Annotated in this window: 55 protein-coding genes, 1 other RNA gene, 1 pseudogene and 1 other annotated feature (2 of these 58 cut by a window edge); of the genes and pseudogenes, 29 read left to right on the top strand and 28 right to left on the bottom strand. The window is 53.2% G+C overall.

The window, feature by feature from the left end; genetic code table 11:
* A protein-coding gene (ves, locus tag OGW13_RS21515; protein WP_043000895.1) for an environmental stress-induced protein Ves crosses the window boundary here: on the top strand, window positions 1-236 show its end. 340 nt of this gene lie to the left of the window's left edge; 236 of the gene's 576 nt are visible here — the last part of the coding sequence; its start codon lies beyond the left edge, outside the window; its stop codon occupies window positions 234-236.
* Here the strand turns inward: ves and cho are convergent.
* Both cho and nadE read right to left on the bottom strand, forming a co-directional pair.
* Window positions 196-1,110 carry an excinuclease Cho gene (gene cho, locus OGW13_RS21510; protein WP_080721763.1) on the bottom strand — a complete coding sequence of 305 codons (915 nt, stop codon included), beginning with the start codon at window positions 1,108-1,110 and terminating at the stop codon, window positions 196-198. The genes ves and cho overlap by 41 nt on opposite strands.
* A gap of 93 nt (window positions 1,111-1,203) precedes the next feature.
* A complete protein-coding gene (nadE, locus tag OGW13_RS21505) occupies window positions 1,204-2,031 on the bottom strand; it encodes an NAD(+) synthase (RefSeq protein WP_043000894.1) in 828 nt (275 codons plus the stop codon).
* Window positions 2,032-2,250: 219 nt separating this feature from the next.
* Between nadE and osmE the strand changes: the two genes are divergently transcribed.
* The 7 genes from osmE (at window position 2,251) to chbG (ending at window position 8,148) form a co-directional block, all read left to right on the top strand.
* Window positions 2,251-2,595, top strand: a complete 345-nt coding sequence (gene osmE, locus OGW13_RS21500) for an osmotically-inducible lipoprotein OsmE (RefSeq protein WP_287116457.1) — start codon at window positions 2,251-2,253, stop codon at window positions 2,593-2,595.
* Window positions 2,596-2,889: 294 nt separating this feature from the next.
* Window positions 2,890-3,210: a PTS N,N'-diacetylchitobiose transporter subunit IIB gene (gene chbB, locus OGW13_RS21495; RefSeq protein ID WP_042319411.1), complete on the top strand. Its 321-nt coding sequence runs from the start codon at window positions 2,890-2,892 to the stop codon at window positions 3,208-3,210.
* Window positions 3,211-3,291: 81 nt separating this feature from the next.
* The gene (gene chbC / locus OGW13_RS21490) at window positions 3,292-4,650 is read left to right on the top strand and encodes a PTS N,N'-diacetylchitobiose transporter subunit IIC (protein WP_044265468.1); all 1,359 of its coding nucleotides are present in this window, start codon (window positions 3,292-3,294) and stop codon (window positions 4,648-4,650) included.
* 52 nt (window positions 4,651-4,702) lie between these two features.
* Window positions 4,703-5,050 (top strand): PTS N,N'-diacetylchitobiose transporter subunit IIA, encoded by a 348-nt coding sequence (chbA, locus tag OGW13_RS21485; protein WP_043000891.1) that lies wholly within the window; start codon window positions 4,703-4,705, stop codon window positions 5,048-5,050.
* Between the two features lie 10 nt (window positions 5,051-5,060).
* On the top strand, window positions 5,061-5,903 hold the full coding sequence (gene chbR, locus OGW13_RS21480) for a transcriptional regulator ChbR (protein ID WP_080721756.1): 843 nt from the start codon (window positions 5,061-5,063) through the stop codon (window positions 5,901-5,903).
* Between the two features lie 119 nt (window positions 5,904-6,022).
* Window positions 6,023-7,378: a 6-phospho-beta-glucosidase gene (locus tag OGW13_RS21475; protein ID WP_287116456.1), complete on the top strand. Its 1,356-nt coding sequence runs from the start codon at window positions 6,023-6,025 to the stop codon at window positions 7,376-7,378.
* An 11-nt stretch (window positions 7,379-7,389) separates the two neighbouring features.
* Window positions 7,390-8,148, top strand: coding sequence for a chitin disaccharide deacetylase (gene chbG / locus OGW13_RS21470; RefSeq protein WP_287116455.1), 759 nt, complete (start codon window positions 7,390-7,392; stop codon window positions 8,146-8,148).
* 51 nt (window positions 8,149-8,199) lie between these two features.
* Here chbG and katE read toward each other — a convergent pair.
* Window positions 8,200-10,458, bottom strand: a pseudogene (gene katE, locus OGW13_RS21465) (catalase HPII).
* A 202-nt stretch (window positions 10,459-10,660) separates the two neighbouring features.
* Here katE and cedA point away from each other — a divergent pair.
* On the top strand, window positions 10,661-10,915 hold the full coding sequence (cedA, locus tag OGW13_RS21460) for a cell division activator CedA (RefSeq protein ID WP_287116454.1): 255 nt from the start codon (window positions 10,661-10,663) through the stop codon (window positions 10,913-10,915).
* A 51-nt stretch (window positions 10,916-10,966) separates the two neighbouring features.
* Here cedA and tcyP read toward each other — a convergent pair whose 3' ends face one another.
* The 4 genes from tcyP to hxpB form a co-directional block, all read right to left on the bottom strand.
* Entirely contained in the window at window positions 10,967-12,358 is a 1,392-nt protein-coding gene (tcyP, locus tag OGW13_RS21455; RefSeq protein ID WP_054176635.1) for a cystine/sulfocysteine:cation symporter, read from the bottom strand.
* Window positions 12,359-12,490: 132 nt separating this feature from the next.
* Window positions 12,491-13,081 carry a metal-dependent hydrolase gene (locus tag OGW13_RS21450; protein WP_043000884.1) on the bottom strand — a complete coding sequence of 197 codons (591 nt, stop codon included), beginning with the start codon at window positions 13,079-13,081 and terminating at the stop codon, window positions 12,491-12,493.
* Window positions 13,082-13,176: 95 nt separating this feature from the next.
* Window positions 13,177-13,938: a 2-dehydro-3-deoxy-D-gluconate 5-dehydrogenase KduD gene (gene kduD / locus OGW13_RS21445; protein WP_043000883.1), complete on the bottom strand. Its 762-nt coding sequence runs from the start codon at window positions 13,936-13,938 to the stop codon at window positions 13,177-13,179.
* A 142-nt stretch (window positions 13,939-14,080) separates the two neighbouring features.
* On the bottom strand, window positions 14,081-14,749 hold the full coding sequence (gene hxpB, locus OGW13_RS21440; protein ID WP_043000882.1) for a hexitol phosphatase HxpB: 669 nt from the start codon (window positions 14,747-14,749) through the stop codon (window positions 14,081-14,083).
* Window positions 14,750-14,886: 137 nt separating this feature from the next.
* Here hxpB and OGW13_RS21435 point away from each other — a divergent pair, with 137 nt between their 5' ends.
* Window positions 14,887-15,423: a YniB family protein gene (locus OGW13_RS21435; RefSeq protein ID WP_043000881.1), complete on the top strand. Its 537-nt coding sequence runs from the start codon at window positions 14,887-14,889 to the stop codon at window positions 15,421-15,423.
* Window positions 15,424-15,631: 208 nt separating this feature from the next.
* On the opposite strand, the gene OGW13_RS21430 is transcribed toward OGW13_RS21435, so the two are convergent.
* From OGW13_RS21430 to pfkB, 3 genes are all read right to left on the bottom strand, one after another.
* Window positions 15,632-16,492 carry a fructosamine kinase family protein gene (locus tag OGW13_RS21430; protein ID WP_043000880.1) on the bottom strand — a complete coding sequence of 287 codons (861 nt, stop codon included), beginning with the start codon at window positions 16,490-16,492 and terminating at the stop codon, window positions 15,632-15,634.
* 106 nt (window positions 16,493-16,598) lie between these two features.
* Window positions 16,599-16,889 (bottom strand): type V toxin-antitoxin system endoribonuclease antitoxin GhoS, encoded by a 291-nt coding sequence (gene ghoS, locus OGW13_RS21425; protein ID WP_043000879.1) that lies wholly within the window; start codon window positions 16,887-16,889, stop codon window positions 16,599-16,601.
* A gap of 99 nt (window positions 16,890-16,988) precedes the next feature.
* Window positions 16,989-17,921, bottom strand: coding sequence for a 6-phosphofructokinase II (pfkB, locus tag OGW13_RS21420; RefSeq protein WP_043000878.1), 933 nt, complete (start codon window positions 17,919-17,921; stop codon window positions 16,989-16,991).
* A gap of 286 nt (window positions 17,922-18,207) precedes the next feature.
* Between pfkB and OGW13_RS21415 the strand changes: the two genes are divergently transcribed.
* Window positions 18,208-18,966, top strand: coding sequence for a DUF481 domain-containing protein (locus OGW13_RS21415; RefSeq protein WP_043000877.1), 759 nt, complete (start codon window positions 18,208-18,210; stop codon window positions 18,964-18,966).
* Window positions 18,967-19,089: 123 nt separating this feature from the next.
* On the opposite strand, the gene yniD is transcribed toward OGW13_RS21415, so the two are convergent.
* Window positions 19,090-19,197: a small membrane protein YniD gene (yniD, locus tag OGW13_RS21410; RefSeq protein WP_086512613.1), complete on the bottom strand. Its 108-nt coding sequence runs from the start codon at window positions 19,195-19,197 to the stop codon at window positions 19,090-19,092.
* A 366-nt stretch (window positions 19,198-19,563) separates the two neighbouring features.
* Here yniD and thrS point away from each other — a divergent pair, with 366 nt between their 5' ends.
* From thrS to selO, 14 genes are all read left to right on the top strand, one after another.
* On the top strand, window positions 19,564-21,492 hold the full coding sequence (gene thrS / locus OGW13_RS21405; protein ID WP_043000876.1) for a threonine--tRNA ligase: 1,929 nt from the start codon (window positions 19,564-19,566) through the stop codon (window positions 21,490-21,492).
* 3 nt (window positions 21,493-21,495) lie between these two features.
* Window positions 21,496-22,038 carry a translation initiation factor IF-3 gene (gene infC / locus OGW13_RS21400; protein WP_043000875.1) on the top strand — a complete coding sequence of 181 codons (543 nt, stop codon included), beginning with the start codon at window positions 21,496-21,498 and terminating at the stop codon, window positions 22,036-22,038.
* 95 nt (window positions 22,039-22,133) lie between these two features.
* Entirely contained in the window at window positions 22,134-22,331 is a 198-nt protein-coding gene (gene rpmI / locus OGW13_RS21395) for a 50S ribosomal protein L35 (protein ID WP_003030583.1), read from the top strand.
* An 88-nt stretch (window positions 22,332-22,419) separates the two neighbouring features.
* Complete coding sequence (gene rplT, locus OGW13_RS21390) at window positions 22,420-22,776, top strand: 50S ribosomal protein L20 (RefSeq protein ID WP_000124850.1); 357 nt, start codon at window positions 22,420-22,422, stop codon at window positions 22,774-22,776.
* Between the two features lie 120 nt (window positions 22,777-22,896).
* Window positions 22,897-23,020 (top strand) — a sequence feature (Phe leader region).
* The gene (pheM, locus tag OGW13_RS21385) at window positions 22,902-22,946 is read left to right on the top strand and encodes a pheST operon leader peptide PheM (RefSeq protein ID WP_001386830.1); all 45 of its coding nucleotides are present in this window, start codon (window positions 22,902-22,904) and stop codon (window positions 22,944-22,946) included. It overlaps the preceding feature by 45 nt.
* Window positions 23,021-23,082: 62 nt before the next feature.
* Window positions 23,083-24,066 (top strand): phenylalanine--tRNA ligase subunit alpha, encoded by a 984-nt coding sequence (gene pheS, locus OGW13_RS21380; RefSeq protein ID WP_044265459.1) that lies wholly within the window; start codon window positions 23,083-23,085, stop codon window positions 24,064-24,066.
* Between the two features lie 15 nt (window positions 24,067-24,081).
* Window positions 24,082-26,469 (top strand): phenylalanine--tRNA ligase subunit beta, encoded by a 2,388-nt coding sequence (gene pheT, locus OGW13_RS21375; RefSeq protein WP_125339670.1) that lies wholly within the window; start codon window positions 24,082-24,084, stop codon window positions 26,467-26,469.
* 4 nt (window positions 26,470-26,473) lie between these two features.
* On the top strand, window positions 26,474-26,773 hold the full coding sequence (gene ihfA, locus OGW13_RS21370) for an integration host factor subunit alpha (protein ID WP_001229265.1): 300 nt from the start codon (window positions 26,474-26,476) through the stop codon (window positions 26,771-26,773).
* Between the two features lie 100 nt (window positions 26,774-26,873).
* Window positions 26,874-27,854: a vitamin B12 ABC transporter permease BtuC gene (gene btuC, locus OGW13_RS21365; protein WP_043000872.1), complete on the top strand. Its 981-nt coding sequence runs from the start codon at window positions 26,874-26,876 to the stop codon at window positions 27,852-27,854.
* A 63-nt stretch (window positions 27,855-27,917) separates the two neighbouring features.
* Window positions 27,918-28,469 carry a glutathione peroxidase gene (locus tag OGW13_RS21360; protein WP_044254791.1) on the top strand — a complete coding sequence of 184 codons (552 nt, stop codon included), beginning with the start codon at window positions 27,918-27,920 and terminating at the stop codon, window positions 28,467-28,469.
* Window positions 28,469-29,218 (top strand): vitamin B12 ABC transporter ATP-binding protein BtuD, encoded by a 750-nt coding sequence (btuD, locus tag OGW13_RS21355; protein ID WP_061070191.1) that lies wholly within the window; start codon window positions 28,469-28,471, stop codon window positions 29,216-29,218. The genes OGW13_RS21360 and btuD overlap by 1 nt, the downstream gene beginning before the upstream one ends.
* Before the next feature lie 77 nt (window positions 29,219-29,295).
* Window positions 29,296-29,760: a C40 family peptidase gene (locus tag OGW13_RS21350; RefSeq protein ID WP_043000869.1), complete on the top strand. Its 465-nt coding sequence runs from the start codon at window positions 29,296-29,298 to the stop codon at window positions 29,758-29,760.
* Between the two features lie 221 nt (window positions 29,761-29,981).
* Window positions 29,982-30,695 (top strand): EAL domain-containing protein, encoded by a 714-nt coding sequence (locus OGW13_RS21345; protein WP_061070190.1) that lies wholly within the window; start codon window positions 29,982-29,984, stop codon window positions 30,693-30,695.
* 61 nt (window positions 30,696-30,756) lie between these two features.
* On the top strand, window positions 30,757-32,199 hold the full coding sequence (gene selO, locus OGW13_RS21340) for a protein adenylyltransferase SelO (protein ID WP_287116453.1): 1,443 nt from the start codon (window positions 30,757-30,759) through the stop codon (window positions 32,197-32,199).
* Window positions 32,200-32,203: 4 nt separating this feature from the next.
* Here selO and hemP read toward each other — a convergent pair whose 3' ends face one another.
* The 3 genes from hemP to ppsR all read right to left on the bottom strand — a co-directional run bounded on the left by hemP (window position 32,204) and on the right by ppsR (window position 34,567).
* Complete coding sequence (gene hemP, locus OGW13_RS21335; RefSeq protein WP_287116452.1) at window positions 32,204-32,386, bottom strand: hemin uptake protein HemP; 183 nt, start codon at window positions 32,384-32,386, stop codon at window positions 32,204-32,206.
* Window positions 32,387-32,530: 144 nt separating this feature from the next.
* On the bottom strand, window positions 32,531-33,577 hold the full coding sequence (gene aroH / locus OGW13_RS21330) for a 3-deoxy-7-phosphoheptulonate synthase AroH (RefSeq protein ID WP_043000865.1): 1,047 nt from the start codon (window positions 33,575-33,577) through the stop codon (window positions 32,531-32,533).
* A gap of 156 nt (window positions 33,578-33,733) precedes the next feature.
* Entirely contained in the window at window positions 33,734-34,567 is an 834-nt protein-coding gene (gene ppsR / locus OGW13_RS21325) for a posphoenolpyruvate synthetase regulatory kinase/phosphorylase PpsR (RefSeq protein WP_043000864.1), read from the bottom strand.
* Window positions 34,568-34,900: 333 nt separating this feature from the next.
* Between ppsR and ppsA the strand changes: the two genes are divergently transcribed.
* Window positions 34,901-37,279 (top strand): phosphoenolpyruvate synthase, encoded by a 2,379-nt coding sequence (gene ppsA, locus OGW13_RS21320; RefSeq protein ID WP_043000863.1) that lies wholly within the window; start codon window positions 34,901-34,903, stop codon window positions 37,277-37,279.
* A gap of 37 nt (window positions 37,280-37,316) precedes the next feature.
* Here ppsA and fadK read toward each other — a convergent pair whose 3' ends face one another.
* The 5 genes from fadK to OGW13_RS21295 form a co-directional block, all read right to left on the bottom strand.
* Window positions 37,317-38,957 carry a medium-chain fatty-acid--CoA ligase gene (gene fadK / locus OGW13_RS21315; protein ID WP_043000862.1) on the bottom strand — a complete coding sequence of 547 codons (1,641 nt, stop codon included), beginning with the start codon at window positions 38,955-38,957 and terminating at the stop codon, window positions 37,317-37,319.
* 94 nt (window positions 38,958-39,051) lie between these two features.
* A complete protein-coding gene (locus OGW13_RS21310) occupies window positions 39,052-39,345 on the bottom strand; it encodes a ferredoxin family protein (RefSeq protein WP_043000861.1) in 294 nt (97 codons plus the stop codon).
* Complete coding sequence (locus OGW13_RS21305; protein ID WP_104446413.1) at window positions 39,342-40,631, bottom strand: FAD-dependent oxidoreductase; 1,290 nt, start codon at window positions 40,629-40,631, stop codon at window positions 39,342-39,344. The genes OGW13_RS21310 and OGW13_RS21305 overlap by 4 nt, the downstream gene beginning before the upstream one ends.
* A gap of 56 nt (window positions 40,632-40,687) precedes the next feature.
* Window positions 40,688-41,623, bottom strand: coding sequence for an electron transfer flavoprotein subunit alpha (locus OGW13_RS21300; RefSeq protein WP_044265441.1), 936 nt, complete (start codon window positions 41,621-41,623; stop codon window positions 40,688-40,690).
* 20 nt (window positions 41,624-41,643) lie between these two features.
* Window positions 41,644-42,411 (bottom strand): electron transfer flavoprotein, encoded by a 768-nt coding sequence (locus OGW13_RS21295; RefSeq protein WP_044254775.1) that lies wholly within the window; start codon window positions 42,409-42,411, stop codon window positions 41,644-41,646.
* 328 nt (window positions 42,412-42,739) lie between these two features.
* On the opposite strand from OGW13_RS21295, the gene OGW13_RS21290 reads away from it, so the two are divergent.
* Window positions 42,740-43,630, top strand: coding sequence for an AraC family transcriptional regulator (locus tag OGW13_RS21290; protein WP_287116451.1), 891 nt, complete (start codon window positions 42,740-42,742; stop codon window positions 43,628-43,630).
* A 70-nt stretch (window positions 43,631-43,700) separates the two neighbouring features.
* Here OGW13_RS21290 and OGW13_RS21285 read toward each other — a convergent pair whose 3' ends face one another.
* The 9 genes from OGW13_RS21285 to ydiK form a co-directional block, all read right to left on the bottom strand.
* Window positions 43,701-44,852 (bottom strand): acyl-CoA dehydrogenase, encoded by a 1,152-nt coding sequence (locus tag OGW13_RS21285; protein WP_042319326.1) that lies wholly within the window; start codon window positions 44,850-44,852, stop codon window positions 43,701-43,703.
* Between the two features lie 13 nt (window positions 44,853-44,865).
* Window positions 44,866-46,461, bottom strand: a complete 1,596-nt coding sequence (locus OGW13_RS21280; RefSeq protein ID WP_044254768.1) for an acyl CoA:acetate/3-ketoacid CoA transferase — start codon at window positions 46,459-46,461, stop codon at window positions 44,866-44,868.
* Between the two features lie 144 nt (window positions 46,462-46,605).
* Window positions 46,606-47,364 carry a type I 3-dehydroquinate dehydratase gene (aroD, locus tag OGW13_RS21275; RefSeq protein WP_044265437.1) on the bottom strand — a complete coding sequence of 253 codons (759 nt, stop codon included), beginning with the start codon at window positions 47,362-47,364 and terminating at the stop codon, window positions 46,606-46,608.
* Between the two features lie 33 nt (window positions 47,365-47,397).
* Window positions 47,398-48,264, bottom strand: coding sequence for a quinate/shikimate dehydrogenase (gene ydiB / locus OGW13_RS21270; protein ID WP_044328161.1), 867 nt, complete (start codon window positions 48,262-48,264; stop codon window positions 47,398-47,400).
* 23 nt (window positions 48,265-48,287) lie between these two features.
* Window positions 48,288-49,532, bottom strand: a complete 1,245-nt coding sequence (locus OGW13_RS21265; RefSeq protein WP_043000853.1) for an MFS transporter — start codon at window positions 49,530-49,532, stop codon at window positions 48,288-48,290.
* A 246-nt stretch (window positions 49,533-49,778) separates the two neighbouring features.
* Window positions 49,779-51,002 carry an MFS transporter gene (locus OGW13_RS21260; RefSeq protein WP_187251440.1) on the bottom strand — a complete coding sequence of 408 codons (1,224 nt, stop codon included), beginning with the start codon at window positions 51,000-51,002 and terminating at the stop codon, window positions 49,779-49,781.
* A 129-nt stretch (window positions 51,003-51,131) separates the two neighbouring features.
* Entirely contained in the window at window positions 51,132-51,488 is a 357-nt protein-coding gene (locus tag OGW13_RS21255; protein ID WP_156595503.1) for a YdiL family protein, read from the bottom strand.
* Between the two features lie 194 nt (window positions 51,489-51,682).
* Window positions 51,683-51,790, bottom strand: an RNA gene (rprA, locus tag OGW13_RS21250) — antisense sRNA RprA.
* Window positions 51,791-51,976: 186 nt separating this feature from the next.
* Window positions 51,977-53,089 carry an AI-2E family transporter YdiK gene (ydiK, locus tag OGW13_RS21245; protein ID WP_043000851.1) on the bottom strand — a complete coding sequence of 371 codons (1,113 nt, stop codon included), beginning with the start codon at window positions 53,087-53,089 and terminating at the stop codon, window positions 51,977-51,979.
* Between the two features lie 206 nt (window positions 53,090-53,295).
* On the opposite strand from ydiK, the gene ydiJ reads away from it, so the two are divergent.
* Together ydiJ and menI are read left to right on the top strand one after the other, a co-directional pair.
* Window positions 53,296-56,352, top strand: a complete 3,057-nt coding sequence (ydiJ, locus tag OGW13_RS21240) for a D-2-hydroxyglutarate dehydrogenase YdiJ (protein ID WP_287116450.1) — start codon at window positions 53,296-53,298, stop codon at window positions 56,350-56,352.
* A protein-coding gene (gene menI / locus OGW13_RS21235; protein ID WP_043000849.1) for a 1,4-dihydroxy-2-naphthoyl-CoA hydrolase crosses the window boundary here: on the top strand, window positions 56,349-56,366 show its 5' end (the start). The gene runs 393 nt beyond the window's last position; the window shows 18 of its 411 coding nt (coding positions 1-18); it begins with the start codon at window positions 56,349-56,351; its stop codon lies off the right edge, out of view. Before ydiJ ends, menI begins: the two co-directional genes overlap by 4 nt.

Here is a 56,366-nt window from a genome sequence, read left to right as displayed (position 1 = left end):
CCTGCCAGGCGAAAGTGCGGGTGGCCGATCGAACCTTTACCACGTTTGGCTCACGCGGCGGTGTGGTGTTTGTTATTAGCGGAGCCTGGCAACTGGGCGATAAGCTCCTGACTGCCGATCAGGGCGCCTGCTGGCACGACGGAAAACATACGCTACGGCTGTTGAAAGCAGAAGGGAAACTGTTATTCAGCGAGATCACCTGGCTGCAGGGGTATTCCCCGGATTCAGTTCAATAATTTCACAGGTTCCGGCAACGAGCGGCTTACAGAGAATCTTGTAACCGTCATGATCAAAACCGGCTGGCGTCTGGACCAGCGTCGCCGCATCCTCCAGCGTATCGACCGCTCCCAGCCACAGCCAGTTGTTAATGACGTGATACTGGGTCATTTGCGCACGACTCTCTTTGAGCGCAATGGCGTTTTTCCACGGCCAGCAGATAACGCGCAGTTTTTCCAGCGATGCCTGCAAACGGGCGTCGTGCTCCTGTGGCGATTCTTTATTACAGCAGACGCCAGCGCAGCGTTTTAGCGCAGCGCGAAAGCAGGCTCGGCCACGGCTCAGGGGTTCAAGACCCAGTCGCCCGTAACACAATTTTTGTTCGTCAGCGAGTGACTGTAAGGCGGCAAGCGCGGCGCGGCGGTTGGCAAAAAGACCGAACAGATCCGGAGCGTGGGAGAAATCAACGTCACGCGAATAGACGACATCCACTTTTCCATCCCGGAGCGTTAATGCGCAGAGTTGGCGGTTGCGGCGCAGGCGTTTATTAAATAGCGGCTGTTGCTCTTTAATCAGCCGTGCCTCGAGTAATAGCGCGCCGATTTCACCGGCGGTACCGATCCAGGAGATACGCCTGGACTGGCGCAGCATGGCGGCTTCTTCTGGCGTGCGTAAATGCGACAGTACCCGACTGCGGATATTGACACTTTTACCAATGTAAAGTGGCAGGGTGTCGCTTTCGCTGTGAAACAGGTAAACACCAGGCACGCTCGGGAGCGACTCCAGGAAAGGGCGCAGATGTTCAGGATATTCGTAAACTGCTGCTGCTTCAAACTCAAGACGAGGAACTGATTGACGCCGTGCCACGGTAAACTCCGGATGCTGGTTATGCATCCAGTATAACAGTAGTATTACGATTAAAAAAGAGAGGGCGTGGGCGACTGCGGCGCGAAAGCCGGATGGCGTTGCCATCCGGCCGGTTCATGCTTACTGTTTCCAGAAGTCATCAAACACGGTAATCGGCGGACGGCGTTTATGCTCTGTCTTCAGATACCAGCCTTCAATGATTTTCGCGATAGCGGCATCCACCGCTTTTCCTTCCAGATAGTCATCAATATTCTCATAGGTCACGCCCAGCGCGGCTTCATCCGGCAGAGAAGGGCGATCGTCTTCGAGATCGGCGGTGGGCGCTTTCTTATAAAGGTGCTCCGGGCAACCTAATGCCGCCAGTAGTTGTTTCCCCTGGCGCTTGTTGAGGCGAAACAGCGGGTTAATATCCGTACCGCCGTCTCCGTATTTGGTGAAGAAACCGGTAATGGCTTCCGCCGCATGATCGGTACCCACCACCACGCCGCTGGTCATACCCGCGATACTGTACTGTGCTTTCATGCGCTCACGGGCTTTTTCATTGCCACGAACGAAATCGCTCAGTTCAATACCGGCTTCACGCAAAGCCTGTTCGCTCGCCAGTACCGCACCTTTGATATTGACGGTCAGCACGCGGTCCGGCTGGATAAAGTCGATGGCGTCCTGACAATCCTGCTCATCAGCCTGAACGCCATAAGGCAGGCGAACGGCGATAAACTGCAGTGCGTCGTTACCGGTCTCAGCACGCAACTCGCTAATGGCGGTCTGGCAAAGTTTGCCTGCCAGCGTCGAGTCTTGTCCTCCGCTGATACCCAGCACCAGACTTTTCAGGAAGGGATAACGTTGCAGATATGCCTTCAGGAAATCCACGCTGCGGCGAATTTCCTCTTCTGGATTAATGTGCGGTTTTGCACCAAGCGCTTTGATGATCTCGTGTTGCAGAGTCATTTACCCCCTCCCCAATGTATAAAGAATAAAATCAGACTGTGTTAAAGCTAACCCTTTGCTGTGAAAACGACAAGTGAACGCAGGCTGAGTGGCGCTTAAAACGACATCCTGCCGTCTGAACGGAATCTGGCAAAATATTCGCGTGCTAAGCGTTAGCTTGAAAAATGTCAAAATGTATTCCAGGCTTATATAACACGCTGATAAACAAGAGGACGGAAAATGAACAGGACTATTGCAGGAATTTTCAGTGCAGCAGCTGTATTAACGATGCTGGCAGGGTGTACGGCGTACGACCGTACCAAAGACCAATTTGTCCAGCCTGTGGTCAAAGATGTGAAAAAAGGCATGAGCCGCGCGCAGGTTGCACAGATTGCCGGGAAACCGTCGTCTGAGGTGAGCATGATCCATGCTCGTGGTACCTGCCAGACCTACATCCTGGGTCAACGTGATGGTAAAGCAGAGACCTATTTCGTGGCGCTGGATGATACCGGTCATGTGATCAACTCAGGCTACCAGAGCTGCGCTGAATACGATACCGACCCGCAGGCAGTGAAGTCACAATAACTGTCTACTGCCTGTACAAGTCAACGAACCGGCCCCTGGCCGGTTTTTTTGTAACGAAGATGATCTTATTTATTGATGCGAATTATTTACCCGAAGTGTGAAGGGGGTCATAACGCCAGGTCAATGAGAGACAATTTAGTTGGTCAAGGAAATACCATCAGCAGGTGCGATGCCGTATACTCATTTCAGACACAGAAATAAGTTTTCGGTTACGCAGGTTATCCAGAGCATAGAAGCAGGTAGAGACTTGCGGCGTGGCTGGTTGACAGATAATCGCACATGAGGAAGGTCTGAATGGAAAAGAAACACATTTATCTGTTTTGCTCTGCGGGTATGTCTACCTCTTTGTTAGTGTCAAAGATGCGCGCGCAGGCGGAAAAGTATGAAGTCCCGGTTATTATTGAAGCATTCCCGGAAACCCTTGCCGGAGAAAAAGGACCCAATGCTGACGTTGTATTATTAGGTCCACAAATTGGTTATATGTTGCCCGAAATTCAGCGTTTGTTACCGAACAAACCTGTAGAAGTGATTGACTCGCTGCTGTATGGCAAAGTCGATGGTTTAGGCGTGCTTAAGGCTGCAGTTGCAGCAATTAAAAAAGCCGCTGCAAATTAATATTTTAAATTTTCCCGTCAAAGAGTTATTTCATTTACATATACCGCAATAATTAATTGCGGTTTTTAAGGGTATTTTTCTATGAGTAACGTCATTGCTTCACTTGAAAAGGTACTCCTTCCTTTTGCTGTCAAAATAGGAAAGCAGCCACACGTTAATGCAATCAAAAACGGTTTTATTCGTTTAATGCCATTAACCCTCGCGGGGGCTATGTTTGTATTAATCAATAACGTTTTCCTGAGCTTTGGGGAGGGGTCGTTTTTTTATTCCCTCGGTATTCGGCTGGATGCGTCAACCATTGAAAATCTCAATAGTCTGAAGGGCATCGGCGGAAACGTCTATAACGGTACGCTGGGTATTATGTCACTGATGGCGCCATTCTTTATCGGTATGGCGCTGGCGGAAGAGCGTAAAGTCGACGCCCTGGCGGCCGGCCTGTTATCGGTCGCGGCCTTTATGACCGTCACGCCTTATAGCGTGGGTGAAGCCTATGCGGTTGGGGCGAACTGGCTGGGCGGCGCGAATATCATTTCCGGTATTATTATCGGTCTGGTGGTCGCCGAAATGTTTACCTTTATTGTCCATCGCAACTGGGTCATTAAATTACCCGATAGCGTACCGGCATCTGTCTCTCGTTCATTCTCAGCATTGATTCCAGGCTTTATTATCCTCTCTATTATGGGGATCATCGCCTGGGCGCTGACGACCTGGGGAACTAACTTCCACCAGATTATTATGGACACCATCTCGACACCGCTGGCTTCGCTGGGCAGTGTGGTAGGCTGGGCGTATGTACTCTTTGTTCCGCTGCTGTGGTTCTTCGGTATCCACGGTTCCCTGGCGCTGACGGCGCTCGACAGCGGTATCATGACCCCATGGGCGCTGGAAAACATCGCTATCTATCAGCAGTACGGTTCAGTGGATGCCGCGCTGGCTGCCGGTAAGACGTTCCACGTCTGGGCGAAGCCGATGCTCGACTCCTTTATCTTCCTCGGCGGTAGTGGTGCAACGCTGGGTCTGATCCTGGCTATCTTTATCGCCTCTCGCCGCGCGGATTACCGTCAGGTGGCGAAACTGGCTCTGCCATCAGGTATCTTCCAGATTAACGAACCGATTCTGTTTGGTCTGCCGATCATCATGAATCCGGTGATGTTCATCCCGTTCATTCTGGTTCAGCCGATTCTGGCCGCGATCACGCTGATAGCGTATTACCTGGGGATCATCCCACCAATTACGAACATCGCACCGTGGACCATGCCAACCGGGCTGGGGGCGTTCTTTAACACCAACGGGAGCGTTGCGGCTCTGCTGGTCGCCTTGTTCAACTTAGGGATTGCGACGCTGATTTACCTGCCGTTCGTGGTGGTTGCGAACAAAGCGCAAAACGCAATCGACAAAGAAGAGAGCGAAGAAGATATCGCTAACGCACTGAAATTCTAAGTTTAACCCGGCATGTGGCAACGCATGCCGGGCCGTCAAAGAGGAATGATTTATGATGGATCTCGAGAATATTACTGATACCCAAACCGAAGCCGAAGAGCTCGAAGAAGTGGTGATGGGGCTTATCATCAACTCCGGACAGGCGCGCAGCCTGGCCTACGCGGCCTTAAAACAGGCGAAGCAGGGCGACTTCGACGCCGCGAAAACGATGATGGAGCAGTCGCGCATGGCGTTGAACGAAGCCCATCTGGTGCAGACGAAACTGATTGAAGGCGATCAGGGCGAAGGTAAAATGAAAGTCAGTCTGGTTCTGGTTCACGCACAGGATCACCTGATGACGTCAATGCTGGCACGCGAACTGGTGGCAGAGTTGATTGAGCTTCACGAGAAGCTGAAATAGTAAGGAGTTGATGATGCAACATCAGACGACCGCACCGGAAATCACCATTGCCCGTGAACAACAGTTGTTTAACGGTAAAAATTTCCATGTCTTTATCTACAACAAGACAGAGAGCGCCTGTGGTCTGCATCAGCACGATTACTATGAGTTTACGCTGGTGCTCACGGGGCGCTATTACCAGGAGATCAACGGTAAACGCGTGCTGCTGGAACGGGGTGACTTTGTGTTTGTCCCGCTCGGTTCGCACCATCAGAGCTTCTACGAGTTCGGCTCGACGCGCATTCTCAACGTTGGCATCAGTAAACGTTTTTTTGAACAGCACTACAGCCCGCTCATGCCGTTCTGTTTCGTGGCATCGCAGGTCTATCGCACCAACAGCGCATTTTTAACCTATGTCGAAACGGTTATTGCCTCGCTCAACTTTCGTGATACCGGGCTGGAAGAGTTTGTCGAAGTGGTCACCTTCTACATTATCAACCGCCTGCGCCATTATCGTGAAGAACAGGTTCTGGATGATATTCCGCAGTGGCTGAAAGCCACCGTGGAAACCATGCATGATAAAGCGCAGTTTGGTGAAAACGCGCTGGAAAATATGGTTTCCCTGTCGGCAAAATCTCAGGAATACCTGACGCGAGCGACCCAGCGTTATTACAGCAAAACGCCGATGCAATTAATTAATGAAATTCGCATTAACTTTGCCAAGAAACAGCTGGAGATGACTAACTACTCCGTTACAGATATTGCGTATGAAGCGGGATACAGTAGTCCAAGTCTGTTTATTAAGACGTTTAAAAAAATGACGTCATTTACGCCTAATAGCTACAGAAAAAAACTCACGCAATATAATCAGTAATTATTTTACTCAACAACCAGGTTTACGCTTGCCCATTAGTGACGCGGGACGTCTGCGTCATATCTGACAGAAGGGCAGAGCATCATTCACGCCAGTGTTAAGCACTGAAGGGAGAAACGATGAGCCAGAAATTAAAAGTCGTCACCATTGGTGGTGGCAGCAGCTATACCCCGGAATTGCTGGAAGGATTTATTAAACGCTACCACGAGCTGCCGGTTTCCGAATTGTGGCTGGTTGACGTCGAAGGCGGTGAAGAGAAACTGGATATTATTTATCAACTTTGCCAGCGTATGATCGAAAAAGCAGGCGTGCCGATGCAGGTGTTTAAAACTCTGGATCGCCGCGAAGCACTGAAAGATGCCGATTTCGTAACCACGCAGTTGCGCGTAGGACAGTTGAAAGCGCGTGAACTGGATGAGCGTATTCCGTTGAGTCACGGCTACCTGGGCCAGGAAACCAACGGTGCCGGTGGTCTGTTCAAAGGGCTGCGCACGATCCCGGTGATTTTCGACATTATTAACGATGTGGAAGAACTGTGCCCGAATGCCTGGGTGATCAACTTTACTAACCCGGCAGGTATGGTGACCGAAGCGGTCTATCGTCATACGAACTTCAAACGCTTTATTGGCGTGTGCAACATTCCGGTCGGGATGAAGATGTTCATCCACGATGTGCTGGCACTGAAAGAGAGTGATGACCTGTCGATCGACCTGTTTGGTCTCAACCACATGGTGTTCATTAAAGACGTGATCGTCAACGGGCAGTCACGCTTTGCCGAACTGCTGGATGGCGTAGCCTCGGGCCAGCTTAAAGCCTCCACGGTGAAAAACATTTTCGATCTGCCGTTCAGCGAAGGGCTGATTCGCTCTCTGAATCTGCTGCCATGCTCGTATTTGTTGTACTACTTCAAGCAAAAAGAGATGCTGGCGATCGAGATAGGCGAATACTACAAGGGGGGCGCGCGGGCTCAGGTGGTACAGAAGGTCGAGAAACAGCTGTTCGATCTGTATAAGAACCCGGAGCTGAACGTCAAGCCGAAGGAGCTGGAGCAGCGCGGTGGCGCGTACTACTCTGACGCCGCCTGCGAAGTCATTAATGCCATTTTTAATGACAAGCAAACCGAGCATTACGTCAACATTCCGCATCACGGCCACGTCGATAACATTCCGGCCGACTGGGCGGTAGAGATGACCTGTACGCTGGGTCGCAATGGGGCAACGCCGACGCCGCGTATCACCCATTTTGACGAGAAAGTGTTGGGATTGATCTATACCATCAAAGGCTTTGAAGTCGCTGCCAGTAACGCGGCGCTGAGTGGTGAGTTTAACGATGTGTTGCTGGCGCTGAACCTGAGCCCGCTGGTGCACTCAGACCACGACGCAGAAGGGCTGGCGCGTGAACTGATTCTGGCGCACGAAAAGTGGCTGCCAAACTTTGCCGGGTGCATTGCGAAGCTTAAAGACGCACAACACTAAAGAGGTCGGCTATGGAACGCTTATTGATTGTAAACGCGGATGATTTTGGTCTGAGCAAAGGGCAAAACTACGGCATCGTGGAGGCCTGTCGCCACGGCGTGGTGACCTCGACCACGGCGTTGGTGAACGGTGATGCCATTGAGCATGCGGTCGCCTTAAGCCGCGATCTGCCGACGCTGGCGGTAGGGATGCACTTTGTTCTGACGCTGGGAAAACCGCTGACCGAGATGCCGGGATTAACCCGTGAAGGGTGTCTGGGAAAATGGATCTGGCAGATGGCAGAGGAAGATACGCTGCCGTTGGATGCAATCGCCCGTGAGCTTGCCAGTCAGTACCAGCGTTTCATCGACCTGTTCGGACGGGAGCCGACGCACCTGGATAGCCATCACCATGTGCATATGTTCCCGCAGATCTTCCCCCTTGTCGCGCGATTTGCCGCAGAGCGTAATCTTGCGCTGCGCATTGATCGTCAGCCGGTGTTCCAGGCAGGCGATCTTCCGGCGACGCTGCGTAGCTCGCAAGGGTTCAGCAGTGAGTTTTACGGGGAAGCGATTTCGGAAGCGTTGTTTCTGCAGGCTCTCGATGCTTCAGCAAAACGTGGAGAATCCTCACTGGAAGTGATGTGTCACCCGGCGTTTATCGACAATATCATCCGTCAGAGCGCCTATTGTTACCCCCGCTTGACTGAACTGGACGTGCTGACGTCGGCCTCGCTCAAGTATGCGATTGCAGAACGTGGCTACCGTCTGGGCAGTTTTCTTGATGTCTGACTCCTGAGTTTGCGGCGCGTGGTGCGCCGCTTTTTTTGCCCGCGATTTGCCTCAGGCTGGTACGGCCGGGATTTTAGCCGTGCGCGACCAGACACGGTGAGCTGCCATCAATGTAAACAGCTCATCCATAAAACGGCTATCCGCATCAGCGCCTTCAACAACGCCTTCCTCTCCCTGACTGTCGATATGCAGTCGCGCTTTAAAGCGTCGTGCTTCACCGGCGAGTGCAATAGGTTTGAGATGCTTATAGGCTTCCAGCAGGTAGTACTGCGCGTCGCCGTTGTCCTCAATATCGGCGATGTCACCGCACGGCACAATGACTGCATCCACGGTGAGAGACGGTGCTCCGGCAAAAGTGGCGGCGATGGTCAGCGTTGAACCATCATCTGCGACCACCTCGCCCATGCGGGAGTAAAGCAGTTTCGCGTGGACGCCTTTCGCCTTAAGCGCCTGGAGTATTGAAAGCAGATCGGCGGATTTCACTTTTCCGTTGAGCAAAATCCCGACGACGCGGCCTTTGATATCGCCGTCCGGCACGGCATACAGACTGAGTGAAGGATCTTTCTTCAGTCCGTTCACCTCTGGCGGCGGTGCAATTTGTGTCTGTTCATCGCTTAACGCGATCCCCAGATTCTTCCCGACCGCCTGCGCGAGGTTAATGTCGATGTGCGCCAGTTGGTCGACCACCCGTTCACGGATCCAGCTACGAACAACCTTACTCAGTTCAAAGCTGAAGGCATCGATGATATGCAACTGTTCCACGGGCGTCTGGCTTGACCAGAACAGACGCGGATGGGCGTAATATTCGCCAAACGAGGGGCTACGTTCACGGATTTTGTTACCTTCGATGCGTTCCTGATATGACTCAAAGCCGCCGCGTTTCGGTCCCGGCGGCGTTTCACGCGGCCAGTTGTCATTGATGGAGTTGGGTTCATAGTTGGCCGGGTTGGTATCAATATCCTGGCGGTGCATGCCGTCACGCTGGAAGTTGTGATACGGGCAGGTCGGGCGGTTGATTGGGATTTCGTGGAAGTTAGGTCCGCCAAGACGGCTAATCTGCGTATCGGTATAGGAGAACAAACGCCCCTGCAACAGCGGATCGTTCGTGAAATCAATGCCGGGAACGATATGGCCGGGATGAAAGGCGACCTGTTCGTTTTCGGCGAAGAAATTATCGGGGTTGCGGTTGAGTACCATTTTACCGACGCGCTGCACCGGAACCAGCGCTTCGGGGATCAGTTTGGTCGGATCCAGTAAGTCAAAGTCGAATTTCAACTCGTCCTCTTCCGGGATCAATTGCAGTCCCAGTTCATATTCCGGGAAATCACCGGCTTCAATGGCTTCCCACAGTTCCCGGCGATGGAAGTCCGGGTCGCGACCGGTCAGCTTCTGCGCTTCATCCCATACCAGTGAGGCTTTACCTGCCAGAGGTTTCCAGTGGAAACGAACGAAGGTGGCCTTACCCTCGGCGTTGATCAGCCGAAAAGTGTGAATGCCAAAGCCTTCCATGGTGCGATAACTGCGCGGAATGCCGCGATCGGACATCGCCCACATGACGTTATGCAGGGTTTCTGGCTGTAACGACACGTAATCCCAGAAGGTGTCATGCGCACTTTGTCCCTGCGGTATCGCCCAGTGCGGCTCCGGTTTTACCGCATGGACAAAGTCAGGAAATTTATGCGCGTCCTGAATAAAAAAGACAGGGGTATTATTGCCAACCAGATCAAAAATGCCTTCTTCGGTATAAAACTTGGTGGCAAAACCACGGATATCACGCACCGTATCCGCCGAGCCTGCGCCGCCCTAAACAGTGGAAAAACGTACGAAGACCGGGGTGATTTTATCCGGGTCAGAGAGAAAGTCGGCTTTGGTGATGTCGCTCAGATTTTTGTAGGGCTGGAAATAGCCGTGAGCTGCCGAGCCGCGTGCATGGACGATCCTCTCGGGAATGCGCTCGTGGTCAAAATGGGTGATTTTTTCGCGCAGGATGAAATCTTCAAGCAGCGTAGGACCACGACTGCCTGCACGCAATGAATTCTGGTCATCAGCAATGCGTACGCCCTGGTTAGTAGTGAGGGCAAAATTCTCGCTGCCCTTGCGTACCGTTTCCAGATCGCTCAGCTTTTTATTGCCGGTATCCGGGGCTTTCAGACTGCCGGGCGCGGTAGGTTGCGCGCCTGGAGGCGTCGGTTCAGGAACAGGGCGATACGACTCATTATCAGGAGCCAGAGAGTCCAGACCCGGTTTTGCTTCGCGCGGATCGTGCACCGGTGATTGATGTGGATGGGGATTTTTCTCATTATGCGACATTGAACTCGTCTCCATTTTTCATTGCTGAAAGGGTCGATGTTTTTTTGTCAAAAACCCTCTAACTATAGTCCACTCGTGTGATCCCGCCGGGCAGAACGCGGATGACAGCGTTGGTTGACAGGGGAAAGCGCACGCCAGGAGCAGGACGGGCGGGGGTAAAATCGGCTAAGATAGTTCTTTTCTGATTTTTGAATTTGTCTTAGTGAAGCAATTAATGATGAAACCTCTTCGCCAACAAAATCGCCCGGTTATTAGTTATGTTCCGCGTGTTGAACCTGCACCGCCCGAACATGCAATAAAAATGGACGCGTTTCGTGACGTGTGGATCTTGCGCGGGAAGTATGTCGCGTTTGTCTTAATGGGGGAGTCGTTCCAGCGATCGCCGGCGTTCAGCGAGGCGGATTCTGCCCAGCGCTGGGCAAATCAGATTCGTCAGGAAAACGAAATAGCGGATTAATTCCGGCATAAAAAAACCGCCTCGAAGGGCGGTTTTCTGTTTTGGGGACGTTTAGTGATGCGCCAGTTCGGCGTCGTCTTCACTGTCCAGAATGGTTTTATCGGTTTGCTTCAGCCACTGGCTGGTCAGCGTACCGGCGGTCATTGACCCGCTGACGTTCAGCGCGGTACGGCCCATGTCAATCAGCGGCTCAACGGAGATGAGCAGCGCCACCAGCGTGACAGGCAGCCCCATCGCAGGCAGTACGATCAGCGCGGCGAACGTGGCACCGCCACCGACACCGGCTACCCCGGCAGAGCTGACGGTCACAATGCCGACCAGCGTCGCAATCCAGAGAGGATCCAGCGGGTTAATACCGACCGTCGGCGCCACCATAACGGCCAGCATGGCCGGATACAAACCAGCACAGCCATTCTGGCCAATCGTCGCACCAAAGGAGGCGGCGAAGCTCGCGATAGATTCCGGCACGCCCAGACGACGGGTTTGCGCTTCCACGTTCAGCGGGATAGAGGCGGCGCTGGAACGGCTGGTAAACGCGAAGGTCAGAACCGGCCACACTTTGCGGAAGTACTTGAGCGGGCTCACGCCGTTAACACCCAGCAGTACGCCGTGGACAACGAACATAATGCCGAGACCGAGATACGAGGCAATGACGAAGCTACCCAGCTTAATGATGTCCTGCAGGTTAGAACCTGCTACCACTTTGGTCATCAGCGCCAGAACGCCGTAAGGCGTTAACTGCATGACTAGGCGGACCAGTTTCATCACCCAGCTTTGCAGGGTGTCGATTGCGGTCAGCACGCGCTCGCCTTTTGGCGCGTCATCTTTGAGCAGTTTCAGCGCGGCGACGCCGAGGAAGGCGGCAAAAATGACCACGCTAATAATGGACGTCGGGTTCGCGCCGGTCAGATCGGCAAACGGGTTTTTCGGTACAAAGGAGAGCACCAACTGCGGGACACTGAGATCGGCCACTTTACCGACATAGTTGGTTTCAATGGCATTCAGTCGCGCCGTTTCGGCACCGCCCTGAACCAGACCTTCAGCGGTCAGGCCAAACAGATTGGTCACCAGCACACCGACCAGTGCGGCAATCAATGTGGTAAACAGCAGGGTCCCGATGGTCAGGAAGCTGATTTTCCCCAACTGTGAGGCGTTATGCAGACGGGCGACCGCGCTCAGAATCGAGGCAAATACCAGCGGCATGACGATCATTTGCAGCAGTTGCACATAGCCGTTACCAACAATGTTGAACCACTGGACGGAATCTTTCAGCACCTGGCTGTCAGAGCCATAGATGGTGTGCAGCGCAAGGCCAAAGACCACACCCATGACCAGACCGACCAGCACTTTCTTTGCCAGACTCCACTGTTTATGACGGGCTTGCGCCAGCACAAACAGCAGAATGACGAACACCACAATGTTCGCGATTAATGGAAAATTCATCCCCGTTCTCCTGATTTTATTATTCGTCCCGCTGTGTCACAGCGATCCTGTTGCCGCAAGGTTAGCAGAACTGTGACCTGGCTCTTATATTCAAATGGAATTGTTTATGCCAAAAATGATAATTTCGCTGCTTTACTGGTCGATTTGATGCTTTATAAAGCGATTGAACTGCCATTGCAGTGTATTAATCATATCGGATGACCAGCGAACTGCACTGTTCTGGGGCAAGGTCTGGGGCATCCATACCGCCCAGGCAAACAGCGCCATGCAGAGAAATCGCTCCAGTTGATTACCTTTCTGCGGGACCAGAATCGGCAGGCGAAAGCGCCAGCGACAGGGCCAGAGCAGGGGGACGCCCGCTGGGGTTAGCATATCGGCGGCGATATGGCTCAGATAGCCTATCACCATACCCTGCAAGGCATCGGCGGGGATAACCCAGCTCTCCGGCACTTTCAGGTAGAAGGTCGCCAGTAGCGCAAAGACGGCCAGCAGACTGTGAGTGAATCCGCGATGGCCGAACGCACGGGCGATCGGTTTCGAAATCCATTTTAGTCGCTGACCGAGAAATGACTTTGGGTGATCAATGTCCGGTAACAGACAGGTCAGAATAGCGGAAGGAACAATATGCCACCAGTCACCCTGTGCGAGCACGGGCGTGAGTTCCGCGTTTTTAGCAAACACCGCGCAGGCAATGGAAAAGAGGAGGTGACCTTCCGCCGTCATGATAAAACCTGATAAACTGTGAATTCGTACAGTATAGGATTTTTATACAGTGGGCGGAAGTGGTGACGTTGTAACTCTTTGTCAATAATGCGCGTTTAACGCGCTAACCAACCGCCATCGACGGCCAGCGTATAACCGTTGATGTAATCTGCTGCCTTCGAGGCGAGGAAAACGACCGGACCCTGCAGATCGTCTGGCGTTCCCCAGCGGCCCGCCGGGATACGATCGACAATCTCTTTATTGCGTTCAGCATCTTCCCGCAGTTGTTGGGTGTTGTTGGTTGCCATGTAACCGGGGGCGATAGCGTTGACGTTAATCTGATGCTGCGCCCACTCATTCGCTAACAGTCGGGTAATGCCCAGAACACCGCTCTTTGAGGCCGTATAGGACGGGACGCGAATACCGCCCTGAAACGACAGCATTGACGCGATGTTGATGATTTTTCCGCCCTGGCCCTGGGCGATGAACTGGCGTGCAACGGCCTGGGAGAGAAAGAAGAGCGACTTGAGATTCAGGTTCATCACGTCGTCCCAGTCCTTTTCAGTAAAACTGAGTGCGTCTTCGCGACGAATGGTCCCGGCGTTATTCACCAGAATGTCGATGCGACCGAATTTCTCTACCGCCTGGGCGATAACGTCCGCGATGACTTCCTGTTGGCTTAGATCGGCCTGTATGGCGAAAAAGCGGCGACCCAGCGCTTCAACTTTGGCGGCGGTGTCATGAGGGACTTTGCGGTTCACGCCGATGATATCGCAACCGGCTTGCGCCAGCGCAACCGTCATCCCTTGCCCGAGCCCGGTATCACAACCGGTGACAATGGCGACTTTACCTGTGAGACGAAATGCATCCAGAATCATAATGACCTCGGCTATCCGTTTTTATCTGTTATGTGCCTGAAAGAAGGATAGGAGAGGAACCGAAAGAATACAATAAAAATGAAACGTCGTTTTAATTTTGACTGTTGGCAAGACGGGCAATGTGGCCATTGCCCGATCCCGGTTAGCCAAGTAAATCGGCGATGGTCAGTTCCGTGAGTGTGTTGAGCCTGACGTCAGCGAGGATATAGCGCGGATCGTGTCGCACCTCTTTGTCCGGTACGACGATGGAGCGCATCCGCGCGGCTTTCGATGCCACCATACCGTTGACGGAATCTTCCAGCGCTACACAACATAACGGGTCGACGCCCAGTTTCGCCGCGCAGTCGATGTAAACCTGGGGATGTGGCTTGCTGTAGGGTAGTTTCTCCGCTGAAGCGATAGCGTCAAAGCTCTCCCGCAGGTCGAACATCGCCAGTACTTTTTCCAGCATATGCAGAGGGGATGCTGACGCCAGTCCGACTTTCAAACCTTGCGCTTTACACAACGCGACCGCTTCTTTGACGCCCGGTAATAGCGGACGCGTCTCTTCAACCAGCGTGATGGCACGGGTAATGACGCGATCGGTGACCTCCTGGCGGCTCGGCCCGTTCCACGGCTGCTGAGCAAACCAGAGATCGACAACCATATCGATGCGCAGTCCCAGCGTATCCGGGAGTTCGTGACGACGAGTGATATCGACGCCGATGCTGGACAGCACGTCCAGTTCAGCCCGATCCCACAGCGGCTCGGAATCAATCAGCAATCCATCCATATCGAATATGGCCGCAAGAATTTGACGCGGGGTTGACATTACAACCTCTCCTGTTGAGCATTAAATGTAGGGTATTCAGCGTTAGCCGCTATCATAACGTTTTTAAAGATCGGGCGAAAAGGGTTATCAGCAGGTAGACTTAAGCCAAAATGACGCGTCTTCATCAAGGGGAACTCATGACGTATCAACAAGCTGGACGCATTGCAGTGTTAAAAAGGATCTTAGGATGGGTGATATTTATCCCGGCGCTTCTCTCCACGCTGATTTCAGCCCTGAAATTTATGTACGCGCACAGCGAAAAGCAGGAAGGGATTAACGCGGTGATGCTCGATTTTGCCCACGTCATGATCGACATGATGCGAGTGAATACCCCGTTTCTGAACCTCTTCTGGTACAACTCGCCGACGCCGGATTTCCAGAATAGCCTGAACATTCTGTTCTGGCTGATTTTTGCGCTGATTTTTATCGGGCTGGCGATGCAGGATTCCGGCGCGCGCATGAGCCGCCAGGCGCGGTTTTTACGTGAAGGCGTTGAAGACCAGTTGATTCTGGAGAAAGCCAAGGGCAGCGAAGGGTTGTCACGCGAGCAGATCGAGTCACGGATCGTGGTGCCGCATCACACGATTTTTCTGCAGTTTTTCCCGCTCTACATCCTGCCGGTGATTATCATCATTGCCGGCTATGTGTTTTTTTCCCTGCTGGGATTTGTCTGAACTAAAAGGCCGCCATCCGGCGGTCTTTGAGAGTGATGACAAACCTCGTTCCGTTACCGGACAAGCCGAGAGCGCCTGATTATAAACGAGGAAAATCAATTCATTGATTTTCGGCTGATAACCACAAAGAAGGAAAAACCACGTTTTATCCTTCTTTGTTAGCGGCCTGAAAGGCCGCCATCCGGCGGCCAATTGATGTCAACCATGATTACGCCGCGAGTAGTCTGTCCATTGCCTTCTGCGCAATCACCAGGTGCTGGCCGCCAAACAGTCTTGCCCGGTTGAGCAAGGTATACAGTTGATATACCGGTTGCCGGTCGAGAAAATCTAACGGCAGCGGCGACACTGACTGATAACCATCATAAATTTGCGGCGGCTGTTCAGTATGCAGCGGCAACATTGCCAGGTCACACTCTCTGTCTCCCCAGTAACAGGCTGGGTCAAACAGATACGGACCGTCTGGCCCGAGCGCGCAGTTCCCGGACCACAGATCGCCATGTAATAAAGAAGGTTGTGGCTGGTGGGAGGCGAGACGCTGTTGCACGTGCTCGACGATGGCGTCGATATTACCAAAGGCAATCCCTTTTTCCGCCGCCAGTTCGAGTTGCCAGCCAATGCGCTGTTCGGCGAAGAAGGTAGACCAGCGGCGCTGCCAGGCATTGGGTTGCGGCGTGGTCGAGAGCGCGTTATCGAAGTCCAGCCCAAACTGCGGCTGATCGCTCCATTCATGCAGGTGGGCAAGCTGCTGCCCCAGAATAAATGCACTGTGCGCATCCAGGGGGCGGGGAGGGAGATAATCCATCACCAGAAAGCTGTAATCACGATCCGCACCCACCGCCCACACTTTGGGGACCGTCACCGTATGGCTGCGTGATAACAGTTCTAATTGGTCGGCTTCAGCCGTGAAGCCTGGAAGCAGTTCTCGCTCATCACATTTAACGAAGAAATCGCGTCCCGCATAGCGTAAATGCCACGCGGCATGAATTTCTCCGCCAGGCAGTTCGTTACGCAGTTCGATTTCGCCTTCACCGAGTTGCTCGCTTAAAAGACGACTGATAGCCTGCCACATGATGTCTCTCCCCATGTTGTCTGCCAGATCATAAGGTTAGCGCAAAGATGCGGTAAAAAAACACGAACTAACGCACACCGTGGACGTGTTTTCATGGTAATGGCATTTATTGTCCGCTGAGATCCCACTCGTCCCAGGTCACCACGCTGACCTCCGGCATTTTATCTAACGCACTTTCAGCCAGTCCCGCGGCCAGAGCTTTGACCTCGTCCGGACTCTGGGCGCTAATCAACCCAAAGGTATTGGTTCCCAGTTCATGCACATTACCGTCATCATCCGTAAGGGTGAGTAGAAAACCGGCACGGGTAAGATGATTATTCAGTTCATTTATTTCCGTTAAGGAGTCCTCGTGGAACGTGATAGTAACAACATATCGGGTGATTTCCCCACTGGCCATTTGACACCCCTTTGTAATCTCATGAGTTTGTAGCATAGACGGTGAACGCGTAAGCCGACAGGTTTACGCAAAATTCCCCCTCGAAGAGAGGGGGGTTCATTATGGCTGGCTAAGGTAAGCGTAGATTTTTTGTGTATCGTCATGGGAGCACAGGCGTGTTCCCTGGTTGAGGGTCGCGGCGCTACCGGCCGCCACGCCGAAGCGCACCATATCGTCAAGCGAGGCGCCTTCAGCCAGTTTGAGGGTCATTGCTCCCACCATACTGTCGCCCGCGCCCACGGTGCTCTGGCTTTTGACCGGCGGCGGCACAACCTGTACACAGGTTTTACTGTCCACGCCCAGTGCGCCCTGAGGACCGAGCGAGACGACGACGCGCTGTGCCTTGCCGCTGCGGACAATTTCCTGTGCCGCGTTGCGCACGTCATCAGGTTGCGTCAGTTCGCGATTAACCAGGGCACTGAGTTCTTTCTGATTGGGTTTAACCAGTTCGATATTGCCAATCGCTAACGCGGCCGTCAGCGCCTCGCCGGAGCTGTCAATGATGCAACGGATCCCCTGTTTCTGCGCGGCGGTAATTAACTGGCTGAGTTTTTCAACGTTAACGCCTGGCGGCAGACTACCGCTGATCACCAGAATGGCACCGGACTCGATCTCCAGAACCTGCTCTTCTATCTGGCGAAACTCATCGTCATTCAGAGCCGCGCCGGGCATCACAAAGCGATACTGTTCTCCGCTGGATTCGACATGAACGTGCAGGTTCTGACGCGTCCAGTCTTTTGCATCAATGGTTGCGACCGGAACGTTTTCGTCAGCGAGCAGGGTCACCAGGTGTTCACCGGTTGCCCCCCCGACGGGGAAAATAGCGGTTGCCGTTCCGCCCAGATGGGCGATGGCGCGAGCGACATTTATGCCACCGCCGCCAGGCTCAAATACCGGGGCAGTACAGCGGAGTTTCCCTTCGGGATAGATTTGCGGAGTGATCGTTGCGCTATCGAGAGAGGGCGCAAGCGTCAACGTATAGATACGTACCATCGTTACCTCCTGTTAGGCTATGTTCAGTCTGGCACCGAATAGCCCTAAAGTGAAGTCATTAACAATATGATTAATTAAAGTTTATTTATTTAATTTACCGTAAGGATATATAAATATTTAATTGTTTTGAGAGCTCTCTTATTCAAAAAATGAAATAAGAATTCATTGCTATGTTATTCGAGCCTTTTTATAATTTGTTACCTTTCCTGGGGCGTTTGTCATTGATCCCTCTGAAAGTTTCCGGGACCGTAATGGTCTCTTTTTTTGTTGTACGGACTCTTTATAAATGAAGCTTTTAAAGACAGTTCCCGCTGCCGTTCTGCTGGCGGGGGGCATGTTTGCGTCGATGTATGCAACTGCCGATGATTCCGTTTTTACTGTCATGGATGACCCCTCAAGTGCGAAGAAACCCTTCGAAGGCAATCTTAATGCCGGTTATCTTGCGCAGTCAGGCAACACGAAAAGTTCTTCTTTGACCGCGGACACGACCATGACCTGGTACGGCCAAACAACGGCCTGGTCACTGTGGGGGAACGCGAGCAACACTTCTTCCAATGATGAACGCTCTTCAGAGAAATATGCGGTTGGCGGTCGTAGTCGTTACAACGTGACCGATTATGACTATCTTTTTGGCCAGGCGAGTTGGCTGACGGACCGTTATAACGGCTACCGTGAGCGCGACGTGTTCACTGCCGGTTATGGTCGCCAGTTCCTTAACGGTCCCGTACACAGTTTCCGTTTTGAATTCGGTCCGGGCGTACGGTACGACGAACATACGGATGGCACGACGGAAACGCAGCCGCTGGGCTATGCCTCTGGCGCGTATGCCTGGCAGATTTCAGACAACACCAAATTTACGCAAGGCGTGTCGGTGTTCGGTGCTGAAGATACGACGCTGAACTCCGAGACGGCGCTGAATGTGGCAATCAATGAGCACTTTGGTTTGAAGGTGGCGTACAACGTGACGTGGAACTCCGAACCGCCGGAAACGGCACCGGAGCATACGGACAGACGTACTACCGTCTCTCTGGGCTACCGGATGTAAACTGAGGCCAGACTGTTCGCCAGTCTGGCTTTTTTATTACGGTGTCTGACGTCGATTTACCCGTCAGCGCTTTTGTCCAGAATGTGCACGCTGCCTGAATCACGACGGCGCAGCGTTTCACGGCTATCCCCAAATCATTGCCGCCCAGCGTAGCAATAACATTGCGCCACAGATGACGATCAGGACGACCACCATTTTCCAGTGTTTTTTGGCGAAGCGATTTGATGGCATCATTTATATCCTGTCGATTTCAGACGGTTAATCCTAGTGTAACAAAACTGTCAGCCAGTCAGTGAATGGATATTCATTCTGTCTCCAGGACAATCCTTCAGGGCAGGTGAGAGGAGGAGGCGAAAAACGCTTGCTGACGTCATGATCCGGCCCAATATAAAACAGAAGGGTGCATTCTCCCTTTTTTTAGTGTTACCATCGTTCGACCACATTGCCGCGCTTGCGTAGCGAAAGCGGATGTGTACCAGATTGTGCGCCAATTTAGCAATTGTTGGTTAGATGGCTGCACAACTAACTGTAAACAAATAAATTTTCTCTTTGTATGTGATCTTGCGTATGGGTCACCACTGCAAATAAGGACATAACATGCCTGTTATTACTCTTCCTGATGGCAGTCAACGCCATTACGACCACGCTGTAAGCCCTATGGATGTTGCGCTGGACATTGGTCCAGGTCTGGCGAAAGCCACCCTTGCTGGCCGTGTTAATGGCGAGCTGGTTGATGCTTCTGACCTGATCGAAAATGATGCGACGCTCTCTATCATCACCGCAAAAGATGAAGAAGGGCTGGAGATTATTCGTCACTCCTGCGCGCACCTGTTAGGTCATGCGATCAAACAACTTTGGCCGAATACCAAAATGGCTATCGGTCCGGTTGTCGACAACGGCTTCTACTATGACGTAGACCTTGACCGTACGTTGACCCAGGAAGATATCGATGCGCTCGAGAAGCGGATGCACGAGCTCGCTGAGAAAAATTACGACGTCATTAAGAAGAAAGTCAGCTGGCACGAAGCGCGTGAAACCTTCGTGAAGCGTGGCGAGATCTATAAAGTCTCCATTCTTGATGAAAACATTGCCCATGATGACAAACCTGGTTTGTATCATCATGAAGAATATGTCGACATGTGCCGCGGTCCGCACGTGCCGAATATGCGCTTCTGCCATCACTTTAAACTGATGAAAACCGCAGGCGCGTACTGGCGTGGCGACAGCGACAATAAGATGTTGCAGCGTATCTACGGAACGGCCTGGGCAGATAAAAAGGCCCTCAGCGCTTATCTGCAACGTCTGGAAGAAGCGGCAAAACGTGACCACCGTAAAATTGGTAAGCAGCTTGACCTGTATCACATGCAGGAAGAAGCGCCGGGTATGGTGTTCTGGCATAACGACGGCTGGACTATTTTCCGCGAACTGGAAGTCTTTGTGCGTTCCAAGCTCAAAGAGTATCAGTATCAGGAAGTGAAAGGGCCGTTCATGATGGACCGCGTGCTGTGGGAAAAAACCGGGCACTGGGACAACTACAAAGATGCGATGTTCACCACCTCTTCAGAGAACCGTGAATACTGCATCAAGCCGATGAACTGTCCGGGTCACGTACAGATCTTTAATCAGGGCCTGAAATCCTACCGCGACCTGCCGCTGCGTATGGCAGAGTTTGGTAGCTGCCACCGTAACGAGCCGTCAGGCGCGTTGCATGGTCTGATGCGTGTACGCGGCTTCACCCAGGATGATGCGCATATCTTCTGTACTGAAGAGCAAATCCGCGATGAAGTTAACGCCTGCATCCGTATGGTCTACGATATGTACAGCACATTTGGCTTCGAGAAAATCGTTGTCAAACTCTCCACTCGTCCCGAAAAACGTATCGGTAGCGACGAAATGTGGGATCGTGCTGAGGCGGACCTGGCCGTTGCGCTGGAAGAAAACAATATCCCATTTGAATATCAATTGGGTGAAGGCGCCTTCTACGGTCCGAAAATTGAATTTACCCTGTATGACTGCCTCGATCGCGCATGGCAGTGCGGTACAGTACAGCTGGACTTCTCCCTGCCGTCTCGTCTGAGCGCCTCCTATGTGGGCGAAAACAATGAGCGTCAGGTACCGGTAATGATTCACCGCGCAATTCTTGGGTCTATGGAACGTTTTATCGGTATCCTGACTGAAGAGTTCGCTGGCTTCTTCCCGACCTGGCTTGCGCCGGTTCAGGTAGTGGTGATGAACATTACTGATTCACAGTCTGAATACGTTAACGAATTGACGCAGAAACTTCAAAATGCGGGCATTCGTGTAAAAGCAGACTTGAGAAATGAGAAGATAGGCTTTAAAATCCGCGAGCACACTTTACGTCGTGTCCCTTATATGTTGGTCTGTGGTGATAAAGAAGTGGAAGCAGGCAAAGTTGCCGTTCGCACTCGCCGCGGGAAAGACCTGGGCAGCCTTGACGTAAGTGAAGTGATTGAGAAGCTGCAACAAGAGATTCGCAGCCGCAGTCTTCAACAACTGGAGGAATAAGGTATTAAAGGCGGAAAACGAGTTCAAACGGCACGTCCGAATCGTATCAATGGCGAGATTCGCGCCCAGGAAGTTCGCTTAACAGGTCTGGAAGGCGAGCAGCTGGGTATTGTGAGTCTGAGAGAAGCAATCGAAAAAGCTGAAGAGGCTGGAGTAGATTTAGTTGAAATCAGCCCTAACGCCGAACCGCCAGTTTGTCGTATCATGGACTACGGCAAGTTCCTTTATGAAAAGAGTAAGTCTTCTAAGGAACAGAAGAAAAAGCAAAAAGTTATCCAGGTTAAGGAAATTAAATTCCGTCCTGGTACCGACGATGGCGATTATCAGGTAAAACTCCGCAGCCTGATTCGCTTTCTGGAAGATGGCGATAAGGCCAAGATCACACTGCGTTTCCGCGGTCGTGAGATGGCCCACCAACAGATTGGTATGGAAGTGCTGACGCGCGTTCGTGACGATCTGAGTGAACTGGCAGTTGTCGAATCCTTCCCAACGAAGATCGAAGGCCGCCAGATGATCATGGTGCTCGCTCCCAAGAAGAAACAGTAGGCCTTCAAGTAGTATTTCCTGTGAAGCCTTTGGGCTTCACAGGTTTTGCTCGCCTGGGTTTCATTTATTAACAATGCGAAGTGGAAGTTATTAAAATGCCAAAAATTAAGACCGTACGCGGTGCTGCTAAGCGCTTCAAAAAAACCGGTGGTGGTGGATTTAAGCGTAAGCACGCAAACCTGCGTCATATTCTGACCAAAAAATCAACTAAGCGTAAACGTCACCTGCGTCCAAAAGGCCTTGTTTCTAAAGGCGATCTGGGTCTGGTTATCGCGTGCCTGCCGTACGCATAAGCCGTTAACGTTTTTTTAAATTTTTAATGCCCAACCGATTTCACTGTGGTGAAAGGGGGGCAAATCAGAATAGATACAGGAGAGCACTATGGCTCGCGTAAAACGTGGTGTAATTGCACGCGCACGTCACAAGAAAATTTTGAAACAAGCCAAAGGTTACTACGGTGCGCGTTCTCGCGTATACCGCGTTGCCTTCCAGGCCGTCATCAAAGCAGGTCAGTATGCTTACCGTGACCGTCGTCAACGTAAGCGTCAGTTCCGTCAACTGTGGATTGCGCGTATCAACGCAGCAGCACGTCAGAACGGTATTTCTTACAGCAAATTCATCAACGGCCTGAAAAAAGCCTCTGTTGAAATCGACCGTAAGATCCTGGCTGACATCGCCGTATTCGACAAAGTAGCGTTCACCGCTCTGGTCGAAAAAGCGAAAGCAGCTCTGGCATAAGCCAGTGAAAAGAGGGAGCCTGGCTCCCTCTCTTTTATTTGTTGTTCCGTCAATAAGTTGACAATTGATCCGTAACCCTTTTCAATAAAGGTTCTCCGGTTTTTACCACACAAGGTAACGCAAGCATGAATGCTGCTATTTTCCGCTTCTTTTTTTACTTTAGCACCTGACTTCGGGAGGCTAGCGCGTGAAAGAAGAAACGAAAAACAGCGCAAAAAAGCCTCCTGATGGAGGCTTTTTTTGTGCCCGAAATCGAGAGATTACGTTCAACGAACCGGTGTCTTCACCGACACAATGAGGAAAACCATGTCACATCTCGCAGAACTGGTAGCCAGTGCGAAGGCGGCCATTAACCAGGCGTCAGATGTTGCCGCGTTAGACAATGTGCGCGTCGAATATTTGGGCAAAAAAGGGCACCTGACCCTTCAGATGACGACGCTGCGCGAGCTGCCAGCTGAAGAACGTCCTGCCGCCGGTGCGGTGATTAACGAAGCGAAAGAGCAGGTACAGCAGGCACTCAACGCCCGTAAGGCAGATCTGGAAAACGCCGCGCTGAATGCGCGTCTGGCAGCGGAAACCATCGACGTTTCTTTGCCGGGGCGTCGCATTGAAAATGGCGGTCTGCATCCGGTCACCCGTACCATCGATCGCATTGAAAGCTTCTTTGGCGAGCTTGGCTTTACCGTGGCGACTGGTCCGGAAATCGAAGATGACTACCACAACTTCGATGCGCTGAATATTCCTGGTCACCACCCGGCTCGTGCTGACCACGACACTTTCTGGTTTGATGCCACGCGCCTGCTGCGTACCCAGACATCCGGCGTACAGATCCGTACCATGAAAGATCAGCAGCCGCCGATTCGCATTATCGCGCCGGGTCGCGTGTATCGTAACGACTACGATCAGACGCACACCCCGATGTTCCATCAGATGGAAGGCCTGATTGTGGATACCAACATCAGCTTTACCAATCTGAAAGGGACGCTGCATGACTTCCTGCGTAACTTCTTTGAAGAAGATTTGCAGATTCGTTTCCGTCCTTCCTATTTCCCGTTTACTGAGCCGTCTGCCGAAGTGGACGTGATGGGTAAAAACGGTAAATGGCTGGAAGTGCTGGGCTGCGGCATGGTGCATCCGAACGTTCTGCGTAACGTTGGTATCGACCCGGAAATCTACTCAGGTTTCGCATTTGGGATGGGGATGGAGCGTCTGACCATGTTGCGTTACGGTGTGACTGACCTGCGTGCGTTCTTCGAAAACGATCTGCGTTTCCTCAAACAGTTTAAATAAAGGCAGGATAAAACAATGAAATTCAGTGAACTGTGGTTACGCGAGTGGGTTAACCCGGCTATCGATAGCGACGCGCTGTCGAATCAAATCACCATGGCAGGCCTGGAAGTTGACGGTGTTGAAGCGGTCGCCGGTGCATTTAATGGCGTCGTCGTGGGTGAAGTGGTTGAATGCGGTCAGCATCCGAACGCTGACAAACTGCGCGTCACGAAAGTGAACGTGGGCGGCGAACGTCTGCTCGACATCGTCTGCGGCGCACCAAACTGCCGTCAGGGCCTGAAGGTGGCCGTCGCTACCATCGGTGCCGTTCTGCCGGGCGATTTCAAAATTAAAGCCGCTAAGCTGCGTGGCGAGCCGTCTGAAGGCATGCTGTGCTCCTTCTCCGAGCTGGGGATTTCAGACGATCACAGCGGCATTATTGAACTGCCGGCCGATGCGCCGATCGGTACCGACATCCGCGAATACCTGAAGCTTGATGACAACACCATTGAGATCAGCGTGACCCCTAACCGTGCTGACTGCTTAGGCATCATCGGTGTCGCCCGTGACGTGGCTGTGCTGAACAAAGCGCCGCTGGTTGAGCCGGAAATCACGCCGGTAGCAGCAACCATCACTGATGTCCTGCCGATTACCGTAGACGCCACCGACGCCTGCCCGCGCTATCTGGGTCGCGTCGTCAAAGGCATCAATGTGAAAGCGCCAACCCCGCTGTGGATGAAAGAAAAACTGCGCCGTTGCGGTATCCGCTCCATTGATGCCGTGGTTGACGTGACCAACTATGTATTGCTTGAGCTGGGTCAGCCGATGCACGCCTTTGATAAAGACCGCATTGAAGGCGGGATTGTCGTGCGCATGGCGAAAGAGGGCGAAACGCTGGTACTGCTTGATGGCACAGAAGCAAAGCTTAACGCTGATACGTTGGTGATTGCCGATCATCATAAAGCGCTGGCGATGGGCGGTATCTTCGGTGGTGAGCATTCTGGCGTGAATGATGAAACGCAAAATGTGCTGCTGGAATGCGCTTTCTTCAGCCCACTGTCAATTACCGGTCGCGCACGTCGTCATGGTCTGCATACCGATGCGTCTCACCGTTATGAGCGCGGTGTGGATCCGGCTCTGCAGTACAAAGCGATGGAACGTGCTACCCGTTTGCTGATTGACATCTGCGGCGGCGAAGCTGGTCCGATCATTGATGTGACGGATGAAACCACGCTGCCGAAGCGCGCGACCATTACGCTGCGTCGCAGCAAGCTGGATCGTCTGATTGGCCATCACATTGCCGATGCACAGGTCAGCGATATCCTGCGCCGTTTGGGCTGTGAAGTGACCGAAGGCCAGGAGCAGTGGCAGGCCGTTGCGCCAAGCTGGCGCTTCGACATGGAAATTGAAGAAGACCTGGTTGAAGAAGTCGCCCGCGTGTATGGCTACGACAACATCCCTGATGAACCGATCCAGGCGGGTTTGATTATGGGGACGCACCGTGAAGCGGATTTGTCGCTGAAGCGTGTGAAAACGCTGTTGAATGACAAAGGCTACCAGGAAGTCATTACTTACAGCTTTGTCGACCCGAAAGTGCAGCAGTTGCTCCATCCGGGTGAAGAGGCGCTGCTGCTGCCAAGCCCGATCTCCAGTGAAATGTCGGCAATGCGTCTGTCGTTGTGGACGGGGTTACTGGCAACGGTGGTCTATAACCAGAATCGTCAACAGAACCGCGTACGTATTTTTGAAAGTGGGCTGCGTTTTGTGCCGGATACCCAGGCCAATCTGGGCATTCGTCAGGATCTGATGCTGGCGGGGGTTATTTGCGGTAACCGCTATGATGAGCACTGGGATCTGGCAAAAGAGACCGTTGATTTCTATGATTTGAAGGGCGATCTGGAAGCGGTGTTGGATCTGACCGGTAAACTCGGTGACATTCAGTTCAGAGCAGAAGCCAATCCGGCACTGCATCCGGGACAGTCAGCCGCGATTTATCTGAAAGGTGAACGCATTGGTTTCATTGGTGTTGTTCATCCTGAGCTGGAACGTAAGCTGGATCTCAATGGCCGTACTCTGGTGTTCGAACTGGAGTGGAACAAGCTCGCAGACCGCGTGGTGCCTCAGGCGCGCGAGATTTCACGCTTCCCGGCGAACCGTCGCGACATCGCTGTGGTTGTCGCCGAAAACGTTCCCGCTGCTGATATTTTATCCGAGTGTAAGAAAGTTGGCGTAAATCAGGTAGTTGGCGTAAACTTATTTGACGTGTACCGTGGTAAGGGTGTTGCGGAGGGGTATAAGAGCCTCGCCATTAGCCTAATCCTTCAGGATACCAGCCGTACACTCGAAGAAGAGGAGATTGCCGCTACCGTCGCCAAATGTGTAGAGGCATTAAAAGAGCGATTCCAGGCATCATTGAGGGATTGAACCTATGGCGCTTACAAAAGCTGAAATGTCAGAATATCTGTTTGATAAGCTTGGGCTTAGCAAGCGGGATGCCAAAGAACTGGTCGAACTGTTTTTCGAAGAGATCCGTCGTGCTCTGGAAAACGGTGAGCAGGTAAAACTCTCTGGTTTTGGTAACTTCGATCTGCGTGATAAGAATCAACGTCCGGGACGTAACCCGAAAACGGGCGAAGATATTCCCATTACAGCACGGCGCGTGGTGACCTTCAGACCCGGACAGAAGTTAAAGAGCCGAGTCGAAAACGCTTCGCCCAAAGATGAGTAATCAGATCTAACCAAAAAGGCCGCTTTTGCGGCCTTTTTTCTTTTCTGCGGGGGTATCGCACCGTAGAATCAATGACATCCTTTTCAGTTGAACGGAAATCATGCTGACTTTTGCCCGTCAACAACAGCGACAACATGTGCGCTGGATCCTGAGTCTGTCGGTACTGATGTTACTGACACTGTGGTTGAGCCTGTGCGCCGGAGAGCAGTGGATATCGCCCGCTGACTGGCTGACGCCGCGTGGTGAACTCTTTGTCTGGCAAATTCGCCTTCCGCGCGCGCTGGCGGTTCTGCTGGTGGGCGCGGCGCTGGCTTTGTCCGGCGCAGTGATGCAGGCGCTGTTTGAAAACCCGCTTGCGGAGCCGGGGTTGCTCGGCGTCTCCAACGGTGCGGGCGTGGGGCTGATCGCCGCCGTGCTGCTGGGGAAGGGCATACTGCCGCACTGGGCGCTTGGACTGTGCGCGATTGCCGGTGCGCTGGTCATCACGTTGATCCTCCTGCGTTTTGCCCGTCGTCATCTTTCGACCAGCCGCCTGCTGCTTGCTGGCGTGGCGCTGGGGATTATCTGTAGTGCGCTGATGACCTGGGCCATCTATTTTTCTACCTCATTCGATCTGCGTCAGTTGATGTACTGGATGATGGGGGGATTTGGCGGCGTTAACTGGGAGCAGTCATGGTTGATGCTGGCCCTGATTCCGGTGCTGGTGTGGATCTGCTGCCAGTCGCAGGCGATGAACATGCTGGCGTTGGGGGAAACCTCTGCCCGACAACTGGGACTCCCCCTGTGGTTCTGGCGAAATCTGTTGGTGGTTGCCACCGGATGGATGGTCGGTGTCAGCGTGGCGCTGGCCGGGGCCATTGGTTTTATTGGCCTGGTCATCCCCCATATTTTACGCCTGTGCGGCTTAACGGACCATCGCGTGCTGTTACCTGCCTGTGCGCTGGCGGGGGCCATTGCGCTACTGCTGGCCGATGTGGTCGCTCGCCTGGCGCTGGCCTCCGCCGAATTGCCAATTGGCGTGGTCACCGCGACGCTCGGCGCACCGGTTTTTATCTGGCTGTTACTCAAAGCCGGACGTTAGGTACGACAAGACAGTCTATGATTAGAAGCTGGTATTTGAATCACTCACGATCCTGGAGAGGCTATGCAAGACTCGATTCTGAACACGGTAGTGACAACGATTGATGGCGAAGTGACCACGCTTGAGAAATACACAGGTAATGTTCTGCTGATTGTTAACGTAGCTTCAAAATGCGGACTTACCCCACAGTATGAGCAACTGGAAAATATTCAGAAAGCGTGGGCCGACCGTGGCTTTATTGTGCTGGGCTTTCCCTGCAATCAGTTCCTTGGGCAGGAACCTGGCAGTGATGACGAGATCAAAACCTGGTGCGCGACGACCTGGGGCGTGACCTTCCCGATGTTCAGCAAGATTGAGGTAAACGGGGAGGGGCGTCATCCGCTGTACCAGAAGCTGATTGAGGCGGCACCGACGGCTGTAGCCCCTGAAGAGAGTGGTTTCTATGAGCGAATGGCCAGCAAAGGGCGTGCGCCGCTCTATCCTGACGATATCCTGTGGAACTTTGAGAAGTTCCTCGTAGGCCGTGATGGCAAAGTGATACAGCGTTTCTCTCCGGATATGACGCCGGAAGATCCGATTGTGATGGAAAGCATCAAACTCGCGTTGGCTAAATAATGTCTTCAGTGATGCAGTTACAGGATGTGGCGGAATCGACCCGGTTAGGGCCTCTGTCCGGTGAGATTCGGGCAGGGGAGATCCTGCATCTTGTGGGGCCGAACGGCGCCGGGAAGAGCACGCTGCTGGCGCGGATGGCAGGGTTAACCAGTGGGACAGGAACGATCGCTCTGGCGGGGACTGAGCTGGCGTTGTGGCCCGCCGCTAAACTTGCCCGCCATCGTGCTTATCTGGCGCAGCAGCAAAATCCGCCTTTCGCGATGCCGGTATGGCACTTCCTGACGCTACATCAGCCAGACAAAACGCGCACAGACCAGTTGATGGCGGTGGCCGAGTCGCTGGGGCTGGCGGACAAACTTGAACGCAATGCGAAGGAGCTCTCAGGTGGGGAATGGCAGCGCGTCCGTCTCGCCGCGGTGATCCTGCAAATCGCGCCAGAGACCAACCCACAGGGGCAGCTATTGCTCCTCGATGAGCCCATGAACAGCCTTGATGTCGCGCAGCAAAATGCGCTGGATCGCATTCTGCACCGCCTGTGCCAGCAGGGGATTGCCATCGTGATGAGCAGTCACGACCTGAATCATACCTTGCGCCACGCGCACCGGGCGTGGTTGCTCAAACAGGGGAAACTGCTCGCCAGCGGTCCACGTGATGAAGTGCTGACGCCAGCGCATTTAGCGCAGGCGTATGGTCTGCACTTCCGGCGTCTTGACATCGAAGGTCACAGAATGATTATATCAACCACTTAAACGAAATGGTTTCTTGAAAACCCGCGTAAATACCCGCTATAAGGGGTGAAGAATAAAAATACAGAGGATTCGCCTGAATGCGTTTCTGGTTTCTTTTTTGCACAGCACTGTTGTTGGCCGGATGTAGTAGCCACCGAGCGCCGCCGCCCAATGCCCGGCTCTCTGATTCCATTACCGTGATTGCCGGCTTAAATGATCAACTCCAGACCTGGCGCGGGACGCCCTATCGTTACGGCGGCATGAGTCGCGGTGGTGTGGATTGTTCCGGTTTTGTGCTGATGACCATGCGCGATCAGTTCTCTTTGCAGCTGCCGCGCGAAACCCGTCAACAGGCAAAACTGGGGACGGAAATCGATAAGGACGACTTGTTGCCTGGCGATCTGGTGTTTTTCAAAACCGGGTCGGGAGAGAGCGGTTTACATGTGGGTATTTATGATACTAACGGTCAGTTTATTCATGCATCAACCAGTCGTGGTGTGATGCGTTCGTCGCTGGATAATGTCTACTGGCGGAAAAACTTTTGGCAGGCGAGACGCATTTAGTCGTAGGGCGTTATTTCGATTGAGGATGTCCCTCGCTTTTATTGCCGAAAAAGAACAATGCTGGATAAGCGTTTATAATCAGGATAAGCTGAATACTAAGGAACCGGGGCTCCGGGTGAAAAGGACAACATGAACATTTTCCTTCTGGCATTAAAAAAGATGGATGACGACATCCTGTGTAATAGGTTGCCGAATCACTCCCTGTATGTGGGACTGCCGTGATGAATGTTTCACTGGATAATGTGTATCATTCTGAACTCTATTTTCAGCCCGCCAGGAATGTACAACGAAAACTTATCGGTTTAAGCGTTACCGCGAACTTTGTCAGTGAAGACGGTGACGTTCGTATCCCAACTGAACTGGTGCTTCCGCGACTTTCTCCCGAAGAACAGTGCCAGTTATTTATCGAAAAGCTGGCGCTGATCGAAACGTGCCAACATTTTTTTATTCAACATAAACTTGTCGCCTGGATTTATATAACCCCGGCAGTTGTACCGTTATTATTAACCAATAGTGAGTGCGTTTCTGCCGTTAAACGGTTTTCGTTTCTCGAACTCATGATTAATGAGAATTTTCCCGAACTGTCTGAAGGCAAAGAGAATAAAACGTTGCATGCGCTGGCTGAACGTTTTCCTCTGGTACTGGCCAATTTCGGTGCAGGGGAAAGTGCCAACAAAGCCATATTCGATGGATTATTTAAACGAATTATCCTGGACCGGAATTTTGTCCATCGTCGGGCCACTCGTCTTTCCTTCGAACCGTTCATGCGCGCCATCCTTACGCAAGTGTCGCCTTATTGCGAATCGCTGATGATCGCCGGTATCGACAGCGAAGCGATGTTGACCCGCGTGACGCCATTCGGTTTTAGCGGTATGCAGGGCGGGCTGTGGCCTGCCGTCTCGGCCAGTCAGGTCACCCAATTACTCCACGGATAACCTTTCTGTTTGCTGGTGTTTATGACGGAATTAACCGTCTACACTACAGGCAGGAGGCCCTATGACCCTGTCTTTCACAGCCCGCTGGCGCGATGAACTGCCAGCAACATTTACCGCACTGTCGCCAACACCGCTGAATCACTCGCGACTGATTTGGCACAACGATGCGCTTGCCGAACAACTGGGCATCCCCGATTCCCTTTTTCATCCTGACAGCCCGGCGGGTGTCTGGGGCGGCGAGGCGCTGTTGCCGGGGATGTCTCCGCTGGCGCAGGTCTATAGCGGTCATCAGTTCGGCGTCTGGGCGGGTCAACTGGGTGACGGGCGCGGCATTCTGCTCGGTGAGCAGTTGCTTGCCGATGGCAGCACAATGGACTGGCACCTGAAAGGCGCGGGTTTGACGCCGTATTCGCGCATGGGTGATGGTCGTGCGGTATTGCGCTCCACGATCCGAGAAAGCCTTGCCAGTGAAGCGATGCACTACCTGGGGATACCGACGACCCGGGCGCTGACGATTGTCACCAGTGAAACACCGGTTTACCGCGAAACGGTGGAGGCGGGGGCGATGCTGATGCGACTGGCGCAAAGCCACTTGCGCTTCGGTCATTTTGAGCATTTCTATTACCGTCGCGAGCCGGAAAAAGTTCAGCAACTGGCGGATTTCGCCATTCGTCATTACTGGCCGCATCTCCTGCAAGACGCCGATAAGTACATTCTCTGGTTTCGCGACGTGGTCGCGCGGACCGCGTCACTGATCGCCGACTGGCAAACCGTGGGTTTCGCGCACGGGGTGATGAACACCGATAACATGTCGATCATCGGGCTGACGATGGACTACGGTCCGTTTGGGTTCCTGGACGACTATGAACCGGGCTTCATTTGCAACCATTCTGACCACCAGGGGCGCTACAGCTTTGACAATCAACCGGCGGTAGGTTTGTGGAATCTTCAGCGCCTTGCGCAAAGTCTGTCGCCCTTCATCACCGTTGAGGCGCTCAATGATGCCCTCGACGGGTACCAGGTGGCGCTACTGACGCGCTACGGTCAGCGGATGCGGCAGAAACTGGGGTTCATGACCGAACAAAAAGATGACAACGATCTGTTGAACGAATTGTTCAGCCTGATGGCCCGCGAGCACAGTGACTATACCCGTACTTTCCGCATGCTAAGCATGACAGAGCAGCAGAATGCCTCCTCTCCACTGCGCGACGAATTTATCGATCGCGACGCCTTTGATGACTGGTTCACACGTTACAGAACGCGTTTGCAGCGCGATGCAGTCGATGATGCTGCGCGTCAGTCGCTAATGCTGAGCGCCAATCCTGCGGTGGTGCTGCGTAACTGGCTGGCGCAGCGGGCGATTGCGGCGGCGGAGAAAGGCGATATGAGTGAACTGCATCGCTTACATGCCATATTGCGCGAGCCTTTCCGCGATCGCGATGATGACTACAGCCAGCGTCCGCCGGACTGGGGCAAACGCCTGGAAGTCAGCTGTTCAAGCTGAAGCGCTATTTGGTCAGCAAGAGTTTACCTGCCTGCGTTTGACGCAGCAGGTATTCCTGACCGTTGTGATCGATAATCACTTTACCTTCATCACCTAACAGTTTCTGACTGCTGATCTTGCGGATGGGCGCAGGTGGGAGAGCCGCGTTTTCTCGTTCCTTAAGGCGGGGTGACTCAATGTTATCCATACGGGTATCACGATTTATTAATAATAATTAATGTAACAATGATTTTTATTATCAATAAAGTGCACGATAACAACAAGTATTAAATGTGGTAGTTTGCGAAAAGGGAGGGGAGAATATGCCCACCCTGTACGGATGGGCGGACGATCAGAAGCGGCTGTCCACCGCCGAGGCCAGTTTGCTCAGCAGCAGTTCAGTGTCTTCCCAGTTAAGGCAAGGATCGGTTATCGACTGACCATAAACCAGCGGCTGCCCGCTGATAATTTTCTGCGTACCTTCACGCAGGAAGCTTTCCGCCATAATGCCGGCGATGGCTGTCGATCCGTTACGGATTTGCTGGCAAATATCATCACAGACATCCAGTTGACGGCGATGCTGCTTCTGGCAGTTGCCGTGGCTGAAATCGACGACCAGATGTTCTGGTAAATCAAATTCATGCAGCGTATCGCAGGCTGCAGCAATATCTTCAGCATGGTAGTTCGGCTTTTTGCCACCGCGCATAATGATATGGCCATAAGGGTTGCCGCTGGTCTGATAAATGGTCATCTGACCGGTTTTATCGGGGGAGAGGAACATATGGCTGGCGCGGGAAGCGCGGATCGCGTCAACGGCGATACGGGTATTTCCGTCGGTCCCGTTTTTAAAGCCGACCGGGCAGGAGAGCGCCGAGGCCATTTCGCGGTGGATCTGGCTTTCGGTGGTCCGCGCGCCAATGGCGCCCCAACTGATCAAGTCGGCAATAAATTGACCGGTCACCATATCGAGAAATTCCGTCGCGGTTGGTATGCCCAGTTCATTGACCTGCAACAGCAGTTTACGCGCCAGTTCAATGCCGTGATTCACGCGATAGCTGCCGTTGAGATCCGGGTCGGAAATGAGTCCCTTCCAGCCGACAACGGTACGTGGTTTTTCAAAATAGGTGCGCATGACGATTTCCAGGCGCGCCTGATGCTGCGTGCGCAGCGCCTGTAAACGCGTGGCATACTCCAGTGCGGCATCGAGATCGTGAATGGAGCACGGACCTACAATAACCAGCAAGCGGCGGTCTTCACCATTCAATATTCTTTCTATCCGGCGTCGGGAGTCGGTGACGTGGCTGGCGACGGCGGGCGACACAGGATGCCGTTGCGCAAGTTCAGCGGGCGTGACCAGACTGTCTATACGCGCGGTACGCAGTTCATCGGTTCTGTTCATGACAATTCTCAGAAATTTGTGGCTTCTACGGCAGAGGTACCGGGAAGTGATGGGCACAACCTTAAACCAATCCCTGCTGATTTCAAGTGCGAGGTGCGTCACACCTCGCGGCAGAACGGTATGATAACAAAAAAACAGAACTCGTGAACTAGTTTATTAGTACATGCGTCGACTTAATCCCATGATATCGAGGATTTTGGTGGCAATCTCTTCAACTGAATAGTTAGTACTGTTCAACCACGGGATCTGGTTCTTACGGTAGAGCGCCTCGACTTCGGCCACTTCCATACGGCACTGACGCAGGGAGGCATAGCGACTGTTTTCCCGGCGTTCTTCGCGGATGGCGGCCAGACGTTCAGGGTCAATTGTCAGACCAAACAGCTTATGTTGCAGGGGTTTTAACGATGCAGGCAGAACCAGATTGTCCATGTCGTCGGCAATAAAAGGATAGTTTGCCGCGCGGATGCCAAACTGCATTGCCAGGTAGAGGCTGGTGGGCGTTTTGCCGCAGCGCGAGACGCCTAACAAAATCACCTGCGCCTGGTCCAGGTTGCGCAACGAAATGCCGTCATCGTGGGCAAGGGTATAATCAATGGCGGCGATTCGCGCATCGTATTTGTTCAGGTTACCCGGATTCAGCCCGTGCGTCCGGTGAGCAATCGGCGTGGGGTAGAGTTTCATCTCGTGCTGTAGCGGGGTGATCAGCGCCTGCACGATATCCTGACAGAAGCCTTCGCTTTGCAGAATGATGGAACGGATCTCCGGTAATACAATCGAATAGAACACCAAAGGGCGCACGCCGGTTTGTTGATAAATGGCGTCGATTTGGTCTTTAACGGCGCGGGCGCGGTTCTCATTTTCAACAAACGGCAGCGTAATACTGCTGATAGTGACGGGGAACTGTGACATCACCGCATGGCCCAACACTTCAGCGGTAATTGCCGTTCCATCGGAAATATAAAACACGTGACGATCTACAGCATTATCCATTTTCACACCCTGAAAGTCAGTCATAATTCTCTGAAAGCATAAATTAAAATTACTCTGAAGCGTAGAAAATAACGCTTATTTTGAAAATGAAATGGTATTTTTATATTTTATGAAAAGTGCATTTCATTTTATGGAACAGATGTTTATACCGACACATTTTGTGGGGATCGCCCGCCATTCGCGGGTTTGCGCAAATGGGTAAACTGTCCGAAAAAATAAAAAATATATTTGCTTGAACGATTCACCGTTTTTTTAAGCGGGTTAAATATGCAAAGATAAATACGTAATTAAGCGTTTCCTAAACTCGTTCATTTATCACAAAAGGATTGTTCGATGTCCAACAATGGCTCGTCACCGCTGGTGCTTTGGTATAACCAACTCGGCATGAATGATGTAGACAGAGTTGGGGGCAAAAATGCCTCCCTGGGTGAAATGATTACTAACCTTTCCGGTATGGGTGTATCGGTACCGAATGGTTTTGCCACAACCGCCGATGCGTTTAACCAGTTTCTGGACCAGAGCGGTGTAAACCAGCGCATCTATGAACTGCTGGATCAAACGGATATTGACGATGTTAACGCGTTAGCGAAGGCCGGCGCGCAGATCCGCCAGTGGATTATCGACACTCCTTTCCAGCCTGAGCTGGAAAATGCTATCCGCGATGCCTACGCGCAACTCTCCGCGGACGATCAACATGCTTCTTTCGCCGTGCGTTCATCTGCCACTGCGGAAGATATGCCGGATGCCTCTTTTGCCGGGCAGCAGGAAACCTTCCTCAACGTCCAGGGCTTTGACGCCGTACTGGTCGCCGTGAAGCACGTGTTTGCCTCGCTGTTTAACGACCGCGCAATATCCTATCGCGTTCACCAGGGCTATGACCACCGTGGTGTGGCGCTCTCTGCGGGTGTCCAGCGGATGGTGCGTTCCGATCTGGCGTCGTCCGGCGTGATGTTCTCCATCGATACTGAATCTGGCTTTGACCAGGTGGTGTTTATCACCTCCGCGTGGGGGCTGGGCGAGATGGTAGTACAGGGCGCGGTAAACCCGGATGAGTTCTATGTCCATAAACCGACGCTGGCGGCCAATCGCCCGTCTATTGTGCGCCGCACGATGGGCTCGAAAAAAATCCGCATGGTCTATGCGCCGACCCAGGAACATGGCAAACAGGTCACCATTGAAGATGTGCCGCAGGAAAGCCGTGACATTTTCTCCTTGACCAACGACGAAGTGCAGGAACTGGCGAAGCAGGCGGTACAGATTGAAAAACACTACGGTCGTCCGATGGACATCGAGTGGGCGAAAGATGGTCATACCGGCAAACTGTTCATCGTCCAGGCTCGTCCGGAAACCGTGCGTTCTCGCGGCCAGGTGATGGAGCGTTACACGCTGCACGCGCAGGGCAAAATCATTGCGGAAGGCCGTGCTATCGGTCACCGCATCGGGGCAGGCCCGGTAAAAGTCATTCACGACATCAGCGAGATGAACCGCATTGAGCCTGGCGACGTGCTGGTCACCGACATGACCGACCCGGACTGGGAACCGATCATGAAAAAAGCGGCGGCGATTGTCACTAACCGTGGCGGTCGTACCTGTCACGCGGCCATTATCGCGCGTGAACTGGGGATCCCGGCGGTGGTAGGCTGCGGCGATGCCACTGAGCGCATGAAGGATGACGAGAAGGTCACCGTTTCTTGCGCAGAAGGCGATACAGGCTACGTGTACGCCGACATGCTCGACTTCAGCGTTAAGAGCTCCAGCGTCGATACGATGCCGGATCTGCCGCTGAAGGTGATGATGAATGTCGGTAACCCGGATCGGGCGTTTGACTTCGCCTGTCTGCCAAACGAAGGCGTTGGCCTGGCGCGTCTGGAATTTATCATCAACCGTATGATTGGCGTCCACCCGCGTGCGCTGCTGGAGTTTGACGATCAAGATGCCAAACTGCAAAACGAAATCCGCGAGATGATGAAAGGCTTTGATTCTCCGCGTGAATTTTACGTGGGTCGCCTGACAGAAGGGATCGCCACCCTCGGCGCGGCGTTCTGGCCGAAACGCGTGATTGTGCGTTTGTCCGACTTTAAGTCGAATGAGTACGCAAACCTGGTGGGTGGTGAACGCTACGAGCCAGAGGAAGAGAACCCGATGCTGGGCTTCCGTGGCGCGGGTCGCTATGTGTCGGACAGCTTCCGTGATTGCTTTGCGCTGGAATGCGACGCGGTGAAACGCGTGCGTAATGAGATGGGACTGACTAACGTCGAAATCATGATCCCGTTCGTCCGTACCGTTGAGCAGGCAAAAGCGGTCGTGGAAGAGCTGGCGCGTCAGGGGCTGAAACGCGGCGAAAATGGTCTGAAGATCATCATGATGTGTGAGATTCCGTCCAACGCCCTGCTGGCTGAACAGTTCCTGCAATACTTTGACGGCTTCTCGATCGGTTCTAACGACATGACACAGTTGGCGCTGGGTCTGGATCGTGACTCTGGTGTGGTATCAGAGCTGTTTGATGAGCGTAACGACGCGGTGAAAGCGCTGCTGTCGATGGCGATTCGCGCCGCGAAGAAACAGGGTAAATACGTCGGGATTTGCGGTCAGGGTCCGTCTGACCATGAAGACTTTGCCGCCTGGCTGATGGAAGAGGGGATCGACAGCCTGTCGCTGAACCCGGATACCGTTGTCCAGACCTGGCTGAGCCTGGCGGAATTGAAGAAGTAAGGTACTGCCGGATGGCGATGCGCCGCCATCCGGCAATTTATGCCTCACGGCATTCCGACGCTAATCGTTGAATAATATCCTGGCGTAACAGGAACTTTTGGATCTTCCCGGATGCCGTTCTGGGTAACTTTTCGACCACCACAATGTGCTCTGGATACTTATATTTCGCTACCCGTTTACGGCTAAAGAAGGCAACCACTTCTTCCAGCGACAGTGAATGATGCGGCGCTTTCAGCACGATGTAGGCACAGGAACGCTCGCCTAAACGTTCGTCCGGCATAGCAACCACACAGGCATCGTGAATGCGGGGGTGCTGCAACAGAATATCTTCCACTTCGCGACTGCTGATGTTTTCTCCGCCCCGAACGATAATATCTTTCTTGCGCCCGGTTATCTGAATGTAGCCCGCCTCGTCCATCCGACAGAGATCGCCACTGTAGTACCAGCCCTCGCTATCCAGCGCCCGAGCGGTTAGCTCAGGCTCGTCAAGATAGCCCATAAAGACGTTCGGTCCGCGCGATGCCTCTTCCCCTTCAACGCCCGGAGGCACGGGATTACGCGCCTCATCAACAATTCTGATCTCCACGCCTGCCGCCGCGTAGCCATCGGTATTCATCATACGGGAAGGGGGATCGTCGAGATTCACTACCGCATGCGGCGAGCTTTCCGTCGAACCATAAACGCTGAGCAGTTTAATGCCGCGCTGCTGGCAGTCGCGAGCAATGCGCTGCGGAATGGTCGTTCCTCCGCACAAAAAGAAACGCAGCGAAGAGAGGTCGGCAGGCTGCCGTTCCACGGTACAGAGCAGGTCGTACACAAACGGCGTCGCCCCTAAGACGCAGGTACAGCGCTGTTGCTCCAGAAGCGCAAGGCAGGCCGTTGGGGTAAAAATATCCAGTAGCACGCTGCGCGCGCCGATCAGAAACGGTGCCGTCACGCCGTGTAAAAAACCGGTGGCGTGTCCCAGCGGCGCTGGCATCAGAAAGACGTCCAGCCAGGTCAGATTCAGACGCGCGCAGTAGGCCCGCTCGCTGGCGAGAATATTGTTGTGGCTGAGCATGACGCCTTTTGGCAGTCCCTCGGTGCCAGAGGTAAACAGCACGGCGGCCAGCTCGTCGCCGTGAACCTGAATGTGACGGGCAAGTGGCGCGTTGTCCGCAACGATCTGGCTGAGGGCGAGCGAGGTTGTCGCCGGTGCCAGTTTATCGACGCCGATAACGTGTTGCAGATGTGGCAACTGGTTTTGCAGGGGCAAGATCAAATCGACCGGGCGCGTCTGTTTAAACACGGTTGGGGCGAAAAACAGTTTTGCCTGGCACTTGTTCAGCACCCACACCAGCTCGGCTTCGCGCCAGGCGGGCAGCAGGGGAACGGATACGGCGCCGGTTTTCAGACAGGCGAGATAGATAACGGTAAATTCGCACCAGCCGGGAAGCTGAAAAGCGACGCGGTCGCCGGGCTGAATGCCGTTCGCCAACATCCAGCTCGCCAGACAGCTTGCCGCGTGGTCGAGGGCGGCGTAAGTGAATTCCGTACCGTGGTTATCCACGACGGCGATTTTGTCTGGCACGCTGCGTGCGGTATGTTGCCAGTAGTCTCCCAGCGAGGCATCGCCCCAAAAGCCAAGCTTGCGGTATGCGTCCCGCCGCCCGGCGTCAAACGTTAATGTGACACTCATCGGAGGTTCCCGGTCTATCAAGGGGGTAGTAGGGGATTGCAGGCCGGATAAGACGCCTGGCGTCACTCTCCGGCATTTGTGCCCATCCGTCGTTTCAGCCGTAGCGGAAATCCACGCCAAACGTGCCTGCGGGGTACTCCCATTTTTCGAGGATCGTCTCACCACACAGCACCCGGCAGGTTCCACACTCCAGACAGCCCGCGGAATCAAAGTGAATCGTACCTGCCTCATCCTGCTTATAGAGTCCGGCAGGGCAGGCATTCAGCAATTTTTGAAACTCTTTGCTGTCCGGGTTCGCCGCCAGAATGATGTGCGGATGGCCCTCATCAACATGGAATTTATTGACGCCCAGTTTGACGTCGACGTTAACGCGATTTTCCTGGCTCATAGCGCCGTGACTCCCTTAATGCCATCTTTGAGCAGATTCATCAGCCCGATCTGTTTTGCATGTGACAGGATCATTTTGCGCATCGGCTGATTCGGGCTGCCATCAATGGTGAATATGTCATTCATGATGTCCGCCACCATTCGCGGGTACTGGGTGAACAGGCGCGGATTCTCCATCAGCGCCGGGATCTTACGGAAATGCTGCATATCACGCATAACGCACCCTTTCTCCAGCTCGTGTTTGTATTGCGCAAGCGTGCGAGCAGAGAAGTCCTTGCGCTCTTTGGCCCCAATCGCGGCGTGTGCCGCCGCTTCGGCAGAGGCGATGGCTAAATCCATTCCGCGTACCGTAAAACCGAGGTTCAGACAAAAGCCCGCAGCGTCACCGACAATCATCACACCGTCGCCTACCAGCTCCGGCACCATCGCCAGTCCGCCTTCTGGCACCATATGTGCCGAGTACTCCAGCAATTTGCCGCCCTGAATCAACGGACGAACGGCAGGGTGCTGTTTAAAATCTTCCAGCATCTGCGGTACGCTTTTCTGCGCATGGGGCATGTCGCCCAGCCCGCATACCAGCCCGAGGGAGACGGAATCGCGATTGGTATAAAGGAACCCGCCGCCCATCAGGCCGTTTGACGGTGATCCTGCGAATAACCACGCCGCGCCTTCATTTCCGGACAGATTAAAACGGTCGTTGATTTGCTCCGGGGAGAGGCCAATCAACTCTTTCACACCGACGGCGTAATGGTGCGCCGATGAGGCCGGAACCATACCCAGCGAACGGCCCAACATTGAATTGACGCCATCAGCGAGGATCACCACGTTGGCTTCGAGAATATCGTCGCCAGCCTGTACGCCTGTGACCTGGTTGCCTTCACGAATCAGCGCATCCACGCGCACGCCAGGGATAAATTGTGCGCCAGCCGCTTCGGCTTGCTCCATCAGCCACGGGTCGAGACGGTTGCGCAACACGCTGTACGATGCCTGAGTCGGTACATCCGGCTGTTCGCGATGGTAATCCAGCGTGATCGCGCTTTCTTCCGTCATAAACGAGATTTTCTCGCGGGTGACTTTGCGTTCAACGGGCGCCTTCTCGCCAAATCCGGGCATAATCCGCTCAATCACATGGGCGTAGAGACGCCCCCCGGTCATATTTTTACTGCCCGCGCTGTTACCGCGCTCGATGACCAGAACATCGAGTCCGGCTTTTGCCATGATGTACGCCGCCACCGTGCCCGCTACGCCAGCACCGACGACGATGGCATCAAATTTTTCATCCGACATGCTTAAAGCTCCCTTCCCGCCGTTTGCACAGCGGGAGATGTGGGTCAAGGTGAGAATTAGCGCAACTGCGCGATCAGGGCAGGGACCACTTTGTAGATATCGCCCACCAGTCCGTAATCGGCATAGTTAAAGATTGGCGCGTTTTTATCTTTGTTCACGGCGACAATCACTTTCGCGCCATTGCCGCCCACCATATGCTGGATCTGTCCGGAAATACCCAGCGTCAGATACAGTTCGGACTTCAGCAGCACGCCGGAAACGCCGATGTAACGCTCGCGCTCCATCCAGTTTTCCCCTTCGGCGATAGGGCGTGAACAGCCCACTTCCGCGCCGAGTACGGTGGCCAGTTCGCGCACCATGTTCAGGTCGTCTTGTGCCGCCAGGCCGCGACCGACGCCTACCACGCGTTTTGCTTTGCTTAAATCAACGCTGCTGAGCGATTTGGCGCGACGTTCCTGACACAAGATCTCCTGGCGCGGGGCCACCCACTCGGCGGTAACCACCGGGCAGTCATGCGTGGGATCCGCCTCAATCGGCTCCAGTACACCAGGGGCGAGAGTGATAATGGCCAGCGGGCTGTTCAGTTTTTCTTTGCCAAACGCCAGGCCGCCATACATACGATGCTCGGCAAACAGCGCGTTCTCTTCAACGCTCACTGCCGTTGCATCGTTAACCATGGCCGCATCCAGCTGAATACTCAGACGCGCGCCCAGCGCTTTGCCGCGCTTGGTTGCTGCCATCAGCAGCAGACCGTCGCCTTTTTCCCGGATTTGCGCGGCCAGCGTTTCGGCGTAATTTTCGATTCGCTGTAGGTCGGAGGGTTTATCCAGTACGATGATGCCGTCAGCACCGAGCGGCTTAACCTGCGCCGCCTGCTCAGAACCCTGAACAATGGCATAGACCTGTTGACCCCACTGACGTGCGCCAGCCATCAGCTCTGCGTAGCGTTCAACGTTATCGCTAAATACCCAGACGTGGGTTAATTGACTCATGATTGTGTTCTCCGTTGGGCTCAGTTCAGGGCTTTTTTCAGGTGTTCAGCCAGTTCGGCGATGGCTTCCGGCGAATCGTTATCCAGAATGATGTGCTTACGCGCCGTTTGTGGTGGTACAGTAATGGCAACCAGTTCTGCTCGCAGCTCGCCCTGACTCCAGCCGATGTCGCTTGCCTGCCATGTGTGTACGGGCTTTTTCCCGGCGCCAAGAATGGCTTTCATTGAGGGGATGCGTGGCACGTTAATATCCGATGTCACGCAGATAACGGCCGGAAGTGTCAGTTCTATCACCTCAACGTCCTCTTCCAGCGTACGTTCTACAAGCAGCTTATCGCCCTGACGCTGGAGGCTGCTGACGGCGTTAAGGGTTGGCAGTTGCAGGATCTCACCGACCAGTAGACCAACCTGTTGTGCATAAAGGTCCCCAGACCCTTCACCAAACAGGAGCAGATCGAATCCGATTTTTTCCACTGTGGCGGCAATGGCCTGCGCCGTGTCTTTTGGCAGCGCGTGTTCCAGCTGTGCATCCTGCATCAGATACAGTGCATGTGGCCCGCGGGAGAGCACATCCTTACGCACTTTAGAGTTTTGCAATAATAAGCCGCCCACCGTCAGTGCCACGATCTCATCCTCTGCCTCGGTGGCCAACTGCGTTGCGGCCTCAATGGCGTTGAGATCGAACTGACTGATTTTGGCGTCCGCATTGTCAAAGCTCAGCGCTTGCTCGGGCGTAACAACAATGTCCTGTTCTTCAGGCACCAGCTTAAAGCAGGTTATTATTTTCATGGCATCTCCTGTGAGTCGCATACCGACAGTGACAATCAGGCCACCCCGGCGGAAAGTGAAAATTGACTGGAAATAGTGTGCGACAGACGGCGGCTTTTTATCGACGGAGCAATCTGTTTTCGTTACCAGGTATCTTGCAAAAAAAGTGGGATCGCTCGTACAAAAGAAATGAGTAGAAAATCATTTGAGAAAATTAAACGTATTATCTTGCAGGTGAGGGAAATAATCTTGTTTTGCCCTTACTAAATACAGTTGTATAACCGCCATACTCGCTTTATTTTATCCTCATTATATTGTTCAGGATAAATTTCTGCTTGTGGAGGTTGTCATGTATCAACGCTGCTTTGATAATGCCATAGAAAGCCTTTTTGACCAGGGCAAAACCCCGCGATTTTCCCGATTTGTCATTAGTGATGATCCCCGTTGGGAGTCCGGTCATCATGTTCATGACAATGAGACCGAGCTCATTTATGTCAAAAAAGGCATCGTCAGATTAACGATCGACTCTTCCCTTTATGTGGCTCACGAAGATGATATTGTCGTGGTGGAGCGGGGGCGGTTACATGCCGTGACATCGGATGTGAACGCGCCAGCCACCACCTACACCTGTGCGCTGTATGGCTTTCGCTTTCAGGGCTGGGAGGAAAACCAACTGCTACAATCGCATTCCTGTCCGGTGGTTGCCGTCGGCCAGGGAAAAGAAGTGATCAAAAGTATTTTTAATGAGCTCGGGGTGATGCTGCCGCAAAGTAAAAATGGCCTGACGTCGTCCGTCTGCGATGCTTTTGCCTATGCGTTGACAGTGCTCTTCTTTGAGAACTTTAAAAATGCGTATCGTTCGGAACAAGGACATATTAAAAAAGATGTTCTGATTAAAGATATTCTGGTCTATCTCAATAATAATTATCGGGAGAAAATTACGCTTGAGCAGTTATCAAAAAAATTTCGTGCCAGCGTCAGCTATATTTGTCACGAATTCACCCGCGAGTACCATATTTCACCGATTAATTATGTGATTCAGCGGCGGATGACCGAAGCGAAATTTGCCTTAACCAATACTGATTATTCACAGGCCGAAATTTCCTGGCGCGTCGGGTATGAAAATGTCGACCACTTCGCGAAGCTGTTTTTGCGCCACGTCGGCTGTTCGCCAGGCGATTATCGTAAACAGTTTAAAAACAGCCTGACAGAGCAGGCCTGCCTGTTGTCCGACGTCTGAGTATATGTGTCATCATCGGTAAGCGTTTGAATGGCCGGATACGATGCAAGTACCGTATCCGGCCTGTCGATTACTTGTTCTGATAATCCTTCAGGATCTGCCGACCTGCGACATAAATCATGATCTCATCCGTCCCGCCGCCAATCCGTTCACAACGGACATCGCGCCAGAATCGGGAGACACGCGCTTCGTCGGTATAACCCAGCCCGCCCATAATCTGAATTGCATCGTCAATCACTTCCATCGCGGTGCGGGCGCAATACAGTTTCGCCAGCGCGGCGCTGGTACGCAGTGACTGCTCCTGATCGGCCTGCCATGCCACCTTCAGCACCATATTGCGCATGTTGTCGACTTTGATTGCCATCAGCGCCAGCTTTTCCTGGATCATCTGGTTGTGTCCAATCGGTTTGCCAAACGCAATGCGCTGGTTGGCATAACGTGCGGCATCCTCAAAGGCGCATTCGGCGAAGCCGGTACTGCGCGCAGCGTTGATCAGACGTTCCATCTCAAAGTTATACATCACGTTGAGAAAGCCCATGCCTTCTTCGCCCACCATGTCGCTTTCATCCACCTCAACGTTGTCGAGATAGACTTCGCAGGTGCTGAGCATATGCCAGCCGATTTTGTGCAGCGGATTGATTTTGATCCCAGGCTTGTTGGACTCCACCCACCAGAGGGTAAAGGCTTTCTTCGGATCTTTTGGCTCGGGATCGCGCGCCAGCACCAGCATGTATGGGTACTCTTTGGCGCCGGTAATAAACGTCTTCTGGCCGTTCAGGTATACCTTTCCGTCTTTGCGCGTGTAGCTGGTGGTGGCGCTGTTGTTGTCAGAACCCGCACCTGGCTCGGTTAACGCCAGGGCATAGGCCGGATCGCCGGTCTCTAGCGTGCTTTCCGCCGTTTTCCGCAGTTGTTCTGGCGAGCCGAAACGGCGCATGCTGTGAATACACTGCCCGTTGGTGATCAGAAAGGCCGGGGCGCCGCATTTTGACACTTCCATCAGGGCCAGCATTTGGGTGACATAGTCTGCCGGAATACCGCCGAACTCTTCCGGTACGCCCAGCATGGAAATCCCGTTATCCGCCAGCGCACGCATAAACTCTCTGGGGTAGGTCGCCGTCTGGTCGCAGGTGCGGAAATACTCTTCCGGAAAATTGCTGGTGATCAGTTCCCGGATACTGGCAAGCAGCAGCTCTTGCTCTTCGGTTAAAGAAAAGTCCATCATCATACTCCTTTTAATTCGCCGCTTCCGGCAGTTCAAAACCCATGGTGGCGTCGATAAATAATCTTTCATCCATCAGTTTCAGGTCTGGTGAAATAACCGGTGCGAAATCCATTTTCGCCAGAATATCGCGCTCCAGATCCACTCCAGGGGCAATTTCAATAAGATGCAGACCGTCCTCTTTTAGCGTAAATACCGCGCGTTCGGTGATGTAGCGCACGTCCAGACCGCGCTCGAGGGCGATTTTTCCGCTAAAGGTGATTTCCGGCAGTTCGCTGATGAATTTATTCACCCGGCCTTCCTGGACGATGGTTAATTTACCGTCGGCCACTTCTGTTTTCAGACTGCCAGCGGTTAGCGTGCCGCAGAAAACAATTTTCTTTGAGGTCGCGCTGATATCGATAAAGCCGCCAGTTCCCATGATTTTGCCGTTAAATTTGTGCACCCCGACGTTGCCGTGGCGGTCAACTTCCGCAAAGCTCAGATAGCAGACGTCCAGCCCACCGCCATGGTAGAAGTCAAACTGTGAGGTCATATCAAGAATGGCGCGAGTGTTGACGTTTGCGCCAAAAGCGACACCCTGGGAGGTGATCCCACCCACGGGGCCGGTTTCAACGGTCAGTACAAAGTCATCTGCACAGCCTTCCTCACGGGCCACCAGTCCAATGCCATCCGCGATGCCGACGCCAACGTTACCGACCGCACCTTTACGCATTTCAAACAAGGCGCGACGGGCAACCAGTTTGCGTTGGTTGAGGGGCAGGGAGAGCTGGGTGCTGTCGTCGAGGGTGAAATCGCCCGAGATAAACCGGTTCACCGGCGCGCCGCCGTACAGTTGCGTCTGGTCTGGGTCGACCACCACGATATCCACCAGATAGCCGGGGATACGTACGGATTTAGGATGCAGCGTGGCTTTCTTGACCATTTTCTGCACCTGCATCATCACGATGCCACCGTGGTTGTGCACCGCCTGAGCCAGCACCAGCGCGTCGAGGTACATCACCTCATCTTCAAACGAGGCATAGCCTTCGCTGTCGCAGGTGGTGGCGCGGATAAACGCGACGGTAGGCGCAATCGCTTTGTAGTAGAGATATTCTTTGTTATCAATCTCCACCAGCTTGATAAGGTCTTCTTTGGTGACCTCATTGAGCTTGCCCCCCTGTTGGCGCGGGTCGACGAAGGTGCCAATCCCGATATCGCTGAGGATCCCCGGCTGGTGGGCGGCAGACGCACGCAGAGCCTGAGTCAGCACCCCTTGTGGATAGTTATAGGCGACAATCTTATTTTGTTCCGCTAAATCCGAAATACGCGGCGACTGCCCCCAGTGCCCACACAGAGCCCATTTCACCAGGCCTTCCTGAGCCAGCGGGCTGATTCCGCGATCGGCGCGATCGCCCAGACCCGTCGGACTGATAATCGATAAATTCCGTGGCGTTTGCGTTTGCTTATATTTATCGGCTAAAGCGGTAATTAAGGTGGTGGCTTCCAGAATACCGCCGCCTGCGCCTAATATACACAGTACATCTTCATCTTTAATATAATTTACTGCGTCCTGGGCCGAGAGCACAGGCACGCGACCATTAACGCGTGGTGGTCTTTCAGGTTTCATATAAACTCCTGGATACCCGGCAGAAGCCCTACGCCGCTGTGTTCAGGCGCAGGCCTCCGCTGAATATTCATGTGGAATATTCACTGTGGAATAAAATATATATTTAATGGCGGGAGAGAATCTGTCCCGCCTTTATTTCGTTAATTACGCCTGATGTAATATCGTTAATACCGTACGCAGATCGCTAACGGATATTTGTCCCGGTGCCGAAGCCTTTTTAACCGCGCCAAAGGTCGCCGCGGAGCCGAAGACTTCACCGGCCAGCCGTGAAATCACACCGGTTTTGGACATCGACATGGTGATCACCGGACGGTCAGCGTACTGTTCCTGCATTTTCAGCGTAGCGGAAAGCAGCGTCAGAACATCTCTGTGGTTCTGCGGCATCAGGGCGATCTTCGGAATATCGGCACCCAGTTCCTGCATTTTGCGCAGCCGTGCAACGATCTCTTCTTCTGCTGGCGTCTTGTGGAAATCATGGTTGGACATGATCACGCTGACGTTTTTGCTGTGCGCGTAGTCTACCGTCGCCTTGACCAGCTCATCACCGGTAAACAGTTCGAGATCGATCATATCCACCAGGCCGCTATCGACCGCCGCGCGATTCAGCGCGAGATAGGCGTCGGTTGAAATGGCCTGTTCACCCCCTTCCTTCGCACTACGGAACGTAAACAGCAGGGGAGTCTGGGGCAGTTCAGTGCGGATTGCGCGGACAGCCTCCAGGACGGCATCGGCAGAGGCGACATCGGCGAAATGGTCAACGCGCCATTCCAGAATGTCGAAATCCGCGTCGCGATAGGCCTGCGCTTCTGTGCGGACGCTGGCGATATCTTTGCCCATCAGCGAGACGATTATTTTTGGAGCCCCTTCGCCAATCACGAGGTTTTTTACGGTTACGGTTTTCATTTAATACCTTTTATCAGTCTTAGTTCCTGGCCGTCAGGCCGCAAACCCCATCACCTGTTTTACGTATTCCAGCGGAAAATCTTTGCCGGTCCACAGTTTGAACTGTTCAGCGCCTTGCCACAACAACATGCCGTAACCATCGATTGTTTTGCAACCGGCCTGTTGCGCTTGTTGCAATAACTTCGTCATATGCGGGTTGTAAACGCATTCGGTAACCAGCAGTTCCGGACGTAGCAGGCTCACGTCACTGACAATCGATTCATTTTCCAGCGGCTTCATGCCGACTTTAGTGCCATTGGTCAGGATATCCGCTGTCGCCAGCGCGTCAGCGAAGGCCTGCTGGTCAGCAAGGTCTGTCACCGTCACCACGCAGTCGGTGTTTTCATTCACCCGCTTAGCGAAGTCCAGCGCTTTCTGGAAAAATTCATCATTGCGGTTAAAGAGTTTAATCGCTTTGATCCCCTCAATGGCTGCCTGCGCACCAATGGCCGTGGAGGCGCCACCCGCACCCAGTAATACCATGGTTTTACCCTTGATATCGAAACCACTCTCTTTAATTGCGCGAATGTGACCGGTGCCGTCGGTATTGTAACCACGCAGGTAGCCGTCATCATTGACGATGGTATTAATCGCGCCAACCAGTTTCGCCGCCGGGGTCAGTTCATCAACAAATTCACAGGCCAGCTGTTTATTGGGCATCGATACGCCGGTCCCGCGCATTTTTAACGCTTTCAGCCCCTCGATAGCGCCAGCGAAGGTGCTGTTGTCGACCTCAAAGGCCATATAGGTAAACGGCAATCCGGCTTTCTCCAGCGCCTTATTTTGCATTTCAGGCGACAAACTGTGTCTGATGGGATAAGCCATTAAGCCGATCAGTTCATATTTCGCGGTTACATCCATAACATGACTCCTTAAATTGTCGCTTAACTTTTTGTTGAGAAATAACGTTCGCCCAGACGGATATCGTTTTGTGGAATATTAAAGACCCGGTAATAGCGAACAAAAACGATAATGCCGGTGATAAAGGCCAGCAGGGCAAAAGCGAAATCCAGTAAAATGATGTATTGCAGGCCGATGGTGGAGAGGTAACCGGTAATCAGCGGAATAACAAAATTCGCGAGGCCGCCCATCATCATATAAACGCTGGTGACTTTGGCTTTGCTCTTCGGAAAGAATTCCGACATCACCGACACGCCCAGTTGTAAAATCCCGCCCGCGGCAGAGAAGCCAATCACAAACGCGCCCGCGTTACACACCAGCGGTGACGGCCAGAGATAAATGACGGCCGCGGTAACGGTGGCCAGTCCGGCATTAAAGACGTTAGCCCAGATGGGGCGAACCATTTTTTTCAGCAGTGCGGCAAAGATAAAGACGCAGACCAGCGAACCCAGGCTGTAATACGTGATGGTTTTCAGCGCATCCGCTTCTTCCATTCCGGCGAAGGCCATGGCGTATTTCGGCATCCAGACCACGATAACGTAAAAGGTGGAAAACGCTGCCACGCCAAACATGACGGAAGCCACTCCTTCAAGCCAGACCAGCGGTTTGCTGTTCATCTGCGGTAACTCTTTAGCGACGCTGGCATCCACCAACTGGCCGGGGAACTGACTGCGCAGTAACATCAGGGTGATCAGTACAAACAGAATGCCAGGAATGATCACTCCATAGCCGTACCAGATGTTGTTGAGCAGCATATAGCCGACCAGCATCGGATAGAGCATCTGTCCGAAGGAGACCATTGCTTTGACGAGGATCACCGCGGAACCTGACGCTTTCGGGAAACATTCCATCAGTGCCGGGTAGCCTCCGGTATCAAGCGCAGAGTTGGCCACGCCAACGCAGACGGCGAGGACAAAGGCCACCATCAGGTTAGGACTGGCAGGGATGCCGAAGAAAAAGAGAATATATAACGCGGCACCCAACAAAATGATCGCCCGACGACCGAATTTATCCGACAGGACGCCAAAAAACAGAATACTCACCAGACGACCAAGTCCGATGCCGGAAATTAAATAGGCGATCCCTGCGCTGTCAGTAGAAAACTTCGCGGCGAGTGAGGTCATATTTTGCGCCAGCGTAATGACGCTAATACCGTGGAGAAAATAGCTGAGATAAATACAGATGACCGCCAGGAAAAATGGCGTGCTGAAAGCCTTATTCTGTGACATTTTTTCAAAGCTCCTTGCCGGTTAATTTAATTCTGCTTTCGCCAGCGTTTTTATATCCGGCGATTTTTTATTAATATACGATGGTGAAACGACATGAACTACATAACATGACGTTTTCGTAACCAGGTATATTGCAGACGAAAGTGTGAAAACCCACGTATCCTGCGACGTTTTATTGTTAATAACGGTGTTATACAAACTATATTGCAGTCAGTGATAAGAATATTGCATTCGGCGGATTCAGCCTTATTCCGCCACCGGTGACATCATCAATTGACGTTTCGTTTCGAGACGGCTGCGATAGCCAATAAATAGCGCCAACAAGAACCCCATGGCGGCAATACCGGTATCGAACCACATAATATCGGCGATGCTCCTTTGTGAGAGATGGGCCGTGACCAGCGGGATCGTAAAGGTAGCAATGCTGCCCGCACTGTAATAAATGCCGGTGGCTTTCCCTTTGGCATGCGGAAAGCGGGCGGCCATCAGGGTCAGACCGATTTGCACTACGCCCCCGGCTGATGAAAAGCCGATCACAAAGGCAAAGACGATCACGACATACATCGTGGGATGCAGGCACACCGTCAATAGCGCGACAAACGAAACAAAAGTGTACAGCATCAGCAAGGTGGTTGAACGCACCGTTTTGCGCACCAGCGGGGCGGTAATCAAAACGCAAAGCAGCGAACCGCAGGTGTAGATACTCAGCAGTTTGATCGACAGGGTATACGACATCCCGGCGACAAACTGACCATACTGCGCCAGCCACTGGCTGATGAGATAAAACGTCGCCATCGAGATGTAGCCGTACAGCGTATAGCTGGCAAGGTCGATAAATGCGCAGCGATGTCTTTCAGCCGGGCGCTGGTGCGGTTCGTGTGTCGGTGTGACCGGCGCGAGGCGGCGTCCAGGATGCGGTGGAAAGGCGCAGCGCAGTAAAAACAGACCGTTAACCAGCATGATGGCGGCGGCAACGATAAATGACCAGCCAAACCACAGTTCTGCCCAGACGAGCAGACTGATGATGATGGGCAGTAAAAACTGTCCGCCGGAGACAAACGCCTTAATCAGAATGTTGGCGGTGCTCGGCGAAGAGGGAAAGGCCTCCATCAGGCTGGGATAGGTCCCGGCGTCCAGGAAACTGTTCGCCATGCCCGCGAGGACGCCGAACACATAAGCGATGATGATATTATGGGTCGTCAGAATACCGAAAAAGAACGTCACATAACAAAGCATCCCCAGAATGATGAAGGGGCGGCGGCCAAACCGATCGGATAATAATCCGGCGCAAAACAGCACGCTTAAGCGCCCGATGCCTAATGAGGAGATCACGACTGACACCCCAGCGGCATTGGTCTGCCACTGTTGTTCGAGCGATGCCATGTTGAGACTCATCAGGATGACTCCCATACCGTGCACCAGGTAATTGAGATATAGCCCCATCGCAGTGGGGAAATAGTGATTTTTCATGATGCCTGCTCAGCGAAATGGCTAATGATTTTCCCTGGTACGGGGTAAATACCCGTGCCTTAAAAGTACAATGGGTCTCTATATTTGAAGTTTCTTAGTATGAATCGCCAGTGGCAGGAAATATGTGGTCTAACACAATCGTTCCAGGTCGTGGGCATAGAGTTCGGCAGCAACGGATTGATAAATCTTCCAGTCAAGAAAACTGCCATCACGATAGACCGACTGAAAATCGGTTAAATCAGAAAAGAAACGCATGGTATTATTACCAATGCGATTGTTTATCTTCTCTATAATAGCATTAATACGTAATTTTCTTTTTCTACGCATTTCCAGCAGCGTTTCAACAATGGCGGGAGGGAGTTCACATTCGCCATTTTCCCACCGCTGCCAGTCGGCGGCATTATAATCTGGCGCAATCCACGATACGCACTCATCAATGGTCATTGCAAAAACATGACGTAATGCCTGTAGCTCATAAGCGTTCATCATTGAATGACCTCATATTAAAAAACAGTAAAGCATAAATAACATTATCAGGCTGATTTCGGCGTGAAGAGAGTCGCAGTATCTTGTGCAATATTATTTGTTATCGGCATGTGAAAAGGGGAATTCCCCTGAAAAAAAGAGGGATAAAGGCAGAGGGAAGGATTATTTTGCGGTGAGACAGCCGCCATGTCAGGATAAAAAAAAGCCCATCGTGGGAGATGGGCAAAGACTACACACAGCAATTCGTTGTTTCACTCAGGGGATTTCCATACTTATAAATCAATGTCTTGATCTATAACCGTGAGCTAATAATAGGGTATGGGGTGTTTTAGCGTCGATCAGATTCGTCTCAATAGTTTAAAGACTGTAAAGAATTTGCGATACAAATCAGGGACAACGAAGCGGGAACAGGAAAGACAGAGGCATCGCGCTACACTATTGATTAGCTGTGCTAAACATTCAGGCGACCGCAGTCGCCTGCTATCGTGCTATTTTTTAAGGTTTTCGATTTCACCCAGTTCTTCGAGGATCTCTTCAGGTTCGCTGGTCGGCACAGGCGCTTCGTTAACCCAGGCCGAGAACAGTCGCCATGAAACGGCCAGCAGTACCGGACCGATAAACAGCCCAATCATGCCAAACGCAATCAGGCCGCCAATGACGCCGGAGAGGATCAGGATCAGCGGCAAGTCCGCGCCCATACGAATCAGCATCGGGCGAATGACGTTATCCAGTGTGCCCACCACGCAACTCCAGGCCAGCAGCACGCTGCCCCAGGTCGTATCGCCGCTCCAGTAAAGCCAGATAATGGCCGGAATCAATACCGGTAACGGCCCCAGTTGAACCAGACAGGAGAGGATCATCACCACGGAGAGCAGTGTGGCATAGGGTACGCCGGACACGGCCAGACCGATGCCGCCCAGCACCGCCTGCACCAGGGCAGTGACAACCACGCCCAGCGCCACCGCGCGGATCGCCTGGGCGGCCAGCAGCATCGCTGCGTCTCCGCGTTTTGCCGCCAGACGGTAGGCAAAATGACGAATACCCAACGCCACCGTCTCTCCACGCCAGTACAGCAGGGCGCTGAATAACAGCATCAGGCTGCAGTGCATCATAAAACGACCGATGTGAGCGGCCTGACCGACAAACCAGGTTGTTGTGGTACCGATGTACGGGCGAACCTTCGCCATAATCGCCGTACCGCCCATATCCAGCAGGTTATGCCAGCCGGCATACAGTTTGGCGCCAACCAGCGGAATGCTGTTCAACCAGGCCAGGTCCGGCAACGTCATATCCCCGCTCGTGACGGCGTGGATCAGCGGTCCACTGCCGTCAACGATACTGTTGACCAGCAGGGCAATCGGGATCACAAACAGCAGTACTAATAAAAGTGTCATCACCAGAACCGCCAGCGAACGGCGGCCCCAGAGTAATTTTTGCAGGCGCAGTAGAACGGGCCAGGTCGCAATGACGATCGTCCCGGCCCAGGCAAAGCCCAGAATAAAAGGTTGAACAATCCAGAGACACGCCACAATCATGATGGCTAAAAACAGCACCGACAGCAGCACTTGTGCGATATCCCTGGGCTGACGAATATTGACCATAAACTCTTTTCACCTATGTAGTGCGTCAGATCGTTGACGCGACGCGACCGCTCGAAACACGTCTCATAATGATGAGCAATTTCAGCGGTTTTTGACAGGCGGATTCTGCCAGTATTTCTGTTGGGTGTATTAGAAAAAAATGTGATACAACAATAAGCAAACGATTAACTCCCACAACACACAGACCGCAGGAAAGGGTCACGATAATGATTCCACAAATTTCTCAGGCACCCGGCGTCGTTCAGCTGGTGCTCAATTTTTTGCAAGAGCTGGAGCAACAAGGATTTACCGGCGATACGGCAACCAGTTATGCCGATCGTCTGACAATGTCGACAGATAATAGTATCTATCAACTTCTCCCCGATGCCGTGGTTTTCCCTCGTTCAACGGCTGATGTGGCGCTCATTGCCCGCCTGGCGGCGCTGCCGCGCTTTGCCTCGCTGATTTTCACGCCGCGCGGCGGCGGTACCGGCACGAACGGACAGGCGCTCAATCAGGGCATCATTGTCGATATGTCCCGCTATATGAGCCGCATCATCGAAATCAACCCGGAAGAGGGCTGGGTGCGGGTGGAAGCGGGGGTGATCAAGGATCAACTGAACCAGTATCTGAAGCCGTATGGCTATTTCTTTGCCCCGGAACTGTCCACCAGTAACCGGGCAACGCTGGGCGGGATGATTAATACCGACGCCTCCGGACAGGGTTCTCTGGTCTACGGGAAGACATCCGATCACGTGCTGGGGGTGCGGGCCGTGCTGCTGGGCGGCGATATTCTCGACACGCAGCCGCTGCCGGTCGCACTGGCGGAAACGCTCGGTCAGAGCAACACCACGATTGGTCGTATCTATCGCACTGTGTTTGAACGCTGCCGCGATAACCGTCAGTTAATTATTGATAAATTTCCCAAACTGAACCGCTTCCTGACGGGCTACGATTTGCGTCACGTGTTTAACGATGACATGAGCGAATTCGATCTGACCCGAATTCTCACCGGCTCGGAAGGGACGCTGGCGTTCATTACGGAAGCGCGACTGAACATTACGCCGCTGCCGAAAGTGCGTCGACTGGTGAACGTGAAATACGACTCTTTTGACTCCGCGCTGCGCAATGCGCCGTTTATGGTGGACGCGCGCGCGCTGTCGGTGGAGACGGTTGATTCAAAAGTGCTGAACCTGGCGCGTGAAGACATCGTCTGGCATTCAGTGAGCGAATTGATTACCGATGTCCCGGACAAAGAAATGCTCGGCCTGAACATTGTCGAATTCGCCGGGGATGATGAAACGGTTATCGACGCGCAGGTGGCTTCCCTGTGCGAGCGGCTTGATGAACTGATTGCCCGTGAAGAGGCGGGCGTGATTGGCTGGCAGCTATGCACTGAACTGGCGGGCGTTGAGCGTATCTATGCCATGCGTAAAAAAGCGGTGGGCCTGCTGGGTAATGCGAAAGGGGCGGCAAAACCGATTCCCTTTGCCGAGGACACCTGCGTACCGCCGGAACATCTTGCTGATTACATCGCGGAGTTCCGCGCGCTGCTTGATGGTCACGGTCTGAGCTACGGCATGTTCGGTCACGTTGACGCCGGGGTGCTGCATGTGCGTCCTGCGCTGGATATGTGCGATCCACAGCAGGAGGTGCTGATGAAGCAAATCTCCGATGAAGTGGTGGCGCTGACGGCAAAATATGGCGGTCTGCTGTGGGGGGAACACGGCAAAGGTTTCCGCGCTGAGTACAGCCCGGCGTTTTTCGGTGATGAACTTTTCGCGGAACTGCGGAAGATTAAAGCGGCGTTCGATCCGCAAAACCGGCTGAATCCGGGGAAAATATGTCCGCCTGAAGGCATCGACGCACCGATGATGAAAGTCGACGCGGTTAAACGCGGCACCTGGGACCGGCAAATTCCGCTGGCCGTGCGCCAGACCTGGCGCGGTGCGCTGGAATGTAACGGCAACGGTTTGTGCTTTAATTTCGATGCAAAGAGCCCGATGTGCCCATCGATGAAAATCAGCCTCAATCGTATCCACTCACCCAAAGGGCGTGCGACGCTGGTGCGCGAATGGTTACGTTTGTTGGCGGATCGCGGTGTCGATCCGGTGCGACTGGAAAATGCGCTGGCAAGTAAACGACCCAGCCTGCGTTCTCTGATCGCGCGTACTCGTAACACCTGGCACGCCAACAAGGGCGAGTATGATTTCTCGCATGAAGTAAAAGAGGCGATGTCCGGCTGTCTGGCCTGTAAGGCGTGCTCGACGCAGTGTCCGATCAAAATCGATGTGCCGGAATTCCGTTCGCGTTTCCTGCAACTTTACCATACCCGCTACCTGCGTCCGCTGCGTGACCATCTGGTGGCGACGGTTGAAACCTATGCGCCGTTGATGGCCCGGGCGCCGAAAACCTTTAACTTCTTTATTAATCAGCCGCTGGTGCGCAAGCTGTCCGCAAAGCATATTGGCATGGTCGATCTGCCATTGCTCTCGACGCCGTCGCTGCAACAACAGATGGTCGGGCATCGATCGGCGAATATGACGCTGGAACAGCTTGAAGCGCTGTCGGCTGCGCAGAAAGCCAATACGGTGCTGGTGGTGCAGGACCCGTTCACCAGCTATTACGATGCGCAGGTGGTGGCTGATTTCGTCCGTTTGATTGAGAAGCTGGGGATGCAGCCGGTTCTGTTGCCGTTCTCGCCAAACGGTAAAGCGCAGCACATTAAAGGATTCCTGACCCGCTTTGCGAAGACCGCCAAAAAGACCTCTGAGTTTTTGAACCGCGTGGCAAAACTGGGGATGCCGATGGTCGGTGTTGATCCGGCGCTGGTGCTCTGTTATCGCGATGAGTACAAGCTGGCGTTAGGCGACGCGCGCGGCGATTTCCACGTCCAGCTCGCCAATGAGTGGCTGGCAACCGCGCTGGCTTCGCAGGAACCGCGCGAGGTTAGCGGCGAATCCTGGTATTTCTTTGGCCATTGTACCGAAGTGACCGCGCTGCCCGGCGCGCCCGCGCAATGGGCGTCGATCTTTGCCCGCGTTGGCGCGAAGCTGGAAAACGTGAGCGTGGGCTGTTGCGGCATGGCCGGTACTTACGGTCATGAGGCGAAGAACCATGCGAGTTCGCTGGGCATTTATGAACTGTCATGGCATCAGGCGATGGAACGGCTACCGCGTAGCCGTTGCCTTGCAACGGGATATTCCTGTCGCAGCCAGGTGAAACGGGTTGAAGGCACGGGCGTGCGTCATCCTGTACAGGCATTACTGGAGATTATTGGATGATCTGGAAACGTGAA

Origin of the sequence: Citrobacter sp. Ca225 (genome assembly GCF_030337175.1) — a bacterium.
GTDB classification, from domain to species: Bacteria; Pseudomonadota; Gammaproteobacteria; order Enterobacterales; family Enterobacteriaceae; genus Citrobacter_A; species Citrobacter_A amalonaticus.
Note: the sequence above shows the minus strand (reverse complement) of the source record. Positions and strands in the feature narration are given on the sequence as shown.

What these genes read in the sequence shown, in the direction of transcription:
- hxpB (WP_043000882.1), bottom strand. Translation starts at nt 14,749, where the DNA reads ATGTCAACCCCGCGTCAAATTCTTGCGGCCATATTCGATATGGATGGA.
- OGW13_RS21290 (WP_287116451.1), top strand. Translation starts at nt 42,740, where the DNA reads ATGTATCAACGCTGCTTTGATAATGCCATAGAAAGCCTTTTTGACCAG.
- hemP (WP_287116452.1), bottom strand. Translation starts at nt 32,386, where the DNA reads ATGGATAACATTGAGTCACCCCGCCTTAAGGAACGAGAAAACGCGGCT.
- OGW13_RS21415 (WP_043000877.1), top strand. Translation starts at nt 18,208, where the DNA reads ATGAAGCTTTTAAAGACAGTTCCCGCTGCCGTTCTGCTGGCGGGGGGC.
- cho (WP_080721763.1), bottom strand. Translation starts at nt 1,110, where the DNA reads ATGCATAACCAGCATCCGGAGTTTACCGTGGCACGGCGTCAATCAGTT.
- OGW13_RS21360 (WP_044254791.1), top strand. Translation starts at nt 27,918, where the DNA reads ATGCAAGACTCGATTCTGAACACGGTAGTGACAACGATTGATGGCGAA.
- OGW13_RS21305 (WP_104446413.1), bottom strand. Translation starts at nt 40,631, where the DNA reads ATGTCGGATGAAAAATTTGATGCCATCGTCGTCGGTGCTGGCGTAGCG.
- chbG (WP_287116455.1), top strand. Translation starts at nt 7,390, where the DNA reads ATGGAACGCTTATTGATTGTAAACGCGGATGATTTTGGTCTGAGCAAA.
- OGW13_RS21285 (WP_042319326.1), bottom strand. Translation starts at nt 44,852, where the DNA reads ATGGACTTTTCTTTAACCGAAGAGCAAGAGCTGCTGCTTGCCAGTATC.
- ppsA (WP_043000863.1), top strand. Translation starts at nt 34,901, where the DNA reads ATGTCCAACAATGGCTCGTCACCGCTGGTGCTTTGGTATAACCAACTC.
- btuC (WP_043000872.1), top strand. Translation starts at nt 26,874, where the DNA reads ATGCTGACTTTTGCCCGTCAACAACAGCGACAACATGTGCGCTGGATC.
- osmE (WP_287116457.1), top strand. Translation starts at nt 2,251, where the DNA reads ATGAACAGGACTATTGCAGGAATTTTCAGTGCAGCAGCTGTATTAACG.
- btuD (WP_061070191.1), top strand. Translation starts at nt 28,469, where the DNA reads ATGTCTTCAGTGATGCAGTTACAGGATGTGGCGGAATCGACCCGGTTA.
- OGW13_RS21295 (WP_044254775.1), bottom strand. Translation starts at nt 42,411, where the DNA reads ATGAAAATAATAACCTGCTTTAAGCTGGTGCCTGAAGAACAGGACATT.
- ydiK (WP_043000851.1), bottom strand. Translation starts at nt 53,089, where the DNA reads ATGGTCAATATTCGTCAGCCCAGGGATATCGCACAAGTGCTGCTGTCG.
- thrS (WP_043000876.1), top strand. Translation starts at nt 19,564, where the DNA reads ATGCCTGTTATTACTCTTCCTGATGGCAGTCAACGCCATTACGACCAC.
- chbC (WP_044265468.1), top strand. Translation starts at nt 3,292, where the DNA reads ATGAGTAACGTCATTGCTTCACTTGAAAAGGTACTCCTTCCTTTTGCT.
- OGW13_RS21430 (WP_043000880.1), bottom strand. Translation starts at nt 16,492, where the DNA reads ATGTGGCAGGCTATCAGTCGTCTTTTAAGCGAGCAACTCGGTGAAGGC.
- aroD (WP_044265437.1), bottom strand. Translation starts at nt 47,364, where the DNA reads ATGAAAACCGTAACCGTAAAAAACCTCGTGATTGGCGAAGGGGCTCCA.
- chbB (WP_042319411.1), top strand. Translation starts at nt 2,890, where the DNA reads ATGGAAAAGAAACACATTTATCTGTTTTGCTCTGCGGGTATGTCTACC.
- OGW13_RS21255 (WP_156595503.1), bottom strand. Translation starts at nt 51,488, where the DNA reads ATGAACGCTTATGAGCTACAGGCATTACGTCATGTTTTTGCAATGACC.
- OGW13_RS21280 (WP_044254768.1), bottom strand. Translation starts at nt 46,461, where the DNA reads ATGAAACCTGAAAGACCACCACGCGTTAATGGTCGCGTGCCTGTGCTC.
- OGW13_RS21450 (WP_043000884.1), bottom strand. Translation starts at nt 13,081, where the DNA reads ATGACGGCGGAAGGTCACCTCCTCTTTTCCATTGCCTGCGCGGTGTTT.
- nadE (WP_043000894.1), bottom strand. Translation starts at nt 2,031, where the DNA reads ATGACTCTGCAACACGAGATCATCAAAGCGCTTGGTGCAAAACCGCAC.
- ydiB (WP_044328161.1), bottom strand. Translation starts at nt 48,264, where the DNA reads ATGGATGTAACCGCGAAATATGAACTGATCGGCTTAATGGCTTATCCC.
- pfkB (WP_043000878.1), bottom strand. Translation starts at nt 17,921, where the DNA reads ATGGTACGTATCTATACGTTGACGCTTGCGCCCTCTCTCGATAGCGCA.
- OGW13_RS21265 (WP_043000853.1), bottom strand. Translation starts at nt 49,532, where the DNA reads ATGTCACAGAATAAGGCTTTCAGCACGCCATTTTTCCTGGCGGTCATC.
- ydiJ (WP_287116450.1), top strand. Translation starts at nt 53,296, where the DNA reads ATGATTCCACAAATTTCTCAGGCACCCGGCGTCGTTCAGCTGGTGCTC.
- OGW13_RS21475 (WP_287116456.1), top strand. Translation starts at nt 6,023, where the DNA reads ATGAGCCAGAAATTAAAAGTCGTCACCATTGGTGGTGGCAGCAGCTAT.
- chbR (WP_080721756.1), top strand. Translation starts at nt 5,061, where the DNA reads ATGATGCAACATCAGACGACCGCACCGGAAATCACCATTGCCCGTGAA.
- kduD (WP_043000883.1), bottom strand. Translation starts at nt 13,938, where the DNA reads ATGATTCTGGATGCATTTCGTCTCACAGGTAAAGTCGCCATTGTCACC.
- OGW13_RS21300 (WP_044265441.1), bottom strand. Translation starts at nt 41,623, where the DNA reads ATGAGTCAATTAACCCACGTCTGGGTATTTAGCGATAACGTTGAACGC.
- OGW13_RS21310 (WP_043000861.1), bottom strand. Translation starts at nt 39,345, where the DNA reads ATGAGCCAGGAAAATCGCGTTAACGTCGACGTCAAACTGGGCGTCAAT.
- pheT (WP_125339670.1), top strand. Translation starts at nt 24,082, where the DNA reads ATGAAATTCAGTGAACTGTGGTTACGCGAGTGGGTTAACCCGGCTATC.
- aroH (WP_043000865.1), bottom strand. Translation starts at nt 33,577, where the DNA reads ATGAACAGAACCGATGAACTGCGTACCGCGCGTATAGACAGTCTGGTC.
- OGW13_RS21350 (WP_043000869.1), top strand. Translation starts at nt 29,296, where the DNA reads ATGCGTTTCTGGTTTCTTTTTTGCACAGCACTGTTGTTGGCCGGATGT.
- pheS (WP_044265459.1), top strand. Translation starts at nt 23,083, where the DNA reads ATGTCACATCTCGCAGAACTGGTAGCCAGTGCGAAGGCGGCCATTAAC.
- OGW13_RS21345 (WP_061070190.1), top strand. Translation starts at nt 29,982, where the DNA reads ATGAATGTTTCACTGGATAATGTGTATCATTCTGAACTCTATTTTCAG.
- OGW13_RS21260 (WP_187251440.1), bottom strand. Translation starts at nt 51,002, where the DNA reads ATGAAAAATCACTATTTCCCCACTGCGATGGGGCTATATCTCAATTAC.
- ghoS (WP_043000879.1), bottom strand. Translation starts at nt 16,889, where the DNA reads ATGGCCAGTGGGGAAATCACCCGATATGTTGTTACTATCACGTTCCAC.
- chbA (WP_043000891.1), top strand. Translation starts at nt 4,703, where the DNA reads ATGATGGATCTCGAGAATATTACTGATACCCAAACCGAAGCCGAAGAG.
- OGW13_RS21435 (WP_043000881.1), top strand. Translation starts at nt 14,887, where the DNA reads ATGACGTATCAACAAGCTGGACGCATTGCAGTGTTAAAAAGGATCTTA.
- fadK (WP_043000862.1), bottom strand. Translation starts at nt 38,957, where the DNA reads ATGAGTGTCACATTAACGTTTGACGCCGGGCGGCGGGACGCATACCGC.
- tcyP (WP_054176635.1), bottom strand. Translation starts at nt 12,358, where the DNA reads ATGAATTTTCCATTAATCGCGAACATTGTGGTGTTCGTCATTCTGCTG.
- ppsR (WP_043000864.1), bottom strand. Translation starts at nt 34,567, where the DNA reads ATGGATAATGCTGTAGATCGTCACGTGTTTTATATTTCCGATGGAACG.
- rplT (WP_000124850.1), top strand. Translation starts at nt 22,420, where the DNA reads ATGGCTCGCGTAAAACGTGGTGTAATTGCACGCGCACGTCACAAGAAA.
- rpmI (WP_003030583.1), top strand. Translation starts at nt 22,134, where the DNA reads ATGCCAAAAATTAAGACCGTACGCGGTGCTGCTAAGCGCTTCAAAAAA.
- yniD (WP_086512613.1), bottom strand. Translation starts at nt 19,197, where the DNA reads ATGCCATCAAATCGCTTCGCCAAAAAACACTGGAAAATGGTGGTCGTC.
- ihfA (WP_001229265.1), top strand. Translation starts at nt 26,474, where the DNA reads ATGGCGCTTACAAAAGCTGAAATGTCAGAATATCTGTTTGATAAGCTT.
- selO (WP_287116453.1), top strand. Translation starts at nt 30,757, where the DNA reads ATGACCCTGTCTTTCACAGCCCGCTGGCGCGATGAACTGCCAGCAACA.